Genomic DNA, 57,671 nt, shown 5'->3' with positions numbered 1-57,671 from the left:
AGGTCTTGCGGCGAGCTTGCCGTCGCGAAGCTCGACCAGCAGCTCCGGCGAAGCGGATACCAGCTGAAAGTCGGGACAACGAAGAAAACCCATATACGGTGAAGGATTGAACAGCCTTAACCATTCATAGAGTTCCTCGGGGGGCGTTGTCACGTTTCGGCTCTGGCGCAGCGACAAATTCACCTGAAACACATCGCCCTGCGCAATATATTCGCGTATCCGCTCGACGGCATTCATGAACGCTTGCTTGGAGAAAGGCGATGTTATTCCGTCTATGGCCTCCACATCAATATGAAGCGATCCACTGCCGATCAACGCCGCCCGATCATTAGACCCGGTTTGCCTCTCATCGCCGGGAAGCTCCCGGGTAAATGACGTCCATGCTTCCATCATTCGCTGCACATGTGCGCTTGCTTCGTCGTAACGCTGCTTCAAGGCAGCATCTGTATCATCCGCAGCTAGCGGCACATGTACAGCGCAATACAGCTCCTGCTCCTTATGGTCGACGATCCACAACTCGTTCATGCGCAGGAATAAATAATCCGGCAGACCCAGGTCATCGCTCGCCATTGCCGGAATCCGTTCGATGGAACGAACCACATCATAGCTCCAATATCCGGCGCAGCCTCCAGTAAACTTAGGAGCACCGATCACATGCGGAGACCTGCGGTTTCCCATCCATTCGCGTACCACCTCAAGGGGCCTGCCGTTGTAGGACTTCACCTCGCCGGTACGGCAGTCTGTTTCTTCGGCGGTCATTCCTTTGCCCCGTATGAAGCTCTCCGGCCTCAGTCCTAAGTAAGTGTACGCTCCGTCCTTACCGCTCTCCAGAACGAAAGCATACGGCGATGCCGCCTGCCATGCCTTCTCCCAAGTATCCGGACGCCCTTCACCGTTAGCGAGCGCGCGCTTCAGCAGCAGAGGCACCGTTGTATGTCCTTGTTCCCGCCATTGCAGCCATTCCTTAAAGGCTGTCTGTTCCATGTTCAGCCCTCCGCTTATCACCTATTGTTCCGTTCTTCGGGCGGACCTGCCGCTCCATTTTTCAAGCTAGTATACCGAATCGGAAGCAAAAAGAAAAGAGCAACTCCTGCTAGCCATTCTGTGTCTTTACGCATGACAATATTCGCACATCTTGGTGAAAGAAAAGTAAGAAAGGACTCCCTCGGGTCGGAGGAAGTCCTAAAGAGGCTGTCTAAGCCTTAAGCTGGCAGCTTCGTTGTTATTAATTGTCGAAATTGAACAGCGGCGTCGACAAGTAGCGCTCGCCATTGGAAGGAATGATGACAACGATGCGCTTTCCTTTGCCTAGCTCCTTCGCGACCTTCAAAGCCGCATAAATCGCTGCCCCTGAAGAAATACCGCACAGGATGCCTTCTTCTTTGGCTGCTTGGCGAGCCGTTTCGAATGCTTCCTCGTTCTCGATCGTGATGACGCCGTCATAAATTTCACGGTTCAGGATATCCGGTACGAAGTTGGCGCCGATACCTTGAATTTTATGAGGGCCCGGACTGCCGCCCGACAGCAGGGGAGATGCTGCAGGCTCAACCGCATAAATTTTAATACCCGGGAAGTTCTCTTTCAGCACTTCGCCCGCACCGCTAATCGTGCCGCCGGTGCCGATCCCTGCGATGAATGCATCCAGCTTGCCGTCAAGCGAATTGATGGCTTCCACGATTTCCGGTCCTGTCGTCTCGCGGTGAATCTTCACATTCGCTTCATTCTTGAATTGCTGCGGCATAAAGTAGGACGGATTCTCCTTCTGCAGCTCTTCCGCACGACGGACCGCGCCGTTCATGCCTTCAGCTCCCGGCGTCAGTACAAGCTCTGCGCCATAAGCGCGCAGCAGGTTGCGGCGTTCGATACTCATCGTTTCCGGCATAACCAGAATCGCTTTATAGCCTTTCGCCGCAGCGACCATAGCAAGACCAATACCCGTATTTCCGCTCGTTGGCTCGATGATCGTATCTCCCGGCTTCAGACGTCCATCCTGCTCCGCCACTTCGATCATGCTGATTGCAATCCGGTCTTTAACGCTTGCACCTGGGTTCTGGTACTCCAGTTTTAAATAAATTTCAGCGCTGTCCTCAGACACTAAGCGGTTCAAACGAACAAGCGGCGTATCGCCGATAAGTTCAGTTACATTTTGGACAATTTTAGCCATGAAAAAGTAAGCCTCCTTATTCCGACTAATTCAGTTGGTATTGTATATATCTTAACAATCTCAACCAGCCATTGTCAATAGATAGTTTAGACGCCTCAAAATTATCATGGCGAAGGCATCACTGTCGCATCATACTTCTCGAGCAGCGCGTCCTCAATGCTCTGAAGGGAGTCCGCTTTCGTCAGCGCCAGCTGTTTGCGCGCGATCTCGCGCAGCTGCTCGGGCTCCAGAAGCTTCGATTCCTGCTTCTCCAACAGCTGTATCACGGCTTGTCCGCCTTGAACCGGAACCGGTCCGGCCATCTCCCCGATATCAAGTCCTTTCGCAACTGCCAATACATCGCTTTCGAAGAAAGGGTCGTCGGCGTCGACTAAGCCCAGATCGCCCCCATCCTCCACCGTATCCGGGTCGATTGAATAGGTTCTCGCCATCAGCCCGAAATCTTCACCTGCGGCCAGCTTCTTCAGGACGTCATTGGCCTCCCGCTTGCTCTCCGTCACAATCCATGCGAGATGATAACGGGTCTGCGGGGCGAACTCCGACCCATTCGCTTTGATATATTCATCAATCTCAGCATCCGTTACTTGGATCGAAGAGGTGGCGATTTTCTCCAGCAGCAGCCGATATTCCGTATCTGCACGGATTGCCTCCGGGGTCAGCCCCAGCTGCTCCTTCATCGCGGCATAGTAATGCTCCTCGTCCTCATAGCCGGCCATCATAAAGGTCAGCTCTTCCTGCAGCTCCCCTTGGCTAATCGCAATACCCGTTGCGGAGGCTTCCAGCCGTATGGCGGCCCGCACCATTAGCGTTCGAAGCACGGTATCGCCATATTGAAGCTTTAGCTGCTCTTCAAGATCCGAGGCCATAATCGGATCCCCTCCTACGGTGGCAGCGATTAATGTGGGTTGACTGCCCGGTTCAATGGCGTCATCCTTGTCGTTGTCGGAAGGCGGGCTGTCGGCAGGGGACAATACCCGCGTAATGACAACGACGGTTAATACGATCATACAAACGGCTTGAAGCATTACAACGCTTCTCAATACCCGGTCCTTCTTCATAGGCCAGCCTCCGGCTATCGCATCGGTTTCGGCTTCGCTTGATCCAGCAGCAGCTCCAGCTGCGGTCGTTCAAAACTATACGTCTCGTTGCAGAAATGGCATATAACCTCAGCTCGTCCGTCATCCTCGATTACCTGGCTTAATTCATGCTCCCCCATACTGAGGAGCGTTCTCTCGACCCGTTCATACGAGCATTTGCATTGAAATACGATATCCAGCGTATCCAATAGCTGCAGATCATCGCCGACAAGCCGGCGAAGGATTCCATCCGGCGTTTCGCCTTGCTCGAGAAGCGCGGTCACCGGCGGCATTGCGGCTACGGCCTGCTCCAGCCTCGTGATATCATCATCCGTTACACCCGGCATTAGCTGAACAATGAAGCCTCCCGCATGAAGCACCGTGTTATCCGTGTCGACAAGCACGCCTAGCCCGACTACGGAAGGTGTCTGCTCCGACGCAGCGAAGTAATACGTGAAGTCCTCGGCGAGCTCCCCCGAGATAATCGGAATGCTGCCCCGGTAAGGCTCCTTCAGCCCAAGATCCTTAATAATATGGATGTATCCGCTGCGGCCAACGACACCCGCGACATCGAGCTTACCCTGCGAGTTGCTGGGCAGCTGTACTTGCGGGTTATCCACATAGCCGCGCACTTCGCCATGCGCATTCGCGTCAACGACGATTTGCCCGGCTGGCCCGTCTCCCTTCACCTGAATCGTTAATTTCTCTTCGCCCTTCAGCATGGCTCCCATCATTGCGCCAGCCGCAGCCGTTCGTCCCAGCGCAGCGGTCGTCGTCGGATACGTCTCATGACGGCGCTGAAGCTCATCGACAAGCTTCGTGCACCGGACAGCGAACACACGGATCTTCCCGCCCCATGCCGTTCCGCGCACCAGAATGTCTTTATCCAATGTTAATTCCCTCCTTGTTTATAAACCAGCTTGGGCCGTCTCGAAGAAAGGAGACAGCCGCCAGCTAAATCGATCGAACGAATGATGGGATCATCGGAACACTGCGCTGCAGATATCCGGCTGCACCTTTCGCTCATTCTATATAGTTCATTATTGATCGCCGCAATCGGAAGCCCTGGACGATATGTCTCAGGCTTACTCCGCATTGCGCTCGTATATAATACGCAGGCCTTCTAGCGTAATCAACGGATCGACCAGCTCAATCGTCTCCGATTCGCTGGCGATCAATTCTGCAAGTCCCCCTGTTGCAACAACCCGCGGGGCTACCTTGAATTCGCGGCGGATCCGGCCAACGATTCCGTCCACCTGGCCGGCATAACCGAATATAATGCCTGCCTGCATGGAGGTTACAGGATTGCGCCCGATGACGCTCTTCGGCTTCACAAGCTCTATTCTAGGCAGCTTCGCCGCCCGCTGATATAACGCTTCCGTCGAAATGGCGATCCCCGGTACGATCGCCCCGCCCAGGTAGTTGCCGCCGGCATCGATATAATCAAATGTCGTGGCCGTACCGAAATCGACGATAATGAGCGGCGTCCCATACTTCTCAATGCCTGCAACGGAATTGACAATCCGGTCGGCACCGACTTCGCGCGGATTCTCGTATCTGATGTTCAAGCCCGTCTTGATTCCTGGCCCGACGACTAGCGGCGCTTTACCCAAATATTGTTGGCACAGCTGCTCCAATGTCCGCATAAGCGGAGGAACGACGGAGGAGATGACCACCCCCTCCATCTCATCCAGCGTAACGCCTGCAATATGGAACAGATTGTGAATCATAATGCCGTACTCGTCAACCGTGGCGGACCTGTTGGTGCTGAGCCGCCAATGATGCAGCAGCGTCCGCTGCTTATAGATGCCGAGCACAATATTGGTATTGCCTACGTCCACGACTAGAATCACGCCGACGGTCCTCCCTTTTTCTCGTTCAGATCCAGGCTGATATCGAGCGATTGAAAGGAATAGGTAAGCGCGCCGACGGAGATCACGTCTACCCCGCATTCGGCAATTGAACGTACCGTATCCAGACGGACGCCGCCCGATGCTTCTACGATGACATGAGGAGCGTATGATTTAATCCGGTCGACGGCTTCTCTCATCTGTGTAAGCGGCATATTATCCAGCATAATAATGTCTGCTCCGCAAGCCAAGGCTTCCTCAACCTGTGCCAAGGATTCCGTCTCCACCTCGATTTTCATCGTATGGGGAATTTGTTTGCGGGCACCCTGTACTGCTTGCGTAATGCCGCCCGCGCCTTTGATATGGTTGTCCTTAATCATGACAGCATCATATAGTCCGAAGCGATGGTTGGACCCGCCCCCTATACGCACGGCATATTTCTCCAGAAGTCTGTGGCCCGGCGTCGTCTTGCGCGTATCCGCCAGCCTTACCGGCAGCCCGCCTAGAACGTCAACGAAGCTGCGCGTCTTCGTCGCGATGCCGGACAGCCGTTGAAGCAGGTTCAGCGCAAGACGCTCACCGGTCAGCAAGCTGTGCGTGCTTCCTTCCACTTCGGCCAGCACGGTCCCCTTCGTCACGCTCACGCCATCCCACACCAGCCCGCGGAAAGTAAGGGAAGGATCGACGACATCGAATACAAGCCTGGCAATCGGCATTCCCGCAATAAGGCCGTTTTCTTTCACATGAATGACCGCTTTGGAACGGCTGCCTGCAGGAATGGTTGTCCAGCTCGTCACATCGCCCATCCCGATATCTTCCGCCAGCCAAGCGCGTATTTGTTCCCGGAGCGCGTGCTCGGTTCCACCCACCGCTCCAATACCCGAATTATCCAGATGCATCTTCGATTCGCTCCTCCGTTACGCCATGTTGCCGGTGCAATACCGTATGCTTACGCGATCCGAGATCATCACGCTCAGGGAAATCATCCCGATAATGTGCCCCTCGGCTCTCCTTACGAGATAGAGCTGCCTGCGTTGTCAGCATTGCAAGAGTAAGCAAGTTGGCAAATTCATATTCCTCGCGCTGTTTGAGCACCGATTGAAAGATCGGCAGCTGGCGCTTCAGCTCGGCAAGCCCCTTCTCGAGCCCTTTCCCGTCACGGCGCAAGCCGACGTAACGCAGCATAACCTTCTGCAGCTTCAGCCGTTTCTCCACCACCGCCTGCATCGGCGCGCTGTTTCTAGTTGAATCGCCTGACGAGTCTCCAAAATCGCGCGGCTTCAAGGCTAGCGGCTCCAACTCATGGATCCGCTCCACAATGCGGCGTCCGAACACGATCGCTTCGGAAAGGGAGTTGCTCGCCAGCCGGTTCGCACCATGTACGCCCGTGGACGAGCACTCGCCGCAAGCAAACAATCTGGCAATGTTCGTCTCGCCGTTCAAATCCGTTTTGATGCCGCCCATCATATAGTGCGCAGCAGGTGCCACCGGAATCCAATCCGTCGTCAAATCAAGGCCATAATTCAAACAAAACTCATAAATATTCGGAAAGCGGTGCTTGACCATCTCCGCTGACTCATGCGTAATATCCAAATAAATGAAGGTCGAGCGCGTTTCCTCCATCTCGCTTACAATCGCCCTTGCCACGACATCGCGCGGCGCCAGCTCCAGCTGCTCGTGATAGTGCTCCATGAAACGTTCGCCCTTAATATTGCGCAGGACGGCGCCTTCCCCGCGTACCGCCTCCGAGATCAAGAAGCGCGGTGCGCCAGGGTAACAGAGGGAGGTCGGATGAAACTGGATGAACTCCACATCCTGAATGTAAGCGCCTGCGCGGTAGGCCATGGCGATACCGTCTCCTGTGGCGACATCGGGATTCGTCGTATAACGATACAATTGACCCGCACCGCCCGAGCATAGAACCGTCGCCTTGCCGCGGACGAACAACCGCTGCCCGTCCGGCTTCTGGACGATTGCACCGCAGCACTCCCCGTTATCCGTCACCAGGTCGATTACGAAGTGGTCGTCCCAGACTTCAATCCGCGGATCGGCCTTCGCTTTCTCGGACAAGGCCCGCACGATTTCGAAGCCTGTTGCATCTCCATTCGCATGCAGGATACGACGCTGGCTGTGGGCGCCTTCCTTCGTCAGTGCGAACTCGCCGTTCTCTTGATCGAATTGCGTTCCCATATGAACGAGATCGCGCACGCCTGCCGTCCCTTCATGCACCAGCACATCGACAGCCTTGGACGAACATAAGCCTGCGCCGGCAATGACCGTGTCCTGACGGTGATACGCCGGAGAATCTTCTTCGGAGACGACCGCGGCAATGCCGCCCTGGGCGTACCGCGTATTGCTGTCAAGCAGCGACTTCTTGGTAATCATGAGTACATCATCCGTAGCGCTGACTTTCAACGCCGTAAAAAGACCGGCAATGCCGGCCCCGATAACGATGACATCCTTCTCAATAACAGGAAGCTCACCGATCGCAACATCTATTAAATAACGAGGAATCATCGCGTCGACTTTCCTTTCTTCGGAAAGAGAGTAGCGCATGCTACTTCACCTGTAACATGCGCTCCAAGGATAAACGGGCTTTGTCGGCAACCTGCTGCGGAACATAAATTTGGGGCTGCATCGTTTCCAAACATTTGACCAGCTTCTTCAGATTGTTCACCTTCATATTCGGACAAACCAAATATTTGGTGGCAAAATGGAAGGTTTTGTCCGGGCTGTCTTTGCGCAGCTGGAAGCCTGTGCCGTCTTCCGTTCCGACGATAAACTCTTTGCCTTCGGATTCCTTACAATATTTAATGATGGCGGTTGTACTGCCGACGAAATCGCCAAGCGCTACAACTTCTGGACGGCATTCCGGATGGACGACGAACTCCGCATTCGGGTATTTCGCTTTCATCTCTTCTACATCTTTGACGGTCAGCATGTCGTGAGTGTTGCAGTAACCTTCCCAAATGATCATTTTTTTATCGGTATTCTGCTGGACGTAGTGGCCCAGGTTTTTGTCCGGTACCCAAATGATTTCATCCGAGTCCACCGAATTCACGACGCGTACGGCATTCGCCGAAGTACAGCAAATGTCGGTCTCCGCTTTAATCTCCGCCGAGGAGTTAATGTACGTGACCACTTTCGCATTCGGATGCTGTGCCTTCAGCTTGCGGAGGCCATCGACATTGACCATGTCGGCCATTGGACAGCCGGCACGCTCGTCAGGGATGATAACGGTCTTATTCGGCGCGAGAATCTTCGCGCTCTCCCCCATGAAGTGAACGCCGCAGAATACGATGACGTCTGCATCGGTCTGTGCCGCCTTCTGGGCAAGCAGGAATGAATCCCCGCGGAAATCGGCCACCTCTTGTATTTCATCGCGCTGATAATAATGAGCAAGAATAATGGCATTGCGTTCTTTCTTCAATTGCATCAGGCGTTCGCGCAGCTCGCGGTTTTGCTCCGCCTTGCGCTCCATTGCCAATGCTTCCATGGACAAATCTCTCCTCTTGTTTACATGATAAACATGACTTTGTGAACAGAAGCACAATCTTGTTGATATCGATACGTATAGTGTGGACCATAGGATGCGAATTCATTAATTAAGAATAAATTTACACGGGTGCCGGGTAGCTGTCAATAAAGACGGCGAAAGAAAAACCGCCAATCTTCACGTAAAGAGTAGCATAAGGGGGCACAACGCGCAAGATGGACCAATTTGAGCTGTTTTGCGCCCCATAAGATGAATGAAGAAAAGCGCCTATTTTTAACGAACGTCTTCCTCATACGATGAAGACATTAGAAAAAGCTGCCTCCATCTCCTTATCGCGCTGCATATAAGGAGGTGTGAGACAGCTTTTCTTATCTATCCGTGTTTAATTATTTTTGTTTGATCCATCGTCATCGCCGTTATCCGGATCAACCGGCGGTGTGGCCTCACCTGGCTCGCGGGTTTGAATGCGTACCTTCACGCCGCCAATCGTATCTACGATCGGCTCAACAGCAGGCTCCTCCGCAACTTCCCCATCGGAAGACGATTCGCTGCCTTCCAGCGATCCAGTGTCGATCAAGCGCTTGATCTGTTCAAGCTCCAGCGTCTCCTCGGCAAGCAAGGTCTGCGCAATGAGATGAACTTCTTTGCTCTTCTCCGTCAGCAAATTCTTCGCACGCTCATAACATTGATTGATAAAGTTTTGCATTTCTTGATCAATCTCATAAGCAATAGCATCGGAGTAGTTCTGCTCATGCCCGATATCGCGGCCTAAGAAAACTTGCCCCTGCGAGCTTCCGAACTGCATCGGTCCAAGCTTATCGCTCATGCCGTATTCCATAATCATGCTGCGTACGATGCCTGTCGCCGACTTGAAGTCGCTGTAAGCGCCAGTGCCGATTTCACCGATAAACAATTCCTCGGCGACGCGTCCGCCCAGCAATCCGGTTACTTTATCGAGCAGTTCCTGCTTCGTTGTCAGCATGCTGTCTTCCTTCGGCAGCATGATAACATATCCGCCTGCGCGTCCTCGCGGGATAATGGTTACCTTATGAACCGCATCAGCATGCTCCAGGAAGTAACCAATGATGGTGTGTCCTGCTTCGTGATAAGCGACGATGCGCTTCTCACGGTCACTGATGACACGGCTGCGTTTCTCGGTACCGACGATGACACGGTCAATGGCTTCGTCCACCTCGCGCATCGCGATATCCTTCTTGTTGCGGCGGGCCGCTAACAAGGCTGCTTCGTTAAGCAGGTTCTCCAGATCGGCGCCGGTAAATCCGGTCGTCCGCTTTGCAATGACATCCAGCTTGACGTCCTTCGAAAGCGGCTTGTTGCGCGCATGCACCTTCAGTACCGCTTCGCGGCCTTTCACATCCGGACGGTCGACCGTAATTTGACGGTCGAAACGGCCTGGACGCAGAAGCGCCGGGTCAAGAATATCAGGGCGGTTCGTTGCCGCCACGATAATGATGCCTTCATTCGCGCCGAAGCCGTCCATCTCGACGAGGAGCTGGTTGAGCGTTTGCTCCCGTTCGTCATGCCCGCCGCCGAGTCCGGCGCCGCGCTGACGTCCGACGGCATCGATTTCATCGATGAAGATAATACATGGGGCATTCTTCTTCGCGTTCTCGAACAAGTCACGTACACGCGAGGCGCCGACGCCGACGAACATTTCGACGAAATCGGAACCGGATATGCTAAAGAAAGGTACGCCTGCTTCTCCTGCCACTGCACGGGCAAGGAGCGTCTTACCGGTACCCGGAGGTCCGACAAGCAGAACGCCTTTAGGAATACGCGCACCAACGGCTGCGAATTTGCGCGGGTCTTTCAAAAACTCGACAACTTCGACGAGCTCCTGTTTCTCTTCATCCGCGCCTGCCACGTCCTCGAATGTGACCCGCTTCTTCTCTTCGTTATACAAGCGTGCCCGGCTCTTGCCAAAGTTCATGACCTTGCCGCCGCCGCCCTGCGCTTGATTCATAAGGAAGAAGAACAGAACGAAGATGATCACGAAAGGGATGATCGACGTCAAGAACGTCAGCCAGATGCTTGGCTCTTTCATTGGCTTGTTGGTAAGAAGAACCTTGTTCTTGTTTGCCAGATCGTGAATTTCTTTAACGACGAATTCTTCTACGTTCGTGTGGGTGTAGAAGCTGGTTGATCCCTTCTTATCGGGGTTCGATCTATATTCACCAGTGACCAAGTAGGAATAGCCGTCAAATTGATAATTCAGCTCTGCGACATTGTCTTCAACAAGCGCTTGCTTCAGCTGGTCGTATCGAATTTCAACGGTGGTATCATTTTGGCTGCTGATAAATTGGAAGATCCCGACGGTCACTAAAAAAATGATCAAATAAAATCCAGTGTTGCGGATGATCCGATTCATCCCCTACCTCCTCTCAAGACGCTTAAGATATTTTACCATAGCATGATTCCCTACTACAAACAGTCTGACGAGGGAGGTGCATCTACAGTGAATCGCATCCTTCTTGTATTATATGGCACAGCCCGGGCGGACAATTCCGCTATTTCTCATAAACCTCGGGCTTCAAGATGCCGATAAATGGCAGGTTGCGGTATTTCTCCGCAAAGTCGAGACCGAATCCGACCACGAAAGCGTCGGGCAGCACAAATCCCTTATAATCCGCTTCCAGCTCAACCTTGCGTCCGGCCGGCTTGTCAAACAATGTAACGAGTGTCACTGACTTGGCATTGCGCCGCTCCAGCACATCGATCAGATAGCTTAGCGTCAATCCGCTGTCAATAATATCTTCGACGATCAGAATGTCTCTTCCTTGAACTGGTGTGTCCAAATCTTTAATAATTTTGACAACGCCTGATGTCTTCGTGGACTGACCATAGCTCGAAACCGCCATAAAGTCGATTTCAAGCGGGATTGTAATGGTTTTAACCAAATCAGACATGAAAATAAACGCGCCTTTCAAGACGCAAATGACGAGCGGATTCCGCCCTTCAAATTCTCGGCTTATGGTCTCGCCAAGCTCCTTCACTTTCTGCTGAATCTGGTCGCTGTCATACAGTACTTCTTGAATGTCATTCAGCAATGCCGGGCCCTCCTACGTTTTTACCTATACTATGAATGGATGAGTGCGTCTTATTCGAGCCAAAATCGTCCTCTGGCGTGAAATCCGCCCGAATGCGAAGCACTCGTTGTGTCGAGTCGGAAATTTGCGCGGACGCGCCTCTCCTTACACCGGGAATCCACAAGATATGTCCATCCGCATCAACCAGCAGCGGAAGCCGCTCCCGCCTAGACGGGGCTATGCGATCATCAACGAACATATCTTGCACTTTTTTTGCGCCGTTTAAACCGAGAACCCGCATCCGGTCGCCGGGACGGCGGTTGCGAACAGCAAGCGGCAGTGCCAGCTCATCTGCATCGAACACCGCTTCCAGCCGCCCGGATGGCTTGCCGCCATCTACAGGAGCTTCTTCAAGGGTAAATGTTAATGCGGCGCCCGCTTCTGGGACGGCCAGCACCTTCATCTGCTCTTCTCCGCCATATGCATCATATGCATACCTTCCCGGTTCAGCGGCGTTGTCTTCGGTATATCTATCGGCGCGCACGAAGCGCATCGTATCATATTCCCTTAAGCATCGGATCCCCCCGCCTACATCAACGCTCCACGTCGAAGGAGCGCCTTCGGCGGCAGCCATTCGAATCGTCTCGACTCCGTCGAATGAGGTGGTTTCCGTTTCCAATCCCATATAATTTAATATTAGTTTAATCAATCTCCTTTGTAAAGCGACATGCAGGTCAAGCATCGCTTTGCGGTCGATTTGGCACCCGCCCTGTACAAGCTTGACGTGGCGGTCATATACAACGCGCGTCTCGGCATCCATCCACTCATCCTCGGCAGAGGCTAGCTCTGACAACCGGACGAGTGAATCCGACAGCTGCGGATTATATTTTGTCAGCGCCGGAAGCACATCAAGACGGATTGAATTACGAAAATAATGGCGCTTTGCATTACTGCTGTCTTCGCTGTACGTCAGAACCCGTTCTTCGCAGTAGCGCAGGATGTCTGATTTGTTCATACGAAGCAAGGGGCGGATTAGTTCCACGTTTTTTTCGCTCCGCCGGAGCGGAATGCCCGAAAGACCGCCTGGACTTGTCCCCCGTATGATGCGCATAAGCACGGTTTCCGCCTGATCGTCCGCATGATGGGCGAGCGCGATGCGCGATGCCCCGTATTTCGTGGCGATATCGTGAAGAAATAAGTAGCGCTTCTCCCTCGCCGCCGCTTGGGCGTTCATACGCGTTTCTTCTATAAAAGCAGGTACGTCTATCAACGCGGACTCGAATCGGACGCCCAGGCCTTCCGCAAATCTTCGGACGGACACCGCTTCGCGTGCCGACTCCTCCCCGCGAAAGCCATGGTCGACATGAGCGGCAACAAGAGAGAAGCCCTGCGCCATGGAAAGGCGGTGCATAATATCGAGCAGCGCCGTCGAATCCGGTCCGCCCGATACGGCAACGACGATCGTATCCCCCGATACCCACAGCTTCTCCCGTGCCGCGATATCCGCGACTTCCTTCATCAGATCCCCCATATGCTTCCTTCTCTCTTCTCTGGCTTAAACCCGAAGCAGCCAATAGATCGTCGTAGCCAGCAGCGCGGCAGAGGCTACGAACAGCCCCTTCATCCATCCGGGAGCAGGGGTCGCGTGCCCGCGCTGCCCCGGGCGATTCATCCATTGCCTCCAGCTGCCGGATGCTTCCCTTGCATCCGTGAACCCGCCGTTCAAAGCTTTGTTAAGCCAGCCGGACAGCGGCTTGAGCCGCGGGTTGGCGTAAGCCAATTTCAACAGCTCCTCCGGCGTCCGGTTCTGCGGCAGCAGTGCCGACGTCAGCTGTGCCAGCCGCTGGCTCTCGTGCAGCTGGATGCAGAGTACCCCGAACGAAAACAGGTCATATCGGGCGTCAGCGGTCCGGGTGCCCGCGTTCCAATACCCGCGGTCATAAATTTCGGTAAACTGCCGGACACTCTTCCCCATCGCCGTCACGCCGCCGAAATCGACGAGTTCTACGCGTCCGTAATCGGCAACAAGCACATTCTCCACCTTCACGTCGCCGAACGTCCAGCCCCCGTCATGCAGCTCGGCAAGCTTGCCCAGCAGGCTGTAGCCTACGACGGGAAACCAGTCCATGCCCTGCTTCGACAAGTAATCGGATAACGTCGCACCCCGTATGTAACGCATAATATAGAACGGATATTCCTTTCCGTCCGAAGCCCGCATATCGTCGACTTCAACCAGATAGGGCTCGGAACGCGAACCCGTGCGCTGCTTGGCAATCGACTGCAGCACGTTCACCTCGGACTGCAGATCGACAGTATCCGCGCCGATCTTCATCGCGAACCAGTTCCGCTGACGTTCGACCAGGAACACTTTCCCATTCGCGCCTTCGCCGAGAAGACGTTCCACGCGGTAGCTGTTCTGCCTCCACTTGCCTTTAATGATCGTGCCCCGCGGAAGGGTCCATTCAAACGACGTAGTCACTCATCATCCCGTCCGTTTCGTCATTCTTCTTATAACCATAATCGGCTTTTCGGTAAAAATCAATGACATGCATGAGCGCCGGTCCTGTAGGCGTCGTCCCTTTCATCTGCAGCCGGGGCAAAAACTGCGTCATTCCGCCAACATTCGTCGTCCAATCGAGGTCGAGGGTGCAGTCATCGCCGTATGCCGATCCGGGAAAATGAAAAACGGCAATCTCGCTAAGCCCTTGCCTGGCTTGAAGACTAAGCGCCAAATCGCGAATCGCCTCTTCTACGGCATGGAGCTTGGGCTTCATGCTCGCGCTCCCGTCGATAAGAAGCGCCACGCGCAGCTTGCTCGTCTCGCCGAGCTCATCGATAACGCGAACCACTTCGCCACGCTTATCCGGCGGCAGCGACTCGATCGATGAAGTCCCCAGCACCTGCTGAAGCTCCCGGTGAACCGCTTGTTGAATCGTTTGGGCCACGGTCTTGCGCGTCAGCATCTGCACCGTCTGCGCCAGCTGCCTCGTATTCACAAGCCGGCTGAGTCCACCGCCCGCGCGGGCTATTTCCTCAATCTCGGCCGATCCGAATTCGCCAAGGTCACCTTGATCGAGCACGCCGACCACATTGACCGTTATTCCCTCCGCAAGCGCTTGAGCCGACGCGACGACCGGGCTTACGCCTACATTCGAGCAACCATCCGTTATCAGTAAAATTTGTTTCACGTCTCATTCCCCCAAACTTTGGAATCTATCGCTAGTGTCCCTACCAGCGTGCCCAAATTCAAGAGAATTTAACCGTTTTCTTAGCCTATTAACCCGCTTGTACGTTAATCAATCTCAAGCCTTCCGAATCTTCTTCCTGCCTTCCAGAGAACAGTATTCTACAAACAGTGCATGCGATCCTGCCAAACTTCACGTTCTGGAGCGTATCCGCTATGACAGCCTAACGCCGAAGTTGGCGGTCCAATCAAAAAAGCCTGCCGGCCGGCAGACTTTCGGATGAATGGAACGATATAAGACTGACTTAGGCGAGCGGAGCAGCATTCGTAAATAAGAGTGCAGCCAATTCGTTGGAATTCCGTCTGCGAGTCCCCGGATGTTATTAGAATAATAACCGCCATAACAACCAGCTCAGCAGGGCGCATGCCCAAGATACCATCCCGAACACGATTACGATCGTATTCTCGCTCCACCCGTATTTTAACCGGAAGTGATAATGAATGGGTGCCATGCGGAACAAGCGCAGCTTGGTCTTCTTATAGTACCAGACCTGAAGAATAACCGAGAGCTGCTCCGCGAAATAAACCAGGAACAGAAGCGGTATGAAAATTTCGACCTTCTCCAGAATCGCGAGAAACGACAAGGAGCCTCCGATAGCCAGGGAGCCGGTATCCCCCATGAAGGCGCGCGCCGGAAAAATGTTGTATATGAAAAGTCCCATCAGGCACGCAATCATGACCAGCGAGAACGTCTTGACTTCGGCCCGCTCCGAAATCAGGAAGAAAAAGAAATAGGTTGGGATGGCCACATTGATGAGCAGACCGTCCAAGCCATCCGTGAAATTAATCGCATTGGCCGATCCGACGATAAAGAGCATCATCAGAACGATGTATGCCGGGAGTGGAAGAACGGCTGAGTATCCTTGGAATACCGTAATTATCGGCGATAGCGAGAACTGCCCGACAAGAATGAATAGGAGAATGCCGGTAAAACCGAACTGCAGCACAAGCTTCATCTTGCCCGATATGCCGGACGGATCCTGGTACGCCGCTTTCTTGTAATCGTCCAAAAAACCGACCAAGCTGAATAGCACGAACGTCGCACTAAGAAACAAGGCAAGGGGCTCGGGGCGGAATGCAATTGAAGTAAGCGCGCCGATGAGCAGAATCAATCCCGCCATGAGCGGCGTTCCCCGTTTGGCCTGATGATCGGGAGGCAATTCCACCCGGATCGGCTGTGTCAGCTTAAGCGTCCGCAGCGTGCGTATCAGCACCGGGGTTAGCACCGCAACCAGAAAGAAGGACAATACGGTTAAGCTCCATAACGAATTCATTCACGTGCCTCTCCATTCCACAGAAATTAGGGATGCTGGTCTTCCGAGCCCACACTAGGACATGCGGATCACTCACAGTTCATCACACCTTCAGGTTCAGATTTCTAAAAATAATATAAAAAGGAATAGAGCGCCATCCTGACCCTCGTCATGGTTGGCGCTCCCGGTTTGGTCCGCTGCTAGGTTTTCATATTAGCTCACCGTCCTTGGACGCTCGACCTTGGAGAGGCCTGGCCACCGGAAGGTAGCCCACTCGGGCTGGTGTTTGTCCACCCGGGCGACGACGACCGTCATATCGTCGAGGATTTCGCCCTTATGATAGCGCACGACCGTCTCCAGCAGAGAATCGGCTATCTCCTGCGGACTGTCCGATTTAATTTCTTGAATGACCCGCTTCATCCACAGCTCCTTATTGACTGCATGGCCCGGAGCATCGTAAATTCCGTCGGTCATCATAATTAACGTGTCGCCAGGCATGAGCTGGACACGAATAAGGTCGACGTCGATCTCCTTAAGAATGCCGACGGGCAGGTTATTGGCGGAGATGGGGATCACCTCGCTCCCGCGCTTGATGAAGCTTGGCGTGGAGCCGATTTTCAGAAACGTGGTCTTCGCGGTATACATATCGATTAACGCCACATCCACCGTCGCGAAAACTTCGTCCGACGACCGCAGCAGCAGCACGGAATTTACGGATTTAATGGCAAGCTTCTCATCCATGCCCGATTGAAGCAGCTGCTGCAGAATCGCAAGCGCAGTGCTGCTCTCCAGCTTGGCCCTCTCGCCGTTCCCCATCCCGTCACTGATGGCTACCGCGAATTTGCCATTGCCGAGCTCAACCGTGCTGAAGCTGTCTCCCGACAGCAAGTCGCCTCCCTTGGCAACACCGGCGATGCCGGTCTCGACCTCAAAGGCCTTCGCCGAGCCGAATATAACGAGCGCCGGTTCACCGGGCTTCTCCGGAAACTGTTCGGATATGACGGCGATGGATTCGCCTAATATATCCGACAACAGCGGAGCGATAATTTTCCGGCATTCGTCATACCCTTTGCCGAACCTGTGATACACTTCGATTTCAACATTTCCCTCCTCCAGATTGACAACATCAATACCTTGTATAGATAAACCGAGCCCTTCTAGCGCCTCTCGGATCTGCTCCTCCTGCAAATGTAGCTGTTGACCCTCCCGCCTGATCTCATGCGCCAAGTCTTCCATGACCTGTGATACGCCGGATAGTTGCTCGGCTACGAGCAAACGGGAATCGTTTAACTGCTTTCGCCATTGCTGATCGTTCTGATACATCTCGTATTGCTGCTGCATCACGCTAAGGACTTGCTGCGACTTGCTGCAATGCGTGCTCCATTCCTTCGGCACCTCCTTCGGACTTAAGCGTTTGCCTCCTTCAACCGCCGTCATCATCTCCGTCATCATCTTATAGGTCTGATAAAATTTCCCGTCCCAGCACAGCTCCTTCCGATGGCAATTATTGCACGTCTTCTCCCCAGCCGCATTCATGAAATGCTCCACAACTTCATTGCGCCTCTCGCTCTCGCTCTTCATGCCGCCCACCTGTCCGAAGCTGCGCGAGAGCTGCCTGAACACCTCCGAAAATTGCGCCACGCGCTGGGCCGTTACATCGCGGACCCGCTTGGCGTATTCATATTGGGATTTCACATGCTCCTGCGTTCCCGGCACGTACTTCGCGATAGTCCGTACTAGAGAACGCGGGGTAAGCAGAAACAATGCAACGGCGGCAATCGACTCCCAGGTGGATGCCATGACATCCGTCTGATTGCCGATATATATCGATAGAATAGAAGTGCCGAGCAGCATGCCGAAGGCGACGGCCATCTTGCCGCCATCCCGCAGCAGACCGGCCAATAGACCGGCGAACGCCAGCAGGCTCATCTGGGCGATGGCGCTTAAGTCGGCCAGACTCAGGATAAGTCCGGCTATGACGCCGACGGACGCTCCGAGAGGCGCCCCTCCGACAAGCGCGAACAACAGCAGCATATAACGCGACATAATATGTTCAATCGACAGACCGTAGACGACCCAACCGACCGCACCGGTCATCACAGAAGCAAGCATGATCATCAGACATATAATTTCCTCATTCTTAAGCGCTGAAGTCCTTCGGGTCAACGTGAGCACGGGGACGGCTTGCACGAATACGAGCGTAAGCACAAAGCCTAATGCCGCCTCAACTCCGACCATCGTGAGCTGGTACCAGTCCAAGTTATCCGCGATTACGACGCCGAATAGACGGACAAGCAGCGTCGCGATAAAGACGATCAGCGGCGCATACGATAATTCCGCCCGCTCGTAGGCCTCCAATCCCTTCATGAGAAGGAAGACGACCGCAAGCTCCATTGCGATCCAGAGCGGATCAGGCGCAACGGCCAGCCAGCTGCCTGCCACGATGGACAAGGCTACCGGGAGGTAAGCATCCCGCCTGAGAAAATAGACGACTGTAAAATATGCAACGGCAAATGGAGTAAGCGACTCCAAGATAACCGCACGTCCGAGTAGAAACCCAACCGCCATAAGCGCAAATGTCCACTTCTTAGCAGACATGATTTGAACTACGCGGCGTGCCATCGCCCAGTCTAATCCTTTGCGAACCGCCGTCTGCACCGCACTTGCCTTCTGCACCCCTGGAAACATCACCACATTGTGCTTGTCCATAATCGTAAGACACCACCATTCCGAGTTAGTGTGGTTCTAATTATAGGAGCGCGATTTCATAAAGTTTGTCAGAAGACGTAACCCGTTCGAAAGTTTTTTCCGACAACCGGGCAAGCGCTTTTGAAAGCGTTGTCGCTTGGGCGCAGCCTCTTGCCACACATGGATTTGGCCCAGTTTGCGGCAGGCTTCCCAGCCTATCGTTCAACAAAAACTGTTATGGAAGTATCCATCCATTCGAGGCGAAACGCCGTCCGAACCTGTCGGGAATGGTGGAGAAGAGAAGAAAAGTTTTTGATTCAGAGGGGTATAATCGAGGTGAAAACGCATATCATTTTACGTACGGGACGTTTTTGGGCTGCAGGATGCGAACGAACCTTCGCATATGCCGCGTCTTCCGGTCGGAACGACCTTGGATGCATCGACATATTCATGCGCCGGCTTCCGACAGCGTGGCTGGCACAGAGGCTCGCATCCGCCGCTAAACATAAAAAAGGCAGAGCCGATATTGCGCTCTGCCACTATATTCTATTTCATCAAACGCGTTTCGCGCCGCGTCCGCCTCGTTTACCTTCAGTGTTCTTCTTCAGGGAGGAAATGCGCTCTTCACTATCTTTCAGGAAGCGGGACACTTTATCCTCGAAGGAAGGTTTGCCATAGGCCGGTTTGCCCGACTGCGATTTGAAAGGACGTCCACCGCCGCCACCGCCGCCGCTCGGTCCACGATTGAACCCGCCGCCGCCACCGCCACTAGGTCCGCGGTTGAAGCTACCACCACCGCCGCCGCTGCCGCTTGGTCCACGGTCGCGGTTAAATCCGCCGCCGCTTGGTCCGCGATCGCGCTGAGGCGGTACAGAACCTTCTGGCCGGTCGATGGCTTGTTTAATCGAAAGTCCGATCTTCCCGTCTTTATCAACATTAATGACCTTCACTGTAACGACATCTTCCAGCTTCAAATGGTCTTTAACATCCTTGACGTAATTATCGGCAATTTCTGAGATGTGAACGAGCCCCGTGACACCTCCCGACAAATCGACGAATGCTCCGAAATGCGTAATGCCTGTCACCTTGCCCTCTAACTTGGCGCCCACTTCAATTGCCATAGATAAAAATGTTCCTCCCTAACCGTTATGAGAAGCAGTTCATGCTTCGATGGAAAAGACTCTGAGCGATTATATGACGTAAATGCTTCTAAAATGCGATTCCTATCGTGATTATAACCGAACCGGAGAAGCGAGGTCAACAGACGTATACCCGATTGCGAGCCTATTACTTGACCCGAATCGGCTTCTCGCCCTCTCTCACCAAATTCAAATCTTTCGTAGCCAGCTGTGCAATATACTCGGGATCGTTCAAGCGGTCGACCTGCAATTGCAATTCGTCCATTTGCTTGGAAGCTTTATCGATCTTTTGCTGAACTTCCGCCAGCCGAAGCTCGGCTTCGTCCCGCTGGCCGATTTGGGTATATAACGTATATAGCGCCCAGCCCATGAATAGCGCAACAATAACAAACCAGATCTTTAGCCGTCGTTTCGTGCCTTCGTATGCATTTGCCTTGTTGGCTTGTGTTGTGTTCGTCATTCACGGACCTCCTGACGGCATAGTATGTTTGGCCATTACCCGTCTTTGGAACGTTTGAAAACAAGCTTCCAACATTTCATCATGAACCGGGTAACGCTCTCGCTGCGTTCCCTCAAGCGCCAACGGGCGGCAAGCGGGACTACCAGGCCCGCAATCCATCTTGCGGCTGGCCGAGCGATCGGCCTGGTCATCCATCGGACCAGCACCCAGAGCGGACGAAGCAATTGTAACACAATTCGAAAGAGGAATATAGTAAATGCAAGTAAAAATGCAAGAATCAGCTTTGCCAGTTTATAGAGAAGTCCCAGCGGACGGATGACCAGCAGGACGAATGCCCGCACGGCAAATTGAATAATCGCCCGGGTCGCCCGGATCAGACCATGCACCAGCCTGACAACAATCCGGCTGAACAGCCAGTAATAACAGCCGATTCCCAGCAGCAGCCCCAGAAATACGTATGTCCGCACCTCGCCCTCGTTGCTTGCGGACAGCACTTGAAAGACGATGACGGTAGCGGCGATCCAATAGAGCAGATCGAATACCGGAATCCACCATCGGTTGATCTTCAGCTCGTCCGACACGACGCGGTAGCCGTCGAACACGACCCCCATGCCGATGCCTGACAGCAGCATCATCGCCATCGTCAGCCATTGTACGCTAAGACTCACTTAAACAGCTTCCCGAGAAAGCCTTTTGATTTGACAGCCGTATTCCCGTCCAAGTAGGCGAGCGAATGGACGAGCCCTTCGATGGCGACAAGACCTTGCTCCAAGCTTAAATGCTTCATATGCAAATTTTGCCCGCGAATCGTCAAGAACCCGAGTTCCGTTTCGAGCAAAAATTCTTCGCTGTCAAAGCTCTCCACATTCATCACGCCGGTAACCTCGAGTATTTTGCGGTTGAGCATCTTCACTTCCTGGCGTTTCTGAGCCTTCCCGTTCTCCACCATTGCCTTGTCCCCTCCTTTTATGACTAGCCTATGGGGAGGGGACAGGTTTTAGAACATGCAGTTTCGGCGCTTACCCGGGAATGCCGGCAGACCCTGAGCCTGATTCCGAGGGCGATGCCGACAAAGTATACAGCGCATAGGACACGATGGCGCTCAGCACGATCGCACCGCCCAAAGTCTCCGCCGGCCACCATATCCCTTCCAGCAGAGCCAGTACGATGAAGTAGAATCCCCAGAGCAGTATCGGCAGCACAACCGCAAACAGCCTGCGGCGCTTGCCGCCCAAGAGAATGAAGTCGCCGATCAGACCGACGGCAAGAACGACCGGCAGAATCGGCCAGCCCTCGAATGCGCTCAGCATGCCGATAAACACATTGGGCAGCGTGCAGAGAACCGCCACGCTGCCGAAGGGCAGCTGCCATCTTTTCATCAGCCAATAAATCGGAAACAGCATCACGCCGGTCGTAACCAGAATGTTCATGATGCCGCGAATTTGCAAATCCTGCAGCAGCAGCCCCTCGCCCCCCGACGAAATCGGAATAAACTTCGTCAAGTACCGGTCATGCCACATCTGCGCAGGTACCATCTCGCGCAGCTCCCAGGCGTACATCAGGAAAAATCCCATCATGGCCGCTACAAAACTTGCCGACAGCAATACGGGGATAAAGAACCGGAAGGATGGCCGCGAATGGGGAGAGAGCATCCAATACTGCCGCAGCGGACTGGTCACGATCAATAAAATGCCGACCAGCAGGAGCAGATGGCTCGGGCTGAGCAGCGCGGCGATATCTTGCTCGATGCCGAAGATTTCATGCCAGGTCAGATCGCCGATACCGCCAATAAGAAAGACGGCGACCCCCAGAAGCCCCGCTCCATAACCGGGCGGTATCGCTTGGAGGACCGATTGCTTGTTGATATGCATGTTCTGCCACACCAGGTAGAGCATCCATGCTGCGGAAGCGGCAAAGCCGGAATACAGCATGGCATGCCACGGGGTAAAGAATGATTCCAGTACATCGGTCTGATGATGATAGCCGTCGATGAATACCCCCACGATGAGCCAAAGTGCACATAGCATCGTGGTCATGTTTTTGCCGGTGCTAAGCATGGCGCCCTTCCTCCTCTTGCAGTTGAAGTGATATGAATACATATGACGCAGGCCGGCTAACTAGAAGAAAGACCGGCTAACGCTGGCGGTTGCGCGGCAGCAGCTTACAAAAAAAGATCGGCCCTTTCTGTTGTGTCAGAAAAGGCCGATCGGTTCGTATGAGAGCCGCTGCCCGAGCAATAGCAGCGTTCTATGCTGTTGTTTCTACCAGCCGAGCTTGTCCTCGGACTGGCGGCTTTCTTCCTTGAGCAAAGTATATAAGCCGCTCGCCTCGTCCTTCTTCGTCGTTTCCGCTAGCCGCTCGACGCGGACGGTCACGATCTTCTGGCCGAATTGAATTTTGAGCTCATCGCCGACTTTGACGGTGCTGCTCGCTTTGGCTTCGCGGTCGTTGATCCAGACGCGCCCTTGATCGGACACGTCCTTGGCGACGGTGCGCCGTTTGATCAACCGCGATACTTTAAGGAATTTATCCAGACGCATGGTCTACTTAATGGCTTCTTTCAGTTTGTTGCCGGCTTTGAATGCCGGAACCTTCGATTCCGCAATCGTAATCGGGTTGCCCGTTTGCGGGTTACGGCCCGTGCGGCCGGAACGTTTGCGAGTTTCGAACGTGCCGAAACCGATCAATTGTACTTTCTCGCCGCCTGCGAGCGCATCCGTCACTTCACCCATAAAGCCGTTCAATACGGCTTCTACGTCGCGCTTGGTCAAGCCGCTTTTAGTTGCAATGTTGTTGATCAAGTCTGTTTTGTTCATAAGTAATGGCCTCCTAATCATTCATATTCATCGAGGGCGGCATGGAACCGCCGGACCTTGCGGCGTCTGTGTTGAACGCACAAGCATAATTGCGCTGCATCCGCTGCTATTCTTTCGTTGCCGCTTATGTTGCTTTGCTTGTGTTGCCTACTACTAATTCTGCTTGTTTCTAAAAAAATCCTGCCCGATTGTAAATATTTTTTGCGAAACTTGCAGATTCCACACGAATTTTGACAAGAGTGAAGGTGAAAGAAGCGATTCTTATTATGCGGGATGCTGCGGGGAGAAACTAGCGAATCCGCTTCGCTTCCTCCCAGTAACGATCCATTTCTGTTAAATCAGTCTGGTCAAAGGTTCGCCCGCTTATACGGAGCTGTTCCTCAATATATGAAAATCGCGCCTTAAATTTTTGATTTGTCCGGGTAAGAGCCTCTTCCGGATCGGCCTTAATGAACCGCGAGGCGTTAACGGCAGCGAACAGCAGATCGCCAAGCTCGCCTACCTGTTCGTCGGCATCCTTGGAGGCGATTGCCTCGCGCAGCTCGCCAAGCTCCTCCTGAATCTTATCCAATACCGGATCGATCGCATCCCAATCGAACCCGACCTTAGCGGCCTTCTTCTGAATCTTGTAAGCTTTCATAAGGGCTGGAAGATCGGGCGGTATGCCGTCCAATACGGACTGCTCCGACGTATCCCTTCCTTTGCGAAGCTTCTCTTCCGCTTTCATCCGGTCCCAGCTCTGAAGCGCCTCCTCGGCATTGCGCGCTCCCGTTTCGCCGAATACATGCGGATGGCGGAACAACAGCTTCTCATTCAATTCTTGAATGACGTCAAAGACGGAGAAGGAGCCGACTTCTTCTTCCATCTGGCTGTGCAGCATGACCTGCAGAATGACATCCCCGAACTCCTCGCGCATCCCGTCGGGGTCGTCGTTATCCAGCGCCTCGAGCGCTTCGTACGTTTCCTCGATAAAGTTCTTGCGGATCGACTGATGCGTTTGCTCGCGGTCCCATGGACAGCCCTCCGGACTGCGCAAGATCGCCACGATCTCATGCAGCCGCTCGAATGACCGGTTGCGCAGCTCGTCATCATGCGATTGCGGAATCCAAATCAGCGACAGATTGCCGAAGCCCTCCGTCCGGTCCAGCTCATACAAAGGAACGGTATCTATATGCTCCTCGCCGGGAACGCCCAGCGCATGTCCGATGACGACCGGATGCTCGTCCGGATAGCGCTCCATAAGCGTCAGCTTGATGTCCGAGGCGGTGAACGCATCGTACACCTGGCCGATTACGGTGTGCAGCTCGGGCCGGAGCAGGGAAGGCTTCAAATCGGTGCCATCCAGCAGTTGAAAGCCCTCGATCGGATCAAACCCGAGCCGGGTGAACGCTTGGTCAAGGAAGCTCTCGCCCCCGATAATGTTAAGCGCGATCCCCGCCTGCGGGCAGCGCTCGCGCAGCAGCTGAACCGTGCGCTCGGCAACCATCGGATGGCCCGGAACGGCATACAGCACGCCGTGTGCGGGGAGGACGGAGCTTGCGCCTGCTGAATCCGCAGCCGCGTCCGGCGCCTCGGAAGCCAGCGACTGGGCTTGTTCGATCAGAGAAGCCGCAATGGCTTCGTAGACATCCGGGAACGAATCGAGCTGCTCATATAAGCTGTCGAATGAGGTATAGGTCATGTCATGCTCGGCGAACAGGCGCATCATGGGATGCTTATCCGTCCGCACGTAACGGTGTGCGGCGGCCTGCAGCTGCCGCCATACGCCCAGCGTCAGCTGGTCTTCGTCGCCGGAGCCAAGTCCAACGACGGTAATTGCCGGTTTATTCACTTAGGTTCACCCTTCCTTCTTCGTTATCTCCAGTAACGTTATGATGAAATCGAAACCTGTCGGATCACGCACGCCATGTTTGGGCGAGGTCGCGCGGCGTATCAACGCGGCGCTTCGTCCTCTCCGCCGGGCAGCAGCCGCCAGCGGCTCAGGCGGGCGGCCACCGCTGCGCCGCCCGGCAGCGCGCGCAGCTCGCGCGCCGTGAGGCCGAGAGGCGCAGCCCGGCCGCGATAAACAGCGCAGCGCCGAGGGCGGTGCCCCCGAGCGCAAGCGCAGCAGCTGCCGCCCGCGGCGGCAGCGCCTCGCCGAGCAGCGGAGCGAAGCCGCGCTCGGCCAAGACGAGCGCCGCGGCCATGACCGCGAGCGCGAGGCCCAGGCCCGCGGCGCTGCGCGCGGGCATCGCCGCGCCGCAGGCGCGGCGGACGGCGCCCGCGGCCAGCAGGGCAGCCGCCGTGAGCGCCGCGATGCCGGCGCAGGCCGCGCCGGCGATGCCCAGCGCCGGCACGAGCGCGGCGTTCAGCGCGGCCTTGAGCGCCGCGGCCGCGAGCATGAACAACGCCGGCGCCCGTACGGCGCCCAGCCCCTGCAGCACCGCGGCGGCGATCGCGTTCACCGTGCCCGCCAAGGCGGTGCAGCCGATCAAGGCGAACGTAAGCGTACCGGAATTGTCCGCGTACAGCATCATGTTCATGGGGCCCGCAAGCAGCGCGATTCCGGCTGCGGCCGCAGCCCCGATCCACCAGGCCGCACGCATGGCTGAGGAAGCGTGCAGCCGCGTGCCCGCTTCCTCCCCGCGGGCTCGTGCAGCCACCAGAGCCGGTACAAGCGCGGCTCCAATGGCGCCGGCAACCATCACAACCAGCTGAACGATCGGCTGTCCGCGGCTGTATACCCCGTATTGCGCCATCGCTTCCGCCTCTCCGTATCCGAAGTCATGAAGCAAGCGCGGCACGGTGAACGCATCCACGACGCCTAATACCGGAACGACAAGCGCCCCCATCGCCACGGGAAAGGCCAGCACAGCCAAGCGCCTCACCTGCCGAAGCAGCGTTATGGCCGTTCCGGAGCGCACTTGCCGGTCCATTCGGCGGTCGCGCCTCCATATCCCCGCCATAACCGCTAACGCCGCCAAGCCGCCTACAGCCGATCCCGCCGCCGCGCCTGCGGCTAGCCCCGCATCGGTCCAACCGAGCCGCCAGCCAATTGCAAGCAGTGCCAGCATGGCGGCGACGCGCACCGTCTGTTCGAGCAGCTGCGACGCCGCCGTCGGCAGCATTCTTCCAAGCCCCTGATAATAACCCCGCAGTGCCGCAACAACCGGCATGGACCATAACGCCAGCGACGACATCCTGATCGCCGGAGCGGCAGCCGCATCGCCGATCCAGCCCGCTGTCAGTTCGGCGGTGGACCACATAAGCACGAATCCGGCCGCCCCTGTGACGGCGAGCAGCAGCGTGCTTGCCCCAAGTACATGTCTGGCTCCATCGCGGTCATTCCCGGCGATCCGCTCCGCAACGAGCAGCGAGACGGCAACCGGAAACCCTGCCGTGGCCAGGACGAGAAACAGCTGATAGAACGGATAAACCGCATTATAGATCCCGAATACGCGGTCGCCCGCTATATTTTGCAGCGGAATTTTTTGAAGCGTGCCGATCACTTTGCTGACGATCACGGCAGCACCCATCAGCGCGACGCCCTTCCATACGGCGGAAGACTCCGCTTGTCCTGCCGCAGCGTCACAAGAGCCTCCGTCTGCCTGCAGCTCGGTTTGTCCTGCCGCAGCTCCGTTTGCCCGTGTCTCCGATGTGTCGCCCGCGCCCGCCGCGTCCCCCCGCAGCGCTTGCCTGCTCTCCAATGTCTTACACCTGCCCATCCTTACTACATCCTCCCATTATACCTGAAAGAACGGTCATGTGAATGTTGGCGGTTCTACATGCGCAGGCAAGCGGCTGTCAAACAGGCTCGAATAGAAAAAAGCTTCCCGGAGAACATATGCTCCAAGGAAGCTGATGATCGGCTTACTGCTCCATTTGTTTGGCCAGGAAGCCGGCGGCCGTTTCCGCCATCTTGACTTCCATTTGCGCCATTTTGACGGAATCGTCCTTGCTGAGCAGCACAACCGTACCGATAGGATCTCCGCCGGCTACGATCGGCGATGCGACGAAGGAGCTGAAGTTCTCCTCCGTATCCTTCACCACCTCGTAGGAACCTCCGCCCGTCTCGGTTACCGTCTTCCGGTTCTCCATGCAGGACTCCAGAATGGAACCGATCTGCTTCTCCATATATTCTTTCTTCGATGCGCCGGCAACCGCAATGATGTTGTCGCGGTCGGATATCAGCGTAATATGGTTTGTGCTCTCGGAGAGCGACTCGGCATATTCTTTGGCGAAGTCGCCAAGCTCGCCAATCGGCGAATATTTCTTCAGAATAACCTCGCCGTCCCGGTCAACGAAAATTTCCAGCGGATCACCTTCGCGGATACGCAGCGTCCGGCGGATTTCCTTAGGGATAACAACCCGGCCAAGATCATCGATGCGACGAACAATTCCAGTTGCTTTCATGTTCTAGTTGCCCCACTTTCAGTTAAAGGTTTTGAATTGGACTGGATGGGTCATGCAGCTTGTCTATGCTCAAGAGGAGTGAATCCTTGGCAAGAAGTGATTTCGAATCTGACCATAGTATTCATCCCCTCCCATTTTCTTATGCACGCGACGTTAAGGCTCTTCGGCTGCTGGAAGCAACTACCTCTCAAGCGAAAAGAAGGCCTGTCCGACTGAGCCGGACAGGCCTTCCGCTATGCGCGGATCCGCATTATTTCGCTTCTTCTTTCTTATCATCTGCCGGCGCATTTGTTTTACCGTCGTTAGCTGCGCCGCCTTCGGCTTCTCCGCCATTAGCAGCTCCGCCGTTCGTCGCTCCATCGCCAGCCGGTGCTTCTTCCTTCGGCAGGTCGATCTTCGTAATAAGGTCCGGCAGCTCCTTGGTCATGAAGGTGTTGAGATTCTCGGCAGCAATGGTTTGCTTAATCGCGAGCTTCTTCTCGTCCGTCAGCTTATCGAATGGAGTCGATTCGCGCTTCTCCACCTTGATGACATGGTAGCCGTAGTCGGTTTTGACCGGTTCCCCAATTTTATTGATTTCCTGCTTATTAGCCGCATCTTTAAATTCCGGCACCCAGCCTTTGGCTTCCTGGTTCTCATACAGACCGCCCTTGTCCTTCGAGCCGGGGTCATCGGAGTATTGCTTGGCCAGTGCGTTCCAATCGCCGCCCTTGTCCAGCTTGGCCTTTACTTCCTTCGCGCGTTTGAGCGCTTCCTCTTCCGTGCGCAGCTCCTCGCCCGTTGCGGAATCGGCCGTCGCAACAAGGATATGGCGGGCCGTGATGAGGTTATAATCGTTTTTATTATCCTCATAATACTTCTTCACGGCATCGTCTTTGACTTTGCTTTCTTCGCTCTTCATGATCGACATAATCATGTTGTAGAAGTATTTGATGTCCGCTTCGGACAGCTTGGCGTCCTCCACCGTCTTCTTCAAGTCCGGATTCTGATCCATGGCCGTCTTTACTTGGGTATAGAACGCATCGGTTTCCTCTTGCGCTTTCTTCTTCTCATCATCGGTTAATGTCAGGCGCGTGCTCAAAATTTTGTAGCCGACATACTCCCGCAGAAATTGTTCCTTCAGCTGCGGAATCGAAAGATACATCGCCGTCTGCGGATTCACAATCCCGAAGAACGACGTATATTTGTTGAACTCGCCATCCGTCACCGTACCGTCCTTATAGGTGGCGATTACTTTGCCTTCCCCTTCGCCCGGCGCCTTCGTCTGCCCGGTTGCCGGCTTGCCTCCAGTATTTGGCGCCTCTTCTTTCTTGCCGCAGCCGGCCGCCAGCACGATGACAAGGACAGCCGTCAGCGCGAGGAGTATCCCTTTTTTCAATGGTTTAGTGCGCAACATCTTGTAGTTCCCCTTTCGATTGAATGGTGTCCTTGTATTGCATCAAAAAACGTTCCAACAGCTCCAGCTTTTGTTCGATCGCCAGTCCCTTGCCTCTCAGTTGGATGAAAGGATATGCTTCCTGGCCGTTCGAACGCATGAAGCGGTTCTCGAATTGCAAGCACAGCCGATCGATCTTCTTCGCATCGAACCGCTTCTTCTCACTTTCCGCAAATTTTAAGGTGAGGTCGTCCCCCCGTTGGCTAATTTGTTCGATGCCGCATGCCGCACCGAAAACTTTCAATCTCGCCACTGCGAGCAAGTTGTCCACCGCCTGAGGCAGATCGCCGAACCGGTCAATGAGCTCCTCACGCAAATCTTCAGCTTCTTCCAGTGAGCGCGTAACCGCCACCTTCTTATATATCTCTATCTTCTGTATGCTATCGTAAATATACGCCGAGGGCAAGTACGCATCAATGCTCATGTCGATTACGGTGCTGACTTCCTTCGCCGGAACCGCTTCGGCGCCTTCCATTCCCGCTTTGCGCTGAGCAATCTCGTCAGCCAGCATTTGGGAATAGAGATCGAACCCTACCGAGGCGATAAAGCCGTGCTGCTCCGCCCCGAGCAGGTTGCCTGCGCCGCGGATCGCCAAATCCCGCATGGCGATCTTGAAGCCGGAGCCCAGCTCCGTAAATTCCTTTATCGACTGCAGCCGTTTCTCGGCAACCTCCGTGAGCACCTTGTCACGCTGATAGGTGAAATACGCATAGGCGATTCGGTTGGAACGGCCGACACGGCCGCGAAGCTGATACAGCTGGGAGAGGCCCATCTTGTCCGCATCGTGTACGATAAGCGTGTTTACGTTCGGAATGTCGACGCCCGTCTCAATGATGCTCGTGCTGACAAGCACATCGGATTCCCCGTCGAGGAAGTCCAGAATCGTCTTCTCCAGCTCCTGCTCCGACATTTGCCCATGGCCAACCGCCACGCGCGCCTCCGGAACGAGCATATTAATTTGCTCCGCCATCTGGTAAATGCCTTGCACGCGGTTGTACAGGTAATAGACCTGGCCGCCGCGCGCCAGCTCGCGCTCGATCGCTTCACGGACCAGAGACGGACTATATTCGACAACATAGGTTTGAACCGGGAAGCGGTTCTCCGGCGGCGTCTCGATCACCGACAGATCGCGCACGCCGAGCATCGACATATGAAGCGTACGCGGAATCGGCGTAGCCGTCAGCGTCAGCACATCCACATTCGTCTTCAAGCGTTTCAGCTTCTCTTTATGGGAAACGCCGAAACGCTGCTCTTCGTCGACAATGAGCAGGCCCAGATCTTTGAAGATGACATCCTGCGACAGCAGCCGGTGCGTCCCGATAACAACGTCGACCGTACCCGCCTTCAGCCCTTTCATCGTATCATTCTGCTCCTTCTTGGAGCGGAACCGGCTAAGCACTTGAATATTGAACGGGAAGCCCGAGAAGCGCTCGCGGAACGTCTCGTAATGCTGCTGGGCAAGAATCGTCGTCGGAACGAGAATCGCCACCTGCTTCCCTTCGATCGCAGCCTTGAAGGCAGCGCGCACCGCGACCTCGGTCTTGCCGTAGCCGACGTCGCCGCACAGGAGACGGTCCATTGGACGGCCTGTCTGCATATCTTGTTTAATTTCGGTAATCGCTCTGAGCTGGTCGCGCGTCTCGTCATAAGGGAACATCGCCTCGAATTCCTGCTGGTAGGACGTATCCGCACCGAATGCGAATCCGGCTGTAGACTGCCGGTCCGCATACAGCTTGATCAGCTCGTCGGCAATATCCTTCACAGAGGAGCGGACTTTGTTCTTGACGCGTGTCCATTCACTGCCGCCCAGCTTATAGACCTTCGGCTCTTTCTCTTCCGAGCCTACATATTTCTGGATCAGGTCAATCTGTTCGATGGGCACGGAGAGCTTATCGCCGCCCGCATACAGAATATGAATATAGTCCTTGTGGATTCCGGCAATTTCCAATGTGCCGATCCCGACATACTTGCCGATCCCATGGTTCTGATGAACGACGTAATCGCCGATCTTCAGCTCGGTATAACTCTTGATCCGCTCCGCGTTGTCTACCTTCTTATCCACGCGCCGCGCTTTCCGCTGTTTCTGCGAGAACATCTCGCCTTCGGTAATGACAATCAGGTGAATGGAAGGCAGCTCAAAGCCCGACTGCAGGTTACCCTCGATGAGCTCCGGAGGTTCGATGCCGTAATCCTGCAGGACACGGCGCATCCGATCCATCCGCTCCGCGTTGCCTGCCAGCATGAGCACCTTCGCCCCGGCCTTACGCCAGCGCTCCATCTCCGCCTTCAGCACGTTCATTTGGCCGTGGAAATTTTGCATCGCCCGGCTCACAACATTAATAATGTTTTGCGGCTGCGTATGCGGAATTTGTCTCAAGAAGAGCGACAAGAACAGCGTCGGATAAGGCCGGTGATACAGAACATCCTCCGACGGTCTGGCCAGCGTGAAGCCCGGAAGCGACTTGCCGTTCTGCAGCAGATGCGTAGCCCATTCCGCTTCGTCCCGCTCCAGCTGGCGGCCGGTCTCGATGAGCCTTGTAGGCTCGTCATAGATAAGCAGCGTATCCTTCGGCACATAGTCGAGGAGCGTCTGACGTTCGGGGTAAAGCAATGAAATATATTTATAGATTTCCGGAAAATACATGTGCTGGCGAAGCTTATCGATCTCCGCGCCCATCTCCGTACGCAGCCGGTCCTTGGCCGTACGGTCCGTCATCTTCTCCAGCTGCTGCTCCAGCAGCACGGCCGCATGCTGGGCTGCGCTGTCGAAGCGCTGCGCATCCGCAAGGATCTCCTGACATGGCGGAACCACATAGCTGTCCAATTTATCGATCGAACGCTGATCCGCTGGGTCGAATGTGCGAATGGAATCTACTTCATCATCGAACCATTCGATCCGGTACGGATGGACGGACGTCAGCGGGTACACATCGACGATTCCCCCGCGAACGCTCATTTCCCCTTTGCCTTCGACTTTGTCGACGCGCGTATAGCCCAGCTCTACCATCTGCCGTAAGAACGCTTCCAACGGTGTGGTTTCGCCGACCTTCAGCCGGGCACGCGCTGCTGCCATAACTTCCGGGATCGGCAAATAACGCCGTACGCCGGAGAACGGCACGACAATAATCCCGCGATACCCTTGCGACAGGCGGATCAAGACTTCCATCCGCTGAGCAAGCGTTTCGGGGCTCGATATGGCCGCTTCCGCAGCAACTAATTCATTGGCCGGATATAACAGCACATCATTGGGCGACAAACATTCAACCAAGTCCTCGGCAATCTTCTGCGCCGCGAACATATTGTGGGTGACGACAAGCATCGGCCGGTTCAGCTCTTGTCCGAGCGCCGCAATCATAACCTGACGCGACGATCCGGCAAGACCGGAAATCAGCTGCTCGCGCATACCCTTTTGTATTCCGGATACGACCGATTGAAAATCCATATCCGCGGCATAAGCCGTTAGCAATGCTTTCAACGTACAGGCACCTCGTTTCAATTCCACAGACAAACAATCGAATAGGGAGAGTTACGACAGAATGAAGAAAAAGCATAGCAACATTCTATACTGCTTTGCCGCTAATGCTGCTTCTCACGCTTCATTAAACTAAATTTGATCCTGCACTCACAAAAGGAGCCTCGGACTTACGCCAAGACTCCTGCGCTTGCTATCACAGGCACCCTTACTGCAGCGGATTGGCCACTAGAGAAAGCTCCGGATTCGCTTCAAGCGCCTCGCGGCAATAGTCGCAAATCACTTTAACCGTGACGTCCCCGTTTGGGTTATACGCTATTATATCGCTGCGCTCATCGGGGGTCAAGAAATGGAAACCGAGCTGCAGCTCAGATACGTGCGCGTTTTCGATCGACCCGATTGTCGTCTTGCAGTGGCGACAAATGTAGTTTACAGCCATAGTATGCCTCCTGACGGTACGTTATACCCTCAGTATGCCCGGTTTTACCGAAATCTAACGATTATACTTGGCCATTGTCTGATCGAACGGATGAGTCAGCGCATATTCGATGGCATCGCATGTTTGATCGACCATAGAGGCGACCTTGTCCGCTTCGCTCTTCGGAAAGTTGGATAACACATAATCCGCGATGTTCATGCCTGGTTCAGGCCTCGATATACCCATTCGTACCCGATTGAAGATTTGGGTACCCGTATGCTGAATAATGGACTTGATTCCGTTATGACCGCCCGCACTCCCTTGGTAACGAAGCCTGATCTTGCCGATCTCGGTATCCAGGTCATCGTAGACGACGATAAGATCTTCTAGATTTGCCTTGTAATAATCCATATAGCCCCGGACCGATTCGCCGGATAAATTCATAAAGGTCATCGGCTTAAGGAGCGCCACCTTCGTGCCCGCTACATTGCCTTCCCCCAGCAGTCCCTTGCTCTTGCTCTGCGTAACGCTGATCCCGAACCTTTTTGCCAGTGCATCCACGGCCATAAAGCCGACATTATGGCGGGTGCCCGCATAGGCCGTGCCGGGGTTGCCTAATCCGACAATCCATTTCATGCTGATTTCTTCACTCCTATAGCCGATCGAATCCGCATCAAAGAATGCGATTTGAAAGGCTGGTTTTTATTTTTGTAAGGTAATGAATGCAGGGAACATAAAAATATTGTAATCTTTTTGTAATTATGCAACGAATCATCTTCGCCAATTGTCATATGTATAGAAACGGCCGAGTGCCATAAATCATTCCGGTAAAGGAGCGTTATCGAATGTATTCGAACGGTCAATTGATTTTTGAAGATTTACATTTCAAGGATCACCATGAGCATCAAGTCCCTATACAAATTTACTATGGCAAAGAACATAGCGACATCGGCTACGTCGAGCAATATTCGGAAGGCTTCATCAAGGTTAATAATGTGTTCTACAACCGCATGCAGTTTACCTTTGTTTCCCGCCCTGGTTATTAATTATAATATGACCCATTCTTACAACGAACGCAAGGCTTCGTCCATCGGTATGCCGGCAAGGCATCAAAAAAGGGAAGGTCTGCCCGTAAGCAGCACTTCCCTTATTCTTGTTATTTCTTGTCCACCGCATCCATACGAGCTTCCTCGCCCCGCTCCTCGGCTTCTTTCATTTCGACGGCAGCATCTTCCGCTTCCTCGGCTGACAGCTCCTTCTGCGGCGCCAAGATCGTAACCACGACTAGATCGCCGTCTGCTCTGGCCGTTACGCCGCTTGGCAGCTTCAAATCGCTCACAAGCAGATTTTCGCCGATCGCCAGCTTCGATATATCGACCTCAATGGAATCCGGAATTTGGTTCGGCAAGCATTGGATGTCCAGCTCGTGCAGCATGACCTGCAGGATGCCGCCTTCCTTGACCCCCTGCGATTCGCCCGTCACTTCAAACCGTACGGCCGTTTTCACTTCTTCATTCATATTAATTTGATGGAAATCGATATGCAGCACCATACGGGACAATGGATCGCGCTGCACCTCGGTCATCATAACCGGCTGCTTCTCCCCGCCCGCGACATCAAGCTCGATAACGGCATTGGGATGAGAACGGAGCATGTGCAGCAGCTCTTTCTCGTCCACCTCGACACTAAGCGGATTCATCAGTTTCTTGCCGTAGACAACGCCCGGAATGCTGCCTTGTTTACGCAGCTGGTTTAGCTCTCCCCGTGTACGTGCCGTCCGTTGCGCGGCCTTAATCGGTAATGCCATAATGGAGACCTCCTCAAAATGGTCAGCGGCCCTTCATGCCGTTGCCTCAACAAACCGGCGACTGCAGATAAAGCACCCGCTTATACTCATCAATTTGATATCCATATATTCTTACCCCTTTGTCCGCCTTGTTAAACTAAAAATCCGGCCGGCGGATGATTTCCATCTCGCTGGCCGGATTCATAAGCAGCCGTTCGCATCAGAGTGCGCAAGGCTTTGCATGGATCCTATGATTTATTTTTCTTCGCATTCTCTTTCTTTGCCTTCGCCCGGCCGCGAATTTTCTCCGCATAGCCTGTTTTATTCACCTGGCGTTCGCGAGCAATTGCCATATCGCCTGCGGGAACATCCTTGGTGATGGTCGAGCCCGCCACGATGTAGGCGCCGTCGCCGATCGTTACCGGCGCAATGAGATTGACGTTGCTGCCGACAAAGGCGTCGTCGCCAATTTCAGTCAAAGACTTGTTATAGCCGTCATAGTTGACGGTAATCGCCCCGCAGCCGATATTAACGTCTTTACCGACCTTGGCATCGCCCACATAGCTCAGGTGCGATACTTTGCTGCCATCTCCAATCTCGGCGTTCTTCAACTCTACGAAGTCGCCGATTTTGCAGCCTGCGCCAAGCTTGGAGCCTGGACGGAGGTAGGCGAACGGGCCTACAGCGCTAGTATTGCCGATTTCCGAATCGACTACGACGGAATACTTCACCGTAGCTTCGTTTCCGATCGTGGTATTCGTAATATCCGCATTCGGGCCGATTACGCAGTCCTGGCCAATGACGGTCCGGCCGCGCAGGAATGTTCCGGGATACAAGATCGTATCCGATCCAATGACGACATCCGCTTCAATGTAAGTGGACAGCGGATCAATGACGGTCACTCCTTCTACCTGATGGCGGCGCACGATACGCTCGCGCATCAACTGCTCTGCTTCTGCAAGACCGACACGGTCGTTGACGCCGATCCCTTCGGCGAAATCCGGCGCACAGAAGGCTTCGACGGTCTCGCCGGCCTGGTTCAATATTTCCAGAACGTCCGTTAAGTAATATTCGCCCTGCGCATTATCGTTCGTTACCTGCTTGAGCGCTTCGAACAGCTTGCGGTTATTGAAGCAGTACATGCCCGTATTGATTTCTTTAATGGCCGTTTGCTCCGGCGAGCAGTCCTTCTGTTCTACAATACGCTGTACGCGGCCTGCTTCATCGCGAATAATGCGTCCAAGCCCTTGCGGATTCGGCATAACCGCCGTCAGTACGGTTGCGGCCGCTTCCGCGCGGGTATGCAGCTCCAGCAGCTGTTGGATTGTTCCCGCTGTAACCAGCGGCGTATCACCGTATAGAATAACCGTTGTGCCCTCTTCCTCTGCCAGCAGCTCCTCGGTCTGCATCACGGCATGGCCGGTGCCGAACTGCTGCTCTTGAAGCACGAATTCCGCACCGTCACCTACATAGGCCTGGACTGCTTCCGCCCCATGGCCGACGACTACGACCGTTCGCTCGCATTCCGCTTCGCGAACCGTCTGCAGCACATGGCCCAGCATAGGTTTGCCGCATACCTGGTGCAGCACTTTATATAATTTCGACTTCATCCGCTTGCCCTGTCCGGCAGCGAGTACGATTGCCATCACTTTCACGTTACATATCCCTCCTGGTTGGACCCACGATGGGCCCATCTATCTTGCAATTAATCGAATTTAGATCTTAAGGAAATTCTCTACAAACTATAGCTTATTCATGAAAAAAAGAAAAGAGAGCCTTAAGGCTCTCTTTTTCTCATGGATAATGCCGGTCCGGGTTCAACCCTTCTAGAGCATTATCTTGTAACCGCATAAACATGATCGGACGCTTAAGGCATTCGAACTGTTTATGTACCCCACTTACATCACTTACGCTCCTTCTTCGATTACTTCTTCCTCCGTTGCGGCGCGCTCGTATTCTGCGAGTACGGCTGCTTGAATCTTCTCACGGGTAGTTGAAGAAATCGGATGCGCGATATCGCGGAATTCCCCATCCGGAGTACGCTTGCTTGGCATTGCGACGAACATACCATTGTTACCGTCGATCACGCGTATATCGTGAACAACAAATTCATTGTCAATGGTTATGGAAGCAATAGCCTTCATACGTCCTTCGGAATTTACACGGCGGAGTCTGACATCGGTAATTTGCACTTGTGTTCACCACCTTTGCCTCATCGGAAGACTTGGTGTATAATTCCACATTGCCATGCAAATTCCTTCATGTTTTTGGAAAATTAGTCGCTTCTTTTAAAATTTTTTTTCGCCGAAAATATCTTTCGATTTTATTCGACTCGAATCGATGCAATAAGTTCAATTTCGACAAGAACATCCTTCGGTAATCGAGCAACCTCAACGGTTGAGCGAGCCGGCTTATGATCGCCGAAGTAAGAAGCATAGATCGCATTGATGGCTGCGAACTGATTCATATCCTTGATAAATACCGTTGCCTTCGCTACGTCGGAGAACGTGGCACCCGCCTCGGCGAGAACCGCTTCAAGATTTCGGAACACTTGATGAGTCTGTTCCTCTACGCCGCCCTCGACGAGTACGCCTTCAGCCGTCAGCGGAATTTGGCCGGATGTGAATAATAAGCCGCCCAGCTTCATCGCTTGCGAGTACGGCCCGATCGCAGCAGGCGCCTTATTGGTGGATACGGTTTGAAGTTGATCCTTCATGTGTATGATGGCCTCCTATTTAATCGAAAAAATTACCCGGTACAATCGTCATCTGCTTCGTTCTCAGGTCGACTGAAGTCAGCTTGGCCAGAGATACATAATCCTCCAGCAGCCGCTCCTCCGTTCCCAGCTCCCCGGATTCTACGAATACACCGACCCCTGCAACCTTGGCATTGAATTCATATAACAAATCCATCATGCCCTGAACCGTTCCCCCGGCTTTCATGAAGTCGTCAATAATAAGGACGCGGGACTGCTCCTTCAGCGCACGGCGTGCCAGAGACATCGTCTGGATCCGTTTCGTAGATCCCGATACATAATTGATGCTAACCGCCGAGCCTTCTGTTACTTTGTTGTCCCGCCGAACGATGACGACCGGCAGGTTCATACAGGCAGCCGTGGCATAGGCCAGCGGAATACCCTTCGTCTCCACCGTCATAATGACGTCGATTTCGCGCCCCGCGAAGGCGGTTGCGAACATGCGGCCCACATCGGCAAGAAGACCCGGCTGGCCAAGCAAGTCGGTCAAATACAGGTAACCGCCGGGCAATACTCTCTCGGGCTGTTCCAGTTGGTGACAGACGCGTTCGATAATCGCCTTCGCTTCGTTCTTATCCATCTTCGGCGTGTACTTCACCCCGCCGGCCGCACCCGCCAGCGTATGAAGCTCGCCAAGACCCTCTTCCTCGAAGACCTCTTTAATAATGGCAAGATCCTCGCTAATGGACGACTTGGCCGATTGGTAACGGTCGGCAAATGCTGTTAGCGAAATTAACGTATGGGGGCGCATAAGCAGATACTGCGTCATCTCCACTAACCTTGCACTTCGTTTCAATTTTTTCAAGGCGCTACTCCCCTACCTAAATCCGAATATTATAATGATAATATATCATTTTTATACGGATTTAATCAAGAACAACGTCGGGTTCATGTCAGCATTCTTACCACATATACTTCTTTGCAGTATCCCCGCAATCCGTTGTATATCCGTGAAACCTTCGCTTCCTTGCTAACCAGGCCGAATACGGTCGGGCCGCTGCCCGACATAAGTACGCCATCCGCACCGAGCCGCTCCATACTTTCCTTCAGCTGCCGTACTTCCGGATAGAGCTGGAGGGTAACCGTTTCCAGCACATTGCCAAGGTTATTGCAGATATCGGTGAAGGATCCGCGGGAGATAGCGTTCACCATATTGGCCTTGGAAGGATGCTGCTTCAATTCGTTGACACGAAATTTCCCGTATACATCCGCAGTCGATACGTTGATCGGCGGCTTGGCGAGTACGACCCAGCATTGCGGCGGATTATGGATCCTCTCCAGCTTCTCGCCGCGGCCTGTCGCGATCGCCGTCCCACCCGTGACACAGAACGGGACGTCAGAGCCCAGCTCTGCGCCAAGCTCGCATAGCTCCGCTTCCGAGATGCCGAGTCCCCACAGCCGGTTCAGTCCGCGCAGCGTAGCCGCCGCATCGCTGCTCCCGCCGGCAAGACCGGCCGCAACGGGAATCTTCTTGTCCAGATGTATGTACACGCCTTTGTGCACGTCGTAACGGTCCTTAATCAGCTTGGCCGCCTGGAAGGCCAGGTTCTTCTCATCCAGAGGAATATAACCGGCCTGACTCGATATCATAATGCTGTCCCGGGGCAGCTCTTCCATCTCCAGACGGTCTGCCAAATCGACCATCGTCATAATCATTTCCACTTCATGAAATCCGTCTTCCCGTTTACGCAGTACGTCGAGAAGCAGATTGATTTTAGCCGGGGCTTTCTCATAAATTTTCATTTGTCGTCTTCACCCGTTCGTTAACGTTGACTTATCCATATAGACTAACCCCTATTTTAACAAAAGGACATAAGAAAAGCTAAGACGCATTCCAAGCACATGCCAAAGCATGTTCCTTGACGTCTTAGCTTGAGTTCTCCATGTGATACAAATGCCCTGTTCGGAATCTTATAACGAGCCTCGTCCGGTATTGTTCGTTGGGATGTAACGACTCTGCTGCGGCTGTACATAAGTCGACTGCTGGGCATGGGGCACATAGGCCGCCTGTTGAACCGGCTGCGCGTGCTGAGTCTGCTTAGCGGCCGACTCCTCCGCCATTTGAATCGCCCGCTTCACCATATTCCCGGCATCCTTGGCGCGGATGCCGCCCCAGCCTTCTTTTTGGACGGTATCATAAAAGCCCAGATCTTTAGCCAGTTCGTATTTCAATTGCTCGCTCATGATGCTGCGGCGTCTCCTGCTCATCGTGAGAAAGACCTCCTCCACGCTAGTTTAAGGTTAGTATGCGTGAAATCGGCCTCCTCATGCGGCATGTCCATTGGCAAAAAAAAGAACACGGTCGTACGTTAACCGTCATTACCCGCCAAATATATGCTTTGGCTTGGTTAACGTTTAAGCACCCGCGCTCCCGATCTATCGTCTATTGCAAATAAGTAATGCGAACCTGGCCGTCATCGCTATCTACGGTTACTTCAACCGATTCGGTCAAGATGTCCGCATAGCTGTAGGAGACACGCTTGAATGCATGTTGTTCCTGATCAAGTTTCACAATAAAAACAGAAGGGTAGATATCTTCCAATACACCTGTACGTTCGATGGTCTTTCGGCGGCCTCCGTTAGCTCGAAGACGTATCTTGGAGCCAACATGTGCCTCCAAACTGCGTTTGATCTCCAACAGCGCATTTTTTGCCATTGTCCACTACCACCTCTTTCCTTGTCCATTATAACGCGGAGGAGGCGGTTTGTCAAAATTTTATATTATAACAGCGAAGTAAACAAATTGTCAACACACAAATAACTAATTTTGCGCGAATTATGCATAATTCAATAATTTTGCCGCATATTAAACAGTTGGCTTCACACTTGTGAGCGTTTTGGGCTTGGGCAGGCCGACCCGATACTTGCCTAATGTCTCGATACCGCCCATCCCATCGATACCGCTGATCGTACCGTTAATGACGTCCGACAGGTTAATGGTGTCCCTAATGGGCGTGTAGCTCGCTTTAATGGCAATATAGACGGGATCCAGAGCATGAATCAATACGCGCCCCGGCGAGCTGGCAAAATTAGAGCCTGACTGCAGGAGCGCTTCAAAGTGCGACTGGCAGGCGCCGGCCACCACAATGAGCCCATCACGGTTCTTCTCATAGTCACGGGCGACCCGTACCGCATTAACGAAGTTCTGCGAGTTCTTGTAGCTGGCCAAACTGTACAAATCATTCGGTTCACGGCTCTTCAAAACACCATCATGTCCGGTTATGACTACGATATCCGGTTTTATTTGCGGCAGCAGACGGTACACGAGATCGGGCATTTGCGATTCATGGGCATAAATGCCGTGAGCAGGTACTCTCATCTGCGTGTACAGCTGCATGCTTTTTTTCAAATAGTTGGCGTCTCCGTCCAAATGCAGCACTTTGCCAGGCACTTCGAAGTAAGGCGCCCCTTGATTCAATGCACGCCTAAGCTCCTCCTCGCCCTTCTGCATCTGCTGCTGCCGCTGCTCCTGCATCCGCCGCATCGATTCATTTACTTTGATTCTCACTTGCTTGGCCGCCCCCGTAAATTCGGGATCGCGCACAATAGACAAGTCGGGAATCGGCGCGTCAGCAAGCAGCCGGTAGTCCGTGCCTTTTAGGGTAGCGAATTGTTGGTTCATGGTTGCAATACGGAATAGCACGTCCCCGCCATACGATTTGCGGACGACCAGGTCCCCCTGCTTCATGGGCAAATCACCTCTTCGTCTTATCCTATGGGCATATAGGGCTGTTGGTGCCCTTCCGCAAGCCCAAAACCCTAAGAAGGGGTTTTCTCTTGCCGCCAATATCATGTGCAACCCAATGAGGGGCATACGTTCTAACGAAAAATAGAGCCAATCCCCTTGTATTCGGAGATTGGCTCTTATAGGTGCCTTGCCCGGCCTTAGAAGCCTGCTTGCTGCAGCGCGTCGCTGATGACAGCGAACTCTGCGATCGACAGCGTCTCTCCGCGGCGGGACGGATCGATTCCACAGCCCTCAAGCAGGGGAACCACCTTATCGCGGTTCGCTTTGCCGATGAAGGCTGACAAATTATTCGCAATCGTCTTCCGCCGCTGAGCGAAGCTCGCCTGAACCGTACGGAAGAAATGATCCTCGTTTGCCACCTCGACGGGAGGCTTGTCCCGAAGCGTCAGCTTAATTACCGCGGAGTCTACATTCGGCTGCGGGATAAACACGGTATGCGGCACGACGCAGACCAGCTCAGGCACGCAGTAGTACTGTACGGCTACGCTAAGGCTTCCGTACTCCTTGCCGCCTGGCTTCGCCGCCATCCGCTCCGCTACTTCCTTCTGAATCATGACGACGATATTCTCAAGCGGCAGCTTCTCCTCCAGCAGCTTCATCAGAATCGGCGTCGTGACGTAATACGGCAGGTTAGCCACGACGCTCACGCCGGCAAGCCCTGCAAACTGCCGTTCCATCAGTTCGCGAAGTTCCAGCTTGAGCACATCGCCATGCTCGATGTGGACATTATCGGTCTCCGCGAAGACATCCTGCAGAATCGGAATGAGCCGCTGATCGATTTCTACGGCGGTTACGCGTCCTGCAGTCTCCGAGAGCCGCTGCGTAAGCGCCCCGATGCCCGGACCGATCTCCAGTGCGCCCTTCGTCTTGTCCAGCTCCGCGGCATCTACAATATTTCGCAATATATTTTGATCGATCAAGAAATTTTGTCCCAGACTCTTCTTAAACGAAAAGCCGTATTTCGCAATAATATCCCGTGTTCGTTTCGGTGTCGCTACGTCTGCCTGCGTCATGATTCGCTTCCCCCGTTCTCCTGCTCCATACGCGCTAACGCCTGCTCGAATTCTTCACGCGTTATCCGGAACATGGTGCAGCGCTTATAGAACTGTTTCCCGTTCGCATAACCGATCCCGAGTAAGTTGCCCATTCTGAGCCTGCGCTCCGACGCTTGGGCATTTACCAGCAGTCCGGCCTTCATCAAGTCATCCCACGTAATCTCCGGCGCCGTATCCGCTTGTTCCTCTGCGACTTCCGTCCGTACATTCGCAAGCGCCCGTCTTATTGCTTCAGGCGATGCATTCTCTACCCCGATATCGCCCTTATAGAGCGCTTCTTCCTGCGGAAGAAACGCATGCTTGCAGCCTGGAACCCGCTGCGCGACAATTTTACGGATTCGTTCGCCTGCATGATCCGGATCCGTAAAGATAATAACCCCTCTGCGCTGCTGGGCAAGCGCCACTCTTCGGAGCACGTCTTCACCGACCGCAGAACCGCCTGTCTCGATCGTCTCCGCTTCAAGCGCCCGCTTAATGGCAACCGTATCGTCCTTGCCCTCTACGACGATGATTTCCTTGATCATGCCGTTCCTTCATCCCCTCTAGACAAACATACAAAAAGAAGAGGCGTCGCCTCTCCTTTATGATGGCATATTTCCTTTTGAAATACGATAATAATTAATCACAGCCGCTAATATCAGATCGATTCCGGTTTCTTCGGCCCCAGTACGTATACCGTATAGCCCTTCTTCCGACCGAAGCGATCCGCATATTTCTCGCTGTCGAAATAAACGTCGATCTTATTGCCTTTGATCGCGCCGCCTGTATCTTCCGCACGGCGGAAACCGATACCTTCGATATACACCCACCAGCCGATCGGAATGACCTTCGGATCGACGGCAATGGTACGTCCTTCCTTGACGCGTGCGCCGGAAGCCGTAATGCCGTACTGTGGATGCCCTTTACTCTTACCGGTAGACTCGACGCCTGCCGAATAAGCCGTTAACGTTACATTCTTTAAGACTTTCTTGGGCTTAAACGTGACGCCCTTCTTCGTCATTGTCGCCACAGACGGCGCCTTCGCGGACAACACCGTAACCTTCGGCTCTTCTTTCTTCGTTCCGACTGCCACGACTTGATTGATGGCCGTCGCTTGCGTCATCTTCGATACAAGCGTATGCGACACCATTTTCCCGTCCGCAAACACCTTCTCATAACGCTTCACAACGGTACCTTCTTTGCCCACCTGCATTAACTTTTGTTTGCCTTGCGGCAAATTCGGGTCTTCCTTCTTGACGACCGTGAACGGCACCGTGTAGGAATTCTGTGAGAGGTGCTTATCGATCCTCACGACCGTAACGGACATGTTCGGCTGGACCGCCGTATCCATGGCAGGAAGTACCTTATCTTGATTGCGAACCGATATATTAGCTTGATCGATCGCTTCCCTAACTGTTTTTTCTGTCGTGTACAACGTTCTTACCTTGCCGTCAGCCTTCACTTGGAGCGGTACCGCATGATCAATAACAATACGGTCGCCGTCCTTTACGCCTCCATTCAGAGGCATGGACACTTTATCGTTCGGTCCAATCGTGATGGCTTGTTCATCCAGTAGGCGTTGAAGGACCCATTGCTTGGTTGAAACAATGTTTTCCTGTCCGTTAACTACTACGGATACGCGCTTGTCAGCCGTCCCGTACAACAACACCAGAAACATGAAAGTCATAGCGATTGAGATCATAGCGCTTAGAATAATTAAACGCAAGTTCTCATGCTTCCATCGCAATGCGAAAGACATGCTGGATGATCGTTTCCCATGGGTGTCCTTAAGCTGGAGTTGGCCCACTTCATCGGTCCTCCTTACATAGCCCCGCCGTCGAATTATGCATGATTAAATTTGACGCGACTAGTTAGATTTAGCGTGCACACACGCTCTTCCTCATGCCCACCTCCATGTATACACCCTATGTCGTCAGTTTACGCATTATTCAAAAATAAAAAGAAGCCGACGACAGAGGATCTGTTTCGTGGCTTCCCCAAAATACAGGTAGCATGGAATGGATGCACGAGGTTGATCTCTCTATTTGCGCTTACGAGGTTAGCTGTCGGGTTCGGGCAAGAGAGTCGCCCTATTCGCACTTCGGCACTTTACAAAACTAAAGTACCGCTGCATAAATTCACCCCAAGAAGAATTCAACAGGCACACGCCAAAAATTCGATTCAGCGTACGCTCTTGGTTCCCCCGCTCTCCATACTGGAGATTAAGCGATATTGGAAAAGGAATACAATGTTTCAAAAGCTCTGAGATGAATGATACCGTCTTTTGCTCCAAATTGTAAAGAAGCGATTAATGACGATTTTAACGAATTTTAAGGATAAACTCGCGAAAAACTGGCGATTTCTTGATTGAAAATTAGTTTTTTCGTGGGATTGGTCCCAAATCCTTGCTCTCAGAGCTCTTTTCACCCAATGTTAAAACATCTTAATGCATTCTCAGTCGTGATTTTGGAAATTTGTTCCAAAGATTTGCCTGTTATTTCCGCTGCAGCCTCGGCAACCAGCCGCACGTAAGCCGATTCATTTCGCTTTCCGCGATATGGATGCGGAGCCAAATATGGGGAGTCCGTTTCGATGAGAAGACGGTCCAGCGGCACCCGGGCGAGCACCTCTTTCGGGACACGCGCATTCTGGAATGTGACCGGTCCTCCGAACGAAATATAGAAGTTCATGTCCAGGCATTGCTTGGCCGTTTCCCAGCTGCCGGAGTAACAGTGCATCACGCCGCCAACCTCTTGTGCCCGCTCTTCTTTCAGGATACGGACGACATCCTCATGAGCGTCGCGGTTATGAATGACGATCGGCAGCTTCTTCTGCTTGGCCAGCTCGATCTGCTGCCGGAATACCCGCTGCTGGATATCCTTCGGCGACGTATCCCAGTGATAATCGAGGCCTATTTCCCCGATCGCCACAACCTTCGGATGATCGCAGAGCGAGGCGATCCAATCCAAATCCCCAGGAAGCATCTCGATGCTGTCCACGGGATGCCACCCGACAACGGCGTAAATAAAATCATAACGTTCCGCTAATTCCATCGTAGTCGGAATCGTTTCGCGGTTGAACCCGATATTGATTAATTTTTCGATTCCGGCAGCCCGCGCCCTTTCGATGACTTCTGCGCGGTCAGCGTCGAATTTATAGGAATCCAAGTGGGTGTGAGTGTCGATTAACATCAATGAAGACAAACCCCTTTCTACAAGTAAAAGCCAAATACATCACGCACGGCTTGCGAGAAATACGCCGCCTTCTCACGCACTTTCTCCATCGGGAAATAGAGGTGATATTTCCCGCGGTGAAGGCCGGTAATGGATCGAATTATATCGGATTTTGCCGATATCTCTGACAAACGCTCCTCCTGGTCGAGAAGCAAAATCGGCGGTTTTTCGTCTTTCTCCGATACGGCTGCTCCCGGCTGATAAACATCGTATGGCAAATCCAGCGGGAAGTCGATTTCAAGGTGATATTCCGGGTGGAGCCCGGCAGAATGAAATTCGTCGCGTATTTGCCGCCACAACGTTTCATTCGCTTCATCCATGGTGACATACTTATATAGTTTACGGTTTAAGAACCGCTGACACAAGTCGGACAGAACCGGATCCGCTTCCTTCTGCCATTGGACGAATGCCGTCTGGACAAGCGCTTCATCAAGCGATAAATACCCTTCCACATCTATTGTGCCCTGAAGCAAATGTTCAAGCGGATCAATCATCCAAGCGAAGCTGTAGCTGCTCCCATAGAGCTCTTTGGCTCTGCGGAAAATTTGCCTGAGAATAATTTCCGAGCTGCGGGTAACCGGGTGAAAATAAACCTGCCAATACATCTGGTAACGGGACATCAAGTAATCTTCAACGGCATGCATGCCGCTCTCCTTGACGACGATTTGATCCTGGTGGGGACGAAGCACACGGAGAATGCGCTCCAGATCGAATGTGCCATAATTGACCCCTGTAAAATAAGCGTCGCGCAGGAGATAATCCATGCGGTCGGCGTCCATCTGACTCGAGACCAGACTCATGACGATGGGACGCTCATAGGTCTTGCAAATAACGGCTGAAACCTGCTCCGGAAAGGACGGATCGACCCTTCGGAGCACGTCGTTGATTTCCGTTTCTTCTAATAATATACGACATGTCCATTCCTCGTGATGGGTTTCGAATACCTCCTCGATGGAATGCGAGAACGGACCGTGTCCGACATCATGAAGGAGAGCCGCGCATAGGGAAACCAACTTCTCGTTTCTAGGCCAATCGGAGTACCCGCCGCGCTCGAACTGCGAGATGATTTTCCGTGTAATTTCATATACGCCAAGCGAATGGGAGAACCGGCTGTGCTCGGCGCCATGGAACGTCAGATAGGAGGTGCCCAGCTGGCGTATGCGCCGAAGTCGTTGGAATTCTCTGGTATTAATAAGGTTCCATACCGTTTCGTCTTGAACGTAGATATACTTGTGAACCGGATCCTTAAACACTTTCTCTTCTGCCAGCGGACGCATCTTCGCATACATGGGTGATCCCTCCCTACTCTAGTAACCCGTTATTACAACATAATACCAATAGGGGTTTTAACCCTTAACAAGAAGCTTTAGACAAATTTTCGACACAATTTTAGATTTAATGTCGAACAATGTCGTAATTTTATTTCCAAAATGAATTCTGATGTTGTACGATAAGTATAGCTTAATAACCTTATCTCTATAGCGATTTTAGCAAATAAGAGCCTACTCCGGTCCAATTCGGTATTGACTATTTTGGTAAACGTTGGTACTATAGAGAAAAGAAATGATAGAATTTTGTCGAATTATGACGAATTACTTTTTGAGAGGGGACACGATAGATTATGATGAAATCGACAGGAATTGTTCGGAAAGTTGATGAGCTTGGACGTGTTGTTATCCCAATTGAGCTGCGCCGTACGCTCGGTATTGGCGAGAAGGACGCGCTTGAGATATATGTAGATGGTGAACGGATCATGTTGAAGAAATACGAGCCTGCTTGTATCTTCTGCGGCAATGCAGAGAACGTTACATATTTCAAAGGAAAAATCGTTTGCAACGTTTGTTTGACCGAATTACCAACTCCCGTCACAAAATAAGAGACAAATTCGGAATTATGAGTTATAATAGAATTAATCAACTTGTTAATTCTAACCTTTTTTATACTCCTTACTGCCTTCCTGAGCCAAGAACCCCTCAGGAAGGCCCTTTTTTTTGTCCGCCTCCTACTTTCGCATTAGTTCATTATATACATCGCGCTTAGGCAGTCCTAGATCTTGAGCCGCTTTTTTGATCGCCTCTCTCCGATCGCCGGTTTGCTCCTCGTAACGGCTAACATGCTCCGACAGCTCCAGTCCCTTCCACCAGGGCCGATCCTCCTCCTCTTGCCCCTCTCCGGTTACGGTTCCATCATACCCGGCGATAACTAAACAATATTCACCCATGGCCGGGTTCTCTTCTAACCATTGTAAGCATTCTGTAATTGTTCCTCTGACTGCTTCCTCATGCCGTTTGGTCAGCTCGCGGACCATGGCGATCGGACGGTCACCCCAATTCTCATGCATAGCCGCTAATGTCTTTCCCACCCGATGTGGTGATTCATAACAAATAAGGGTACCTTCCTGCTTCCGCAGCTGCTGCAGCCATTGCGCTAACGGCTTACGGTCGCGCGGCGGGAATCCGACAAAGGAGAAACGGTCGGTCGGTTGGCCCGATATGATCAACGCCGACAATGCCGCATTCGCGCCGGGTATCGGAACGACGCTAATATGATGCTCCACCGCGGATGCAACCAGGTCCGCCCCAGGATCGGATATAGCCGGGAGCCCCGCATCGCTCACCAGCGCGATCGATTGCCCTTCCATCAGCAAGCGGATCAGCTCTATACCGCTAGCCTGCTTGTTATGTTCATGATAGCTGACAAGACGTGTCGCAATTTCATAATGGGTCAGCAGCTTGCGGGTTTGGCGCGTATCCTCGGCAGCGATGATATCGACTTCCTTCAGCGTGCGTATCGCGCGGAAGGTCATATCCTCCAAATTGCCGATCGGCGTTCCAACCAGGTACAACGTCCCGCTTCGTTCCGCCGCTGCGCTCTCACTGCCTCGACTAAAGCTTCTTTGCACATTCATGACGATTTACATTCCCTCGCTTAAGGACGCTTGTCCCCCATAATAAATGTCCATGATTTCTTTGTTGTATTGTTTCTCTTCACTATATACGATGAGCGGAGCGAGCAGCTTGACGTCAGGCTTCGCATCTCGGACCGATTCAATCAGCACCATATTCGCCTCCGCCTCGACACGCGGATGAACGAATCGGACCCGCTTCGGCTCAAGCTTATACCGGCGCATCAGCTCTACGATCTCGACAAAACGGGAAGGCCGGTGCACCATCGATACTCGGCCTCCGGTACGGATAAGCTTTGCGCATGCCGCCACAATCTCCTCCAGGGAACCGTTTATTTCATGCCGTGCCATGGCGTAATGCTCATTCACATTCTTATCTCCGCTATTTGCCGGCAGATAAGGCGGATTCACCGTTATCGCATCGTATTTTCCATACCCGCTCTGTTTGTGATAATCCCGCAGATCGGCTTCATAAATCCGGATTCGCTCTTGCAGGCCATTCATCGCAACACTCCTCCGCGCCATATCCGCCAGCCTCGGCTGAATTTCTACGGCATCGATCATGGCTTGCGACCGCGTTGTAAGCAGCAAGGGGACGACGCCGTTGCCTGTACAGAGATCGAGAATTGTTCCACGCATCGGGACCCCTGCGAACCGGGCAAGCAATACCGCATCCATCGAGAAGCTGAACACTTCCCTGCTCTGAATAATAGATAGCTGATGCGTCAGCAAGTCATCCAATCGTTCTCCAGGTTGAAGATCACTTTCTTTATACACGCTCTTGTATACCCCCGCTTTCCCCGTTTCAAACCCTGCTTATGAGAACCTTACTATTCTATAGTTTAAAAGATAAAGCCGTCCTTATTCAAGGACGGCCTCGGTACTTCCGAATCATCGTTGTCGCTTTCGGCTGACAACACCCCTATTTATTAAGAAAGGACAGGCAGAACAGACAGTCGCCTTCCGTACGCAAATGTCCGTAATAGACATTACAGATATGAAATCCTTCGTGATATAGGCGGGCCAGGTTGTCATAGCCTTCTCCGACAGCAGTCTGGTCAACCGGTACCGGCGGTTCTTCCGGGATCGCTTCCTCAGATACGTCTACCGTAATCGATTTTGGCGTTTGTGGATTCGTATGAATGGCCGTCTCACGCTTAAAAATTTTGCGCAGCTGTTGATTCTCGATACTCAGCCGCTTGTTTTCTTCCAGGAGCGCCTTCACATGCTGCTTAAGCGTTCCCAGCTCTTGATACAAGTTACCAGTTCTCGACTCCAACTCATCCATCTTATTGAATATATCGTTCTTGTTCAATTTCCCACCCCAAAGACGCTCGGCTTCGGACTATTCGCCAACGAGATATTACTTGACCACGACATCATCCAGCGGCAGTTCCTTCGGCTTGCCGCCTTCAAACAGCTGAACATGGACGGTTTTGCTACGGGCGTTAATTCCCGTCACTTTCCCTTCGCCGTACGACGTGACGACGATTTTCCCGACAGCCGGCAGCTCTTCCCTGACGCTTTCATAATTATCGTGTTCATACTTCAAACAGCACATCAACCGGCCGCATAAGCCGGAAATTTTCGTCGGATTAAGCGATAGGTTCTGATCCTTCGCCATCTTGATCGATACCGGCTCGAAATCGCCAAGCCAGGACGAGCAGCATAGCACGCGGCCGCATGGACCGATGCCGCCCAACATCTTAGCTTCATCCCGCACGCCGATCTGTCTAAGCTCGATGCGGGTGCGGAACACGCTGGCCAAATCTTTGACTAACTCACGAAAGTCGACCCGGCCCTCGGCGGTAAAATAAAAAATGATTTTGTTGCGGTCGAATGTAAATTCCACATCGACCAGCTTCATTTTTAATTGATGATCTCTAATTTTGTCGAGGCAGGTAGCAAAGGCGTTCTTGGCTGCCGCTTTGTTCTCCTCAACAATTTTGGCGTCGTTGTCACCGGCGATGCGTATTACTTTTTTTAGCGGAAGGACAACATCCGATTCACCGACTTGCTTCTGTCCAACCACAACTTTGCCGTATTCAACCCCGCGTGCCGTCTCGACGATAACATGCTGCTCTTTGTCGACCGGGAGCTCAATCGGATCAAAGTAATAAATTTTGCCCGCCTTCTTAAAGCGGACGCCAACGACGTTATACAACCCATCACCCCTCCTGTATACGAACTAACAGCTGCTCGAAAGCCAGCTGCGGGGATACATTGGCTCTCATTCGCTTGCCTGCTTCGAGCGTATGCTCCATGCATCTGATCCAGCCTTCCGCCGGACGCGCGAATGCATGCTTGCGAAGCCAATCTATCTGATCTATAAAAACGACCTCATCTTGTCTTCCTGCTTGAATATGAATCATATCTTTATACCATAGAACGAGTAACGACAACAGCAATTGCGGCTGATCGCCGAGCTCGGATTTGAATACTTGCTGCTGGGCAGTCAATATAGCCGCGGTGAATCGGACTAGACTATCCTTGCCTAATTGTATCACTACATTTCTCATTTCTGCAAACCCATTCTGCTGGACGAGCGCGCGGCATGCATCCAATCCGGATGCCAGATGGACGGCTGCTCGGCCAAGAAGCACGGGCACACCTTCCAAGCTCAACGTCTGCAGCATATCGGCGGGGGCAAGCGGCAGAAACGGAACCCATTGCGTCCGGGAACGAATGGTCGGAAGCACGGCTTGTCCATTGTCGGCCAGTAAGACGGCGACGACCGATGAGCTGGGCTCCTCCAGAAACTTCAGCAGGCTGTTCGCAGCCTGAAGCGTCATCGATTCCGATCGCTTCATTATATATACTTTACGTTCCATTCCGCTGTTGCGGTAAGCAAGCTCACGCTGCAGCTCACGGATCTGGTCAATTTTAATCGAATTGCCATCCGGCTCTACGACATGCAGATCCGGTTGGTTGCCATGTTCAAATTTTCGGCACTCTATACATGTTCCGCAAGCATCACCGGATCCGCTTCCGCAGAACAACGCTTTGGCAAATGCAAGCGCCATAGCCATTCTTCCGCTTCCGGGCGGACCGGTAAATAAATAAGCATGCGACACTTTTCCGCTCTTCAGCGCATGCTGCAAAATCCGTTTCGCCTTCTGCTGACCGGCTAGTTGTTCGATGCTCATGTCTAAAGTCTTCCCTTTCTTTAAAAAACCAAGTTAATGAGGATCCCGCGAATATCTCCGATCTTCTGCAGCAGCTCAATGCGGCCTTCTTCGCTCTCCAACAGCTCTTCGCCCATCTGCACGAGCGCCGCATCAAGCTCATCTAGAAGCTTATAGCGTTTCGTACGTCCACGGCGGTCGAACCCCCGGGTTTCTCTCATTCCAATGCCGCGGCGCACCGTATCCTCGAGGAACTGCTTCACCATTTGGCGATAAAGCTTCAGCTCTCGTACCGTCATCGAGCGCGAGAGCCGTTCACCTTGAAGATGAATGTCCTGCAGCTTCTGCTGAAGCTGTTCCATGGAGCGCTGCTCATCTTGATGCTGCATCATATCGGAGAAGCTTTTCGGCTGCAGCGGCTTGGTGCCAATTTCAGTCCGCGTCCGGTCCTGACCAAGAGGACGCCAACCCGGATTGATTTTCATCTTATGTCACGTCCATTTCAGAAATGTTCGAACCGTTCGACCGGAACGACAAATACCGCTGCCCCGCCCACTTGTACTTCAACCGGGAAAGGAATATATGCATCTGTCGTGCTTCCCATCGGCGATACGGGAGAAACAAGCTGATCGCGCACTTTGCAGTTGGAACGAATAACGTTCAGCACTTCATGTACACGCTCATCTTCAATACCGATCATAAAAGTCGTGTTGCCAGCGCGCAGAAAGCCACCCGTACTGGCGAGCTTTGTCGCTCTAAAGCCTTCACGGACGAGCGCATTCGACAAACGGTTACTATCTTTATCCTGTACAATGGCGACGACTAATTTCATCCATATCCCTCCCAAGATCGTTAGGTGTGTAACAGCTAAAAAACGCGTACCCTAATAATTTGACATCGCTTGCAGTAAATCCTTTAAATCCAGCCAAATCGTTCATGAATAACCGATAATGCCGCCTGAAGCACCTTGTCAGGCTCTTGATGGGCATTAATTGGGATTATGCGCTCCGGCTCCTGATCCCGAAGCAGCAAATATCCCTCGCGAACCCGCCTGTGAAAGGAAAGACCTTCAAGATCGAGCCGATTCACCTCTCGTCCCGCACCTTGTCGAATCCGTTCCAAGCCCTGCTCAGGTGTAATATCCATATAAATCGTCAAGTCTGGCATCATCGTACCGATTGCAAAGCGGTTAATCGATCGGATTTCTTCGATTCCCAATCCGCGGGCATGTCCCTGGTAGGCAAGGCTGCTGTCGATAAAGCGGTCGCAAATGACGATATACCCTTGCTCCAGCGCCGGTGACACTTTCTCTGTCAAATGCTGTCGTCTGGCTGCCGCATACAGCAGCGCTTCCGTACGGGCATCCATCATCGTATTGCTCCGGTCCAAAATAATGCTGCGTATTTGTTCGGCGATCGGAATCCCGCCAGGCTCTCTTGTTGTCATCACCCGATGTCCGCTTGCTGTTAGTGTATGTGCAAGCGCCTGGATGAGTGTCGTTTTTCCGGCGCCTTCTCCACCCTCGATGGTAATAAATCTTCCGTTATTCAATGAAAGAACTCCTCTATCTTGTTATACCCTTATCATAACAAAGGCAACCCGAGCGCGTAAACGGCTACCTGTCCCGAAGGACAGTTATCGTCAGCAGCGTTGGATCTTCAGCACCTTGAAATCTAGCGCCATGCTTAGCCAGCCCGGATATATAATGAACAGATGCGGCGGTAATACGTTCCCCTGCGTATAAGACGGGAATGCCTGGCGGGTAAGGAATAACCGGCTCAGCAGCTATACGGCCATCGGCGTCTGCGAATCGTATTCGTTCGATCTGGTCACTGTGGAAGGGGCGTCTGGCGAATGCAACCGGCTCCGATATCCTTTGATCAAAGGCCATGTCGGAAGGACCTCGATCCTGTTTCTCTGTTCGAGCGCCATAATGTCGTTTATGGCTGGATGATTCACTACTTATTGTCGCAGCTTTATCTTCAATTGCCATCATTTGTTCTTGAAGTCGCATAACATCATCGTCTGCTGCTGGTGCCGCAAATAAGAGAACAATGCGATCCGCATCCGCCATCTCGACCCAACATCCTCGATCCGACAGCATCCCCTGCAGCTCGTATCCGGAATACGTGCCAGTCGCATCCTTTAATAAGATACGCAGCGGATCTAACCGTACGGCACTGCTGCTTTCGACAACCTCAAACATGGTGCAATTCTCGTGCACCCACTGTCGAAAAGATGCTGTGGACTCCACACCGCTAACGAATAATTCTTGTCCGAATGTGTCGACCATTGCCCGGGCAATATCGAGCGAAGCCATGATCGGGTAGGAAGGACTGGAGCTTTGTATCATCGTTAAGGCTTGTCTCAAAGCCTTACGGTCTATTCGCTGGCCTTGCACATGAAGCATGGCTCCCATCGTTAGCGCAAATAATGTTTTATGCGTGGATTGTACGACCGCATCTGCGCCGGCCTGCAGGGCCGAGGTTGGCAATAAAGGATGAAGGCCATAATGCGCGCCATGCGCCTCATCCACCAACAGCAGCTTGTTATGCTTATGAATCATTTCCGCATATGCACGTAAATCGACACTTGCACCATAATAGCTCGGATTCGTCAGGAAGACAGCCTTCGCTTGAGGGTAGCGAATAAGGGCTTGTTCAATCAGCTCCACGGTCGGCACGATGGACAGACCGGTTTCGATATCTTCATCGGGCATCAAGAACACAGCCTGGGCTCCGGCTAATGCCAATCCATTCAGGATCGACTTATGCGCATTACGCTGTACGAGTACAAGATCTCCCGGCTCACAGCTGGCAAGCAGCATGGCCAGATTGCCGACCGTGCTTCCTCCAACAAGAAAATAAGTATCATCCGCACCGAAGCAGGCAGCCGCCAAGTCTTGCGCCTCTTTAATAACTCCGGAAGGGTCATGCAGATCATCCGTCACGGATAACTCCGTTACATCCAGATCCATGATTGCTCGTATTTGCTTCAAGGGTTCACCTTGTAAAGATTCAATAATGGCTAAGGCTTGTCCAAATTTATGACCGGGTACATGAAAGCTGGCCGGGGCAGAAAGATGATGCTCGTACAGCATTTCCAATAGGGGTGCTTTCCAATTCGGTAATCTACTCATCATTCGACTTCCTCTCTCGATCTTCACCTTCCATCATATCGGATATCCATCACTGCATAAACCGCAGATTGTCCTGAAGGATGACAATAAATGACCCCAGCAATCTCATCTTCATGAGTACCGGGGCAGTGAGATACAACGATAGGGGCTGAAATAGGTAAGAGGATATCTGTTAGTAGCATCTGTCGATCACGCGTTCTTCTGCATCCAGATCCGTCTAAGCTGATGAATGAAGAATGGATATTTGGCATCTTGGACGTCGGTTTCAACCATTTCCGTCTCACAGGCTTCACAAATAAATTCGTCGATAATTCGTATGCCGTCCGTTTTCTCATGGCCGCATATAATACAAAAGTTGCGCCCAGCATGATCTTCCATCATTTTTAAACACCTCGCCTTGTAATTCCTCATTGCTACTAGTATGCCACATAGTCTATCAAGTTATACTTGTTTCATAGCCCATTTCAAATAGTAATACATCTTATGTGCGCGCCGGCAAAATGGTGAACGATAGTCCTGTACTTGTTTTAGAGGGAAGTCTTCATAATCGGGTCTCTTATTCCGATACATATGTCGTAATGATACAGAGAGGGCGTTGAAGCTATGAGGGGTACGCTAGCCGAGCAATTGAAGGCGACCATATATCAATACCAGCTTATCCGAAAAATCAATATTCGAAAAGAGTCCAAATGGAGTCATTTGGTTATCGCGTTTATATTATGCGCATTTCAATTCTTGATGTACCGCGTCGAGGGTGCCATCGCGATCGTTGTCGGAATAATATTTACACAAATCATTCATTTTATTATTATTCGGCTAACCTTAATTCGAGTCGACGTTCCGGATTATCGTCGGTGGAGCTGGCTTAAACGACCGCCGTGGGTCGGATACGTCCCAACCTCACATATTGAATTGGCCTTGTTCAGAAGGCTCCACCGTCATTTGCTGTGGCTAGGGCTATGCGCAATCGGTATTGCGTATCCTTGGGCTAATGAAGCCCAAATGATTAGCTTAGTAAGCTGGCACATCTGGTTCTTAGCTCCACGATTGGTTGTGCTTCGTAAGCTCAAGAAGATGAAGCCAGACGGGATCTTAAAGCTGCACACGACGGAAGTCAGCTATTATCATCGTTAAGGCAAAATAAAAAAGGGGCAGCTTGCTGATGAGCTGTCCCTTTTTTATTTCGGACAACAAAAAACCGACCGCAAATGCGATCGGTTCCTCGTGCTTGGCGACGTCCTACTCTTCCAGGACCCTGCGGTCCAAGTACCATCGGCGCTGAAGGGCTTAACGGTCGTGTTCGAGATGGGTACGCGTGGTTCCCCTTCGCCATTACCACCAAACGTTTCAGGTGTTTTGTTGCACCTTCAAAACTGGATACGAGTTTGCGCAACTCTTACATCTAAAGCATATGCTTCCGAAGCAGTCTTTCACTCCGTGAAAGCTTGTAGGATAAGCCCTCGACCGATTAGTATTCGTCAGCTGCATGCATTACTGCACTTCCACCCCGAACCTATCAACCTGGTCGTCTTCCAGGGGTCTTACGAATTGGGAAATCTCATCTTGAGGGGGGCTTCGCGCTTAGATGCTTTCAGCGCTTATCCCGTCCGTACGTAGCTACCCAGCGGTGCTCCTGGCGGAACAACTGGTACACCAGCGGTACGTCCATCCCGGTCCTCTCGTACTAAGGACAGCTCCTCTCAAATTTCCTACGCCCACGACAGATAGGGACCGAACTGTCTCACGACGTTCTGAACCCAGCTCGCGTACCGCTTTAATGGGCGAACAGCCCAACCCTTGGGACCTACTTCAGCCCCAGGATGCGATGAGCCGACATCGAGGTGCCAAACCTCCCCGTCGATGTGGACTCTTGGGGGAGATAAGCCTGTTATCCCCAGGGTAGCTTTTATCCGTTGAGCGATGGCCCTTCCATGCGGTACCACCGGATCACTAAGCCCGACTTTCGTCCCTGCTCGACTTGTAGGTCTCGCAGTCAAGCTCCCTTATGCCTTTGCACGCTACGAATGATTTCCAACCATTCTGAGGGAACCTTTGGGCGCCTCCGTTACTTTTTAGGAGGCGACCGCCCCAGTCAAACTGCCCGCCTGACACGGTCCCTCCACCCGATTCAGGGTGGCAGGTTAGAACTCCGATACGATCAGGGTGGTATCCCAACGGTGCCTCCACCGAAGCTGGCGCTCCGGCTTCCTAGGCTCCCACCTATCCTGTACAGATCGTACCAAAGTCCAATATCAAGCTGCAGTAAAGCTCCATGGGGTCTTTCCGTCTTGTCGCGGGTAACCTGCATCTTCACAGGTATTAAAATTTCACCGGATCTCTCGTTGAGACAGCGCCCAAGTCGTTACGCCATTCGTGCGGGTCAGAATTTACCTGACAAGGAATTTCGCTACCTTAGGACCGTTATAGTTACGGCCGCCGTTTACTGGGGCTTCGGTTCACAGCTTCGGGTTGCCCCTAACCGCTCCCCTTAACCTTCCAGCACCGGGCAGGCGTCAGCCCGTATACTTCGCCTTACGGCTTCGCACAGACCTGTGTTTTTGCTAAACAGTCGCTTGGGCCTTTTCACTGCGGCCCCCTCGGGCTATTCACCCTACCGAGGCACCCCTTCTCCCGAAGTTACGGGGTCATTTTGCCGAGTTCCTTAACGAGAGTTCTTCCGCGCGCCTTAGCATGCTCTGCTCGCCTACCTGTGTCGGTTTGCGGTACGGGCACCTTCACCTGGCTAGAGGCTTTTCTTGGCAGCGGGAACTCATGACCTTCGGTACTATAATTTTCCCTCCCCGTCACAGCTCAGCCTTATCGATGGGCGGATTTGCCAACCCATCAGCCTTGCTGCTTGGACGGACTATTCCATCAGTCCGCGTCACTATCCTTCTGCGTCACCCCATTGCTCATAACGGTTTACGGTGGTACAGGAATTTCAACCTGTTGTCCTTCGACTACGCCTTTCGGCCTCGCCTTAGGTCCCGACTTAC

General features: G+C 53.0%; 55 protein-coding genes, 2 rRNA genes, 1 pseudogene and 1 riboswitch (2 of these 59 only partly in view). Of the genes and pseudogenes, 3 read left to right on the top strand and 55 right to left on the bottom strand.

From position 1 onward, the window contains the following. From L1F29_RS00345 to pth, 29 genes are all read right to left on the bottom strand, one after another. Positions 1-984, bottom strand: partial view of an anthranilate synthase component I family protein gene (locus L1F29_RS00345; protein WP_258386449.1) — the 5' portion only. Its footprint begins 576 nt before the window's first position; only the first 984 of its 1,560 coding nucleotides appear in the window; it begins with the start codon at positions 982-984; the stop codon falls past the left edge of the window. 241 nt (positions 985-1,225) lie between these two features. Further along, positions 1,226-2,164 (bottom strand): cysteine synthase A, encoded by a 939-nt coding sequence (gene cysK / locus L1F29_RS00340; RefSeq protein WP_258386448.1) that lies wholly within the window; start codon positions 2,162-2,164, stop codon positions 1,226-1,228. Between the two features lie 104 nt (positions 2,165-2,268). Continuing rightward, positions 2,269-3,222 carry a peptidylprolyl isomerase gene (locus L1F29_RS00335; RefSeq protein WP_258386447.1) on the bottom strand — a complete coding sequence of 318 codons (954 nt, stop codon included), beginning with the start codon at positions 3,220-3,222 and terminating at the stop codon, positions 2,269-2,271. Positions 3,223-3,236: 14 nt separating this feature from the next. After that, the gene (hslO, locus tag L1F29_RS00330; protein ID WP_258386446.1) at positions 3,237-4,130 is read right to left on the bottom strand and encodes an Hsp33 family molecular chaperone HslO; all 894 of its coding nucleotides are present in this window, start codon (positions 4,128-4,130) and stop codon (positions 3,237-3,239) included. Between the two features lie 195 nt (positions 4,131-4,325). Beyond that, positions 4,326-5,093: a type III pantothenate kinase gene (locus L1F29_RS00325; RefSeq protein ID WP_258386445.1), complete on the bottom strand. Its 768-nt coding sequence runs from the start codon at positions 5,091-5,093 to the stop codon at positions 4,326-4,328. Then, complete coding sequence (gene nadC, locus L1F29_RS00320) at positions 5,090-5,989, bottom strand: carboxylating nicotinate-nucleotide diphosphorylase (protein WP_258386444.1); 900 nt, start codon at positions 5,987-5,989, stop codon at positions 5,090-5,092. The genes L1F29_RS00325 and nadC overlap by 4 nt, the downstream gene beginning before the upstream one ends. Beyond that, positions 5,976-7,607, bottom strand: coding sequence for an L-aspartate oxidase (nadB, locus tag L1F29_RS00315; RefSeq protein WP_258389559.1), 1,632 nt, complete (start codon positions 7,605-7,607; stop codon positions 5,976-5,978). Before nadB ends, nadC begins: the two co-directional genes overlap by 14 nt. 40 nt (positions 7,608-7,647) lie before the next feature. Next, positions 7,648-8,586, bottom strand: a complete 939-nt coding sequence (gene nadA / locus L1F29_RS00310; RefSeq protein WP_258386443.1) for a quinolinate synthase NadA — start codon at positions 8,584-8,586, stop codon at positions 7,648-7,650. A 382-nt stretch (positions 8,587-8,968) separates the two neighbouring features. Then, positions 8,969-10,975, bottom strand: coding sequence for an ATP-dependent zinc metalloprotease FtsH (gene ftsH / locus L1F29_RS00305; RefSeq protein WP_258386442.1), 2,007 nt, complete (start codon positions 10,973-10,975; stop codon positions 8,969-8,971). A gap of 139 nt (positions 10,976-11,114) precedes the next feature. Continuing rightward, a complete protein-coding gene (gene hpt / locus L1F29_RS00300; RefSeq protein WP_258386441.1) occupies positions 11,115-11,654 on the bottom strand; it encodes a hypoxanthine phosphoribosyltransferase in 540 nt (179 codons plus the stop codon). Then, a complete protein-coding gene (gene tilS, locus L1F29_RS00295; protein ID WP_258386440.1) occupies positions 11,644-13,164 on the bottom strand; it encodes a tRNA lysidine(34) synthetase TilS in 1,521 nt (506 codons plus the stop codon). Before tilS ends, hpt begins: the two co-directional genes overlap by 11 nt. 24 nt (positions 13,165-13,188) lie before the next feature. Next, entirely contained in the window at positions 13,189-14,112 is a 924-nt protein-coding gene (locus tag L1F29_RS00290; RefSeq protein WP_258386439.1) for a protein kinase domain-containing protein, read from the bottom strand. Continuing rightward, on the bottom strand, positions 14,096-14,821 hold the full coding sequence (locus tag L1F29_RS00285) for a vWA domain-containing protein (protein ID WP_258386438.1): 726 nt from the start codon (positions 14,819-14,821) through the stop codon (positions 14,096-14,098). The genes L1F29_RS00290 and L1F29_RS00285 overlap by 17 nt, the downstream gene beginning before the upstream one ends. Positions 14,822-15,200: 379 nt before the next feature. Next, complete coding sequence (mraY, locus tag L1F29_RS00280; RefSeq protein WP_258386437.1) at positions 15,201-16,151, bottom strand: phospho-N-acetylmuramoyl-pentapeptide-transferase; 951 nt, start codon at positions 16,149-16,151, stop codon at positions 15,201-15,203. A gap of 192 nt (positions 16,152-16,343) precedes the next feature. Next, positions 16,344-18,839 (bottom strand): stage II sporulation protein E, encoded by a 2,496-nt coding sequence (gene spoIIE, locus L1F29_RS00275; protein WP_258386436.1) that lies wholly within the window; start codon positions 18,837-18,839, stop codon positions 16,344-16,346. 533 nt (positions 18,840-19,372) lie between these two features. After that, positions 19,373-19,939: a S1 domain-containing RNA-binding protein gene (locus tag L1F29_RS00270; protein ID WP_258386435.1), complete on the bottom strand. Its 567-nt coding sequence runs from the start codon at positions 19,937-19,939 to the stop codon at positions 19,373-19,375. Positions 19,940-20,105: 166 nt separating this feature from the next. Continuing rightward, positions 20,106-20,417, bottom strand: a complete 312-nt coding sequence (locus L1F29_RS00265) for an FtsB family cell division protein (protein WP_258386434.1) — start codon at positions 20,415-20,417, stop codon at positions 20,106-20,108. 35 nt (positions 20,418-20,452) lie between these two features. Continuing rightward, positions 20,453-21,085 (bottom strand): spore cortex biosynthesis protein YabQ, encoded by a 633-nt coding sequence (gene yabQ, locus L1F29_RS00260; RefSeq protein WP_258386433.1) that lies wholly within the window; start codon positions 21,083-21,085, stop codon positions 20,453-20,455. Beyond that, positions 21,082-21,366 carry a sporulation protein YabP gene (yabP, locus tag L1F29_RS00255; protein WP_258386432.1) on the bottom strand — a complete coding sequence of 95 codons (285 nt, stop codon included), beginning with the start codon at positions 21,364-21,366 and terminating at the stop codon, positions 21,082-21,084. The genes yabQ and yabP overlap by 4 nt, the downstream gene beginning before the upstream one ends. A 70-nt stretch (positions 21,367-21,436) precedes the next feature. Further along, positions 21,437-22,474 (bottom strand): hypothetical protein, encoded by a 1,038-nt coding sequence (locus tag L1F29_RS00250; RefSeq protein ID WP_258386431.1) that lies wholly within the window; start codon positions 22,472-22,474, stop codon positions 21,437-21,439. Positions 22,475-22,678: 204 nt separating this feature from the next. Continuing rightward, complete coding sequence (locus L1F29_RS00245) at positions 22,679-22,957, bottom strand: RNA-binding S4 domain-containing protein (RefSeq protein ID WP_204822603.1); 279 nt, start codon at positions 22,955-22,957, stop codon at positions 22,679-22,681. Positions 22,958-22,960: 3 nt separating this feature from the next. After that, a complete protein-coding gene (locus L1F29_RS00240; RefSeq protein WP_258386430.1) occupies positions 22,961-23,233 on the bottom strand; it encodes an HU family DNA-binding protein in 273 nt (90 codons plus the stop codon). Positions 23,234-23,522: 289 nt separating this feature from the next. Next, entirely contained in the window at positions 23,523-25,064 is a 1,542-nt protein-coding gene (gene yabN / locus L1F29_RS00235) for a bifunctional methyltransferase/pyrophosphohydrolase YabN (protein ID WP_258386429.1), read from the bottom strand. A gap of 148 nt (positions 25,065-25,212) precedes the next feature. Then, positions 25,213-26,937 (bottom strand): polysaccharide biosynthesis protein, encoded by a 1,725-nt coding sequence (locus tag L1F29_RS00230; RefSeq protein WP_258386428.1) that lies wholly within the window; start codon positions 26,935-26,937, stop codon positions 25,213-25,215. Between the two features lie 145 nt (positions 26,938-27,082). Then, positions 27,083-27,625, bottom strand: coding sequence for a stage V sporulation protein T (spoVT, locus tag L1F29_RS00225; RefSeq protein ID WP_258386427.1), 543 nt, complete (start codon positions 27,623-27,625; stop codon positions 27,083-27,085). Positions 27,626-27,875: 250 nt separating this feature from the next. After that, positions 27,876-29,021 (bottom strand): peptidylprolyl isomerase, encoded by a 1,146-nt coding sequence (locus L1F29_RS00220; protein ID WP_258386426.1) that lies wholly within the window; start codon positions 29,019-29,021, stop codon positions 27,876-27,878. Next, positions 29,008-32,502 (bottom strand): transcription-repair coupling factor, encoded by a 3,495-nt coding sequence (gene mfd / locus L1F29_RS00215; protein WP_258389558.1) that lies wholly within the window; start codon positions 32,500-32,502, stop codon positions 29,008-29,010. Before mfd ends, L1F29_RS00220 begins: the two co-directional genes overlap by 14 nt. Before the next feature lie 238 nt (positions 32,503-32,740). Further along, a complete protein-coding gene (gene fin, locus L1F29_RS00210; RefSeq protein WP_258386425.1) occupies positions 32,741-32,971 on the bottom strand; it encodes an anti-sigma-F factor Fin in 231 nt (76 codons plus the stop codon). A 54-nt stretch (positions 32,972-33,025) separates the two neighbouring features. Next, complete coding sequence (gene pth, locus L1F29_RS00205; RefSeq protein ID WP_258386424.1) at positions 33,026-33,586, bottom strand: aminoacyl-tRNA hydrolase; 561 nt, start codon at positions 33,584-33,586, stop codon at positions 33,026-33,028. 209 nt (positions 33,587-33,795) lie between these two features. Here pth and L1F29_RS00200 point away from each other — a divergent pair, with 209 nt between their 5' ends. After that, positions 33,796-33,996 carry a hypothetical protein gene (locus L1F29_RS00200; protein ID WP_258386423.1) on the top strand — a complete coding sequence of 67 codons (201 nt, stop codon included), beginning with the start codon at positions 33,796-33,798 and terminating at the stop codon, positions 33,994-33,996. Between the two features lie 110 nt (positions 33,997-34,106). On the opposite strand, the gene L1F29_RS00195 is transcribed toward L1F29_RS00200, so the two are convergent. The 14 genes and pseudogenes from L1F29_RS00195 to L1F29_RS00130 form a co-directional block, all read right to left on the bottom strand. Continuing rightward, on the bottom strand, positions 34,107-34,757 hold the full coding sequence (locus L1F29_RS00195; RefSeq protein ID WP_258386422.1) for a 50S ribosomal protein L25/general stress protein Ctc: 651 nt from the start codon (positions 34,755-34,757) through the stop codon (positions 34,107-34,109). 227 nt (positions 34,758-34,984) lie between these two features. Beyond that, on the bottom strand, positions 34,985-36,391 hold the full coding sequence (gene glmU / locus L1F29_RS00190) for a bifunctional UDP-N-acetylglucosamine diphosphorylase/glucosamine-1-phosphate N-acetyltransferase GlmU (RefSeq protein WP_309252366.1): 1,407 nt from the start codon (positions 36,389-36,391) through the stop codon (positions 34,985-34,987). 252 nt (positions 36,392-36,643) lie between these two features. Then, positions 36,644-36,928 carry a septation regulator SpoVG gene (gene spoVG, locus L1F29_RS00185; RefSeq protein WP_018759486.1) on the bottom strand — a complete coding sequence of 95 codons (285 nt, stop codon included), beginning with the start codon at positions 36,926-36,928 and terminating at the stop codon, positions 36,644-36,646. 131 nt (positions 36,929-37,059) lie between these two features. After that, positions 37,060-37,452: a RidA family protein gene (locus L1F29_RS00180; RefSeq protein ID WP_258386421.1), complete on the bottom strand. Its 393-nt coding sequence runs from the start codon at positions 37,450-37,452 to the stop codon at positions 37,060-37,062. 19 nt (positions 37,453-37,471) lie between these two features. Further along, the gene (purR, locus tag L1F29_RS00175) at positions 37,472-38,296 is read right to left on the bottom strand and encodes a pur operon repressor (protein ID WP_258386420.1); all 825 of its coding nucleotides are present in this window, start codon (positions 38,294-38,296) and stop codon (positions 37,472-37,474) included. Between the two features lie 83 nt (positions 38,297-38,379). Then, positions 38,380-39,234 (bottom strand): 4-(cytidine 5'-diphospho)-2-C-methyl-D-erythritol kinase, encoded by an 855-nt coding sequence (gene ispE / locus L1F29_RS00170; protein ID WP_258386419.1) that lies wholly within the window; start codon positions 39,232-39,234, stop codon positions 38,380-38,382. Positions 39,235-39,522: 288 nt separating this feature from the next. After that, positions 39,523-39,699, bottom strand: a pseudogene (locus tag L1F29_RS00165) (small, acid-soluble spore protein, alpha/beta type); the annotation flags it as partial. Between the two features lie 175 nt (positions 39,700-39,874). Further along, positions 39,875-40,147: a biofilm formation stimulator Veg gene (gene veg, locus L1F29_RS00160; RefSeq protein WP_258386418.1), complete on the bottom strand. Its 273-nt coding sequence runs from the start codon at positions 40,145-40,147 to the stop codon at positions 39,875-39,877. 150 nt (positions 40,148-40,297) lie between these two features. Beyond that, positions 40,298-41,179 carry a sporulation peptidase YabG gene (gene yabG, locus L1F29_RS00155; RefSeq protein WP_258386417.1) on the bottom strand — a complete coding sequence of 294 codons (882 nt, stop codon included), beginning with the start codon at positions 41,177-41,179 and terminating at the stop codon, positions 40,298-40,300. A 197-nt stretch (positions 41,180-41,376) separates the two neighbouring features. Beyond that, positions 41,377-42,252, bottom strand: a complete 876-nt coding sequence (gene rsmA, locus L1F29_RS00150; RefSeq protein ID WP_258386416.1) for a 16S rRNA (adenine(1518)-N(6)/adenine(1519)-N(6))-dimethyltransferase RsmA — start codon at positions 42,250-42,252, stop codon at positions 41,377-41,379. Continuing rightward, a complete protein-coding gene (gene rnmV, locus L1F29_RS00145; RefSeq protein ID WP_258386415.1) occupies positions 42,249-42,818 on the bottom strand; it encodes a ribonuclease M5 in 570 nt (189 codons plus the stop codon). The genes rsmA and rnmV overlap by 4 nt, the downstream gene beginning before the upstream one ends. Before the next feature lie 113 nt (positions 42,819-42,931). Next, positions 42,932-44,080: a resuscitation-promoting factor gene (locus L1F29_RS00140; RefSeq protein ID WP_258386414.1), complete on the bottom strand. Its 1,149-nt coding sequence runs from the start codon at positions 44,078-44,080 to the stop codon at positions 42,932-42,934. A 225-nt stretch (positions 44,081-44,305) separates the two neighbouring features. Continuing rightward, positions 44,306-44,512, bottom strand: a riboswitch (cyclic di-AMP (ydaO/yuaA leader). 184 nt (positions 44,513-44,696) lie between these two features. After that, the gene (locus L1F29_RS00135) at positions 44,697-45,464 is read right to left on the bottom strand and encodes a TatD family hydrolase (protein WP_258389556.1); all 768 of its coding nucleotides are present in this window, start codon (positions 45,462-45,464) and stop codon (positions 44,697-44,699) included. Between the two features lie 20 nt (positions 45,465-45,484). Beyond that, positions 45,485-46,795, bottom strand: coding sequence for an HD domain-containing protein (locus tag L1F29_RS00130; protein ID WP_258386413.1), 1,311 nt, complete (start codon positions 46,793-46,795; stop codon positions 45,485-45,487). A 332-nt stretch (positions 46,796-47,127) separates the two neighbouring features. Here L1F29_RS00130 and L1F29_RS00125 point away from each other — a divergent pair, with 332 nt between their 5' ends. Continuing rightward, positions 47,128-47,382 (top strand): AbrB/MazE/SpoVT family DNA-binding domain-containing protein, encoded by a 255-nt coding sequence (locus L1F29_RS00125; RefSeq protein ID WP_204822582.1) that lies wholly within the window; start codon positions 47,128-47,130, stop codon positions 47,380-47,382. A gap of 126 nt (positions 47,383-47,508) precedes the next feature. Here the strand turns inward: L1F29_RS00125 and rsmI are convergent, their stop codons facing one another. From rsmI to L1F29_RS00075, 10 genes are all read right to left on the bottom strand, one after another. Beyond that, on the bottom strand, positions 47,509-48,414 hold the full coding sequence (rsmI, locus tag L1F29_RS00120; protein WP_258386412.1) for a 16S rRNA (cytidine(1402)-2'-O)-methyltransferase: 906 nt from the start codon (positions 48,412-48,414) through the stop codon (positions 47,509-47,511). Between the two features lie 6 nt (positions 48,415-48,420). After that, positions 48,421-49,188 (bottom strand): tRNA1(Val) (adenine(37)-N6)-methyltransferase, encoded by a 768-nt coding sequence (locus tag L1F29_RS00115; protein WP_258386411.1) that lies wholly within the window; start codon positions 49,186-49,188, stop codon positions 48,421-48,423. Between the two features lie 145 nt (positions 49,189-49,333). Continuing rightward, positions 49,334-49,699 carry an initiation-control protein YabA gene (locus L1F29_RS00110; protein WP_373876513.1) on the bottom strand — a complete coding sequence of 122 codons (366 nt, stop codon included), beginning with the start codon at positions 49,697-49,699 and terminating at the stop codon, positions 49,334-49,336. Between the two features lie 75 nt (positions 49,700-49,774). After that, complete coding sequence (locus L1F29_RS00105; RefSeq protein WP_258386409.1) at positions 49,775-50,575, bottom strand: PSP1 domain-containing protein; 801 nt, start codon at positions 50,573-50,575, stop codon at positions 49,775-49,777. A 4-nt stretch (positions 50,576-50,579) separates the two neighbouring features. Further along, on the bottom strand, positions 50,580-51,557 hold the full coding sequence (holB, locus tag L1F29_RS00100; RefSeq protein ID WP_258386408.1) for a DNA polymerase III subunit delta': 978 nt from the start codon (positions 51,555-51,557) through the stop codon (positions 50,580-50,582). Positions 51,558-51,577: 20 nt separating this feature from the next. Further along, the gene (locus tag L1F29_RS00095) at positions 51,578-52,021 is read right to left on the bottom strand and encodes a YaaR family protein (protein ID WP_258386407.1); all 444 of its coding nucleotides are present in this window, start codon (positions 52,019-52,021) and stop codon (positions 51,578-51,580) included. Between the two features lie 17 nt (positions 52,022-52,038). After that, complete coding sequence (darA, locus tag L1F29_RS00090) at positions 52,039-52,368, bottom strand: cyclic di-AMP receptor DarA (protein ID WP_204822576.1); 330 nt, start codon at positions 52,366-52,368, stop codon at positions 52,039-52,041. Between the two features lie 83 nt (positions 52,369-52,451). Beyond that, complete coding sequence (tmk, locus tag L1F29_RS00085) at positions 52,452-53,087, bottom strand: dTMP kinase (protein ID WP_258386406.1); 636 nt, start codon at positions 53,085-53,087, stop codon at positions 52,452-52,454. A gap of 64 nt (positions 53,088-53,151) precedes the next feature. Further along, positions 53,152-54,678: an aminotransferase class I/II-fold pyridoxal phosphate-dependent enzyme gene (locus L1F29_RS00080; protein WP_258386405.1), complete on the bottom strand. Its 1,527-nt coding sequence runs from the start codon at positions 54,676-54,678 to the stop codon at positions 53,152-53,154. Between the two features lie 186 nt (positions 54,679-54,864). Then, positions 54,865-55,056 carry a sigma factor G inhibitor Gin gene (locus tag L1F29_RS00075; protein WP_373876463.1) on the bottom strand — a complete coding sequence of 64 codons (192 nt, stop codon included), beginning with the start codon at positions 55,054-55,056 and terminating at the stop codon, positions 54,865-54,867. 222 nt (positions 55,057-55,278) lie between these two features. On the opposite strand from L1F29_RS00075, the gene L1F29_RS00070 reads away from it, so the two are divergent. After that, positions 55,279-55,809 (top strand): transposase, encoded by a 531-nt coding sequence (locus tag L1F29_RS00070; protein WP_258386404.1) that lies wholly within the window; start codon positions 55,279-55,281, stop codon positions 55,807-55,809. Positions 55,810-55,901: 92 nt separating this feature from the next. On the opposite strand, the gene rrf is transcribed toward L1F29_RS00070, so the two are convergent. Together rrf and L1F29_RS00060 are read right to left on the bottom strand one after the other, a co-directional pair. Then, positions 55,902-56,018, bottom strand: a 5S ribosomal RNA gene (gene rrf, locus L1F29_RS00065). A gap of 105 nt (positions 56,019-56,123) precedes the next feature. After that, positions 56,124-57,671: ribosomal RNA gene (locus L1F29_RS00060) — 23S ribosomal RNA — on the bottom strand (it continues 1,383 nt past the right edge of the window).

This window comes from Paenibacillus spongiae, assembly GCF_024734895.1.
Taxonomy (GTDB): domain Bacteria; phylum Bacillota; class Bacilli; order Paenibacillales; family Paenibacillaceae; genus Paenibacillus_Z; species Paenibacillus_Z spongiae.
This window is presented reverse-complemented; position numbering and strand designations above follow the sequence as displayed.

Bases quoted from the DNA above. Each gene is read 5' to 3' on its own strand.
- cysK (WP_258386448.1), bottom strand. From the start codon at position 2,164: ATGGCTAAAATTGTCCAAAATGTAACTGAACTTATCGGCGATACGCCG.
- L1F29_RS00335 (WP_258386447.1), bottom strand. From the start codon at position 3,222: ATGAAGAAGGACCGGGTATTGAGAAGCGTTGTAATGCTTCAAGCCGTT.
- nadC (WP_258386444.1), bottom strand. From the start codon at position 5,989: ATGCATCTGGATAATTCGGGTATTGGAGCGGTGGGTGGAACCGAGCAC.
- nadB (WP_258389559.1), bottom strand. From the start codon at position 7,607: ATGATTCCTCGTTATTTAATAGATGTTGCGATCGGTGAGCTTCCTGTT.
- nadA (WP_258386443.1), bottom strand. From the start codon at position 8,586: ATGGAAGCATTGGCAATGGAGCGCAAGGCGGAGCAAAACCGCGAGCTG.
- ftsH (WP_258386442.1), bottom strand. From the start codon at position 10,975: ATGAATCGGATCATCCGCAACACTGGATTTTATTTGATCATTTTTTTA.
- tilS (WP_258386440.1), bottom strand. From the start codon at position 13,164: ATGGGGGATCTGATGAAGGAAGTCGCGGATATCGCGGCACGGGAGAAG.
- mraY (WP_258386437.1), bottom strand. From the start codon at position 16,151: ATGAATTCGTTATGGAGCTTAACCGTATTGTCCTTCTTTCTGGTTGCG.
- spoIIE (WP_258386436.1), bottom strand. From the start codon at position 18,839: ATGGACAAGCACAATGTGGTGATGTTTCCAGGGGTGCAGAAGGCAAGT.
- L1F29_RS00270 (WP_258386435.1), bottom strand. From the start codon at position 19,939: ATGGCAATTGAAGTGGGCGCCAAGTTAGAGGGCAAGGTGACAGGCATT.
- L1F29_RS00265 (WP_258386434.1), bottom strand. From the start codon at position 20,417: ATGACGAACACAACACAAGCCAACAAGGCAAATGCATACGAAGGCACG.
- yabP (WP_258386432.1), bottom strand. From the start codon at position 21,366: ATGGTGGAGAACGGGAAGGCTCAGAAACGCCAGGAAGTGAAGATGCTC.
- L1F29_RS00250 (WP_258386431.1), bottom strand. From the start codon at position 22,474: ATGCTTAGCACCGGCAAAAACATGACCACGATGCTATGTGCACTTTGG.
- L1F29_RS00245 (WP_204822603.1), bottom strand. From the start codon at position 22,957: ATGCGTCTGGATAAATTCCTTAAAGTATCGCGGTTGATCAAACGGCGC.
- L1F29_RS00240 (WP_258386430.1), bottom strand. From the start codon at position 23,233: ATGAACAAAACAGACTTGATCAACAACATTGCAACTAAAAGCGGCTTG.
- L1F29_RS00230 (WP_258386428.1), bottom strand. From the start codon at position 26,937: ATGGGCAGGTGTAAGACATTGGAGAGCAGGCAAGCGCTGCGGGGGGAC.
- spoVT (WP_258386427.1), bottom strand. From the start codon at position 27,625: ATGAAAGCAACTGGAATTGTTCGTCGCATCGATGATCTTGGCCGGGTT.
- L1F29_RS00220 (WP_258386426.1), bottom strand. From the start codon at position 29,021: ATGTTGCGCACTAAACCATTGAAAAAAGGGATACTCCTCGCGCTGACG.
- mfd (WP_258389558.1), bottom strand. From the start codon at position 32,502: ATGGATTTTCAATCGGTCGTATCCGGAATACAAAAGGGTATGCGCGAG.
- fin (WP_258386425.1), bottom strand. From the start codon at position 32,971: ATGGCTGTAAACTACATTTGTCGCCACTGCAAGACGACAATCGGGTCG.
- pth (WP_258386424.1), bottom strand. From the start codon at position 33,586: ATGAAATGGATTGTCGGATTAGGCAACCCCGGCACGGCCTATGCGGGC.
- L1F29_RS00200 (WP_258386423.1), top strand. From the start codon at position 33,796: ATGTATTCGAACGGTCAATTGATTTTTGAAGATTTACATTTCAAGGAT.
- L1F29_RS00195 (WP_258386422.1), bottom strand. From the start codon at position 34,757: ATGGCATTACCGATTAAGGCCGCGCAACGGACGGCACGTACACGGGGA.
- L1F29_RS00180 (WP_258386421.1), bottom strand. From the start codon at position 37,452: ATGAAGGATCAACTTCAAACCGTATCCACCAATAAGGCGCCTGCTGCG.
- ispE (WP_258386419.1), bottom strand. From the start codon at position 39,234: ATGAAAATTTATGAGAAAGCCCCGGCTAAAATCAATCTGCTTCTCGAC.
- veg (WP_258386418.1), bottom strand. From the start codon at position 40,147: ATGGCAAAAAATGCGCTGTTGGAGATCAAACGCAGTTTGGAGGCACAT.
- yabG (WP_258386417.1), bottom strand. From the start codon at position 41,179: ATGAAGCAGGGGGACCTGGTCGTCCGCAAATCGTATGGCGGGGACGTG.
- rsmA (WP_258386416.1), bottom strand. From the start codon at position 42,252: ATGACGCAGGCAGACGTAGCGACACCGAAACGAACACGGGATATTATT.
- rnmV (WP_258386415.1), bottom strand. From the start codon at position 42,818: ATGATCAAGGAAATCATCGTCGTAGAGGGCAAGGACGATACGGTTGCC.
- L1F29_RS00135 (WP_258389556.1), bottom strand. From the start codon at position 45,464: ATGTTAATCGACACTCACACCCACTTGGATTCCTATAAATTCGACGCT.
- L1F29_RS00130 (WP_258386413.1), bottom strand. From the start codon at position 46,795: ATGTATGCGAAGATGCGTCCGCTGGCAGAAGAGAAAGTGTTTAAGGAT.
- L1F29_RS00125 (WP_204822582.1), top strand. From the start codon at position 47,128: ATGATGAAATCGACAGGAATTGTTCGGAAAGTTGATGAGCTTGGACGT.
- rsmI (WP_258386412.1), bottom strand. From the start codon at position 48,414: ATGAATGTGCAAAGAAGCTTTAGTCGAGGCAGTGAGAGCGCAGCGGCG.
- L1F29_RS00110 (WP_373876513.1), bottom strand. From the start codon at position 49,699: ATGGATGAGTTGGAGTCGAGAACTGGTAACTTGTATCAAGAGCTGGGA.
- holB (WP_258386408.1), bottom strand. From the start codon at position 51,557: ATGAGCATCGAACAACTAGCCGGTCAGCAGAAGGCGAAACGGATTTTG.
- L1F29_RS00095 (WP_258386407.1), bottom strand. From the start codon at position 52,021: ATGAAAATCAATCCGGGTTGGCGTCCTCTTGGTCAGGACCGGACGCGG.
- darA (WP_204822576.1), bottom strand. From the start codon at position 52,368: ATGAAATTAGTCGTCGCCATTGTACAGGATAAAGATAGTAACCGTTTG.
- L1F29_RS00080 (WP_258386405.1), bottom strand. From the start codon at position 54,678: ATGATGAGTAGATTACCGAATTGGAAAGCACCCCTATTGGAAATGCTG.
- L1F29_RS00075 (WP_373876463.1), bottom strand. From the start codon at position 55,056: ATGATGGAAGATCATGCTGGGCGCAACTTTTGTATTATATGCGGCCAT.
- L1F29_RS00070 (WP_258386404.1), top strand. From the start codon at position 55,279: ATGAGGGGTACGCTAGCCGAGCAATTGAAGGCGACCATATATCAATAC.